The 57,671-nt window shown below is 25.1% G+C and carries 35 protein-coding genes and 1 tRNA gene (2 of these 36 running past the window's edge); 29 read left to right on the forward strand and 7 right to left on the reverse strand.

All coding sequences use genetic code 11. From position 1 onward, the window contains the following. The 24 genes from MBBAR_RS02225 to MBBAR_RS10185 all read left to right on the forward strand — a co-directional run. A protein-coding gene (locus MBBAR_RS02225) for a DUF7507 domain-containing protein (protein ID WP_080459654.1) crosses the window boundary here: on the forward strand, positions 1–413 show its 3' end. Its footprint begins 9,394 nt before the window's first position; the window shows 413 of its 9,807 coding nt (coding positions 9,395–9,807); its start codon lies beyond the left edge, outside the window; the stop codon is at positions 411–413. 462 nt (positions 414–875) lie between these two features. After that, positions 876–2,357, forward strand: a complete 1,482-nt coding sequence (locus tag MBBAR_RS02230) for an Ig-like domain-containing protein (RefSeq protein ID WP_080459655.1) — start codon at positions 876–878, stop codon at positions 2,355–2,357. A 198-nt stretch (positions 2,358–2,555) separates the two neighbouring features. Then, the gene (locus MBBAR_RS02235) at positions 2,556–7,409 is read left to right on the forward strand and encodes a cobaltochelatase subunit CobN (protein ID WP_080459656.1); all 4,854 of its coding nucleotides are present in this window, start codon (positions 2,556–2,558) and stop codon (positions 7,407–7,409) included. A 172-nt stretch (positions 7,410–7,581) separates the two neighbouring features. After that, positions 7,582–10,563, forward strand: coding sequence for a CARDB domain-containing protein (locus MBBAR_RS02240; RefSeq protein WP_080459657.1), 2,982 nt, complete (start codon positions 7,582–7,584; stop codon positions 10,561–10,563). A gap of 408 nt (positions 10,564–10,971) precedes the next feature. Further along, a complete protein-coding gene (locus tag MBBAR_RS02245; RefSeq protein ID WP_080459658.1) occupies positions 10,972–15,591 on the forward strand; it encodes a right-handed parallel beta-helix repeat-containing protein in 4,620 nt (1,539 codons plus the stop codon). 280 nt (positions 15,592–15,871) lie between these two features. After that, positions 15,872–15,947 (forward strand) — tRNA-Arg (locus MBBAR_RS02250). 512 nt (positions 15,948–16,459) lie between these two features. Next, positions 16,460–21,634 carry a beta strand repeat-containing protein gene (locus MBBAR_RS02255; RefSeq protein ID WP_080459659.1) on the forward strand — a complete coding sequence of 1,725 codons (5,175 nt, stop codon included), beginning with the start codon at positions 16,460–16,462 and terminating at the stop codon, positions 21,632–21,634. A gap of 409 nt (positions 21,635–22,043) precedes the next feature. Beyond that, on the forward strand, positions 22,044–25,319 hold the full coding sequence (locus MBBAR_RS02260) for a right-handed parallel beta-helix repeat-containing protein (protein ID WP_080459660.1): 3,276 nt from the start codon (positions 22,044–22,046) through the stop codon (positions 25,317–25,319). 975 nt (positions 25,320–26,294) lie between these two features. Continuing rightward, complete coding sequence (locus MBBAR_RS02265; RefSeq protein WP_080459661.1) at positions 26,295–26,981, forward strand: hypothetical protein; 687 nt, start codon at positions 26,295–26,297, stop codon at positions 26,979–26,981. Positions 26,982–27,006: 25 nt separating this feature from the next. Next, the gene (locus MBBAR_RS02270) at positions 27,007–27,879 is read left to right on the forward strand and encodes a tetratricopeptide repeat protein (RefSeq protein WP_158082504.1); all 873 of its coding nucleotides are present in this window, start codon (positions 27,007–27,009) and stop codon (positions 27,877–27,879) included. 1,018 nt (positions 27,880–28,897) lie between these two features. Further along, entirely contained in the window at positions 28,898–29,338 is a 441-nt protein-coding gene (locus MBBAR_RS02280; protein ID WP_143746101.1) for a hypothetical protein, read from the forward strand. 196 nt (positions 29,339–29,534) lie between these two features. Further along, positions 29,535–29,786 carry a hypothetical protein gene (locus MBBAR_RS02285; protein ID WP_143746102.1) on the forward strand — a complete coding sequence of 84 codons (252 nt, stop codon included), beginning with the start codon at positions 29,535–29,537 and terminating at the stop codon, positions 29,784–29,786. After that, positions 29,771–30,163, forward strand: a complete 393-nt coding sequence (locus tag MBBAR_RS02290; RefSeq protein WP_080459666.1) for a hypothetical protein — start codon at positions 29,771–29,773, stop codon at positions 30,161–30,163. The genes MBBAR_RS02285 and MBBAR_RS02290 overlap by 16 nt, the downstream gene beginning before the upstream one ends. 25 nt (positions 30,164–30,188) lie before the next feature. Continuing rightward, positions 30,189–30,344, forward strand: coding sequence for a hypothetical protein (locus MBBAR_RS10170; protein WP_158082505.1), 156 nt, complete (start codon positions 30,189–30,191; stop codon positions 30,342–30,344). Between the two features lie 88 nt (positions 30,345–30,432). Further along, the gene (locus tag MBBAR_RS02295) at positions 30,433–30,858 is read left to right on the forward strand and encodes a tetratricopeptide repeat protein (RefSeq protein ID WP_346218171.1); all 426 of its coding nucleotides are present in this window, start codon (positions 30,433–30,435) and stop codon (positions 30,856–30,858) included. Between the two features lie 325 nt (positions 30,859–31,183). Next, positions 31,184–32,233: a transposase gene (locus MBBAR_RS02300; RefSeq protein WP_158082506.1), complete on the forward strand. Its 1,050-nt coding sequence runs from the start codon at positions 31,184–31,186 to the stop codon at positions 32,231–32,233. A gap of 77 nt (positions 32,234–32,310) precedes the next feature. Next, positions 32,311–32,742: a hypothetical protein gene (locus tag MBBAR_RS02305; RefSeq protein WP_080459669.1), complete on the forward strand. Its 432-nt coding sequence runs from the start codon at positions 32,311–32,313 to the stop codon at positions 32,740–32,742. Between the two features lie 1,400 nt (positions 32,743–34,142). After that, the gene (locus MBBAR_RS02310; RefSeq protein WP_143746103.1) at positions 34,143–34,562 is read left to right on the forward strand and encodes a DUF4367 domain-containing protein; all 420 of its coding nucleotides are present in this window, start codon (positions 34,143–34,145) and stop codon (positions 34,560–34,562) included. 311 nt (positions 34,563–34,873) lie between these two features. Next, complete coding sequence (locus tag MBBAR_RS02315; protein ID WP_143746104.1) at positions 34,874–35,374, forward strand: hypothetical protein; 501 nt, start codon at positions 34,874–34,876, stop codon at positions 35,372–35,374. A 63-nt stretch (positions 35,375–35,437) separates the two neighbouring features. Further along, complete coding sequence (locus MBBAR_RS10175) at positions 35,438–35,611, forward strand: hypothetical protein (RefSeq protein ID WP_158082507.1); 174 nt, start codon at positions 35,438–35,440, stop codon at positions 35,609–35,611. A 130-nt stretch (positions 35,612–35,741) separates the two neighbouring features. After that, on the forward strand, positions 35,742–35,882 hold the full coding sequence (locus tag MBBAR_RS10180; protein WP_158082508.1) for a hypothetical protein: 141 nt from the start codon (positions 35,742–35,744) through the stop codon (positions 35,880–35,882). A gap of 62 nt (positions 35,883–35,944) precedes the next feature. Further along, positions 35,945–37,102 (forward strand): hypothetical protein, encoded by a 1,158-nt coding sequence (locus MBBAR_RS02320; protein WP_080459674.1) that lies wholly within the window; start codon positions 35,945–35,947, stop codon positions 37,100–37,102. Between the two features lie 55 nt (positions 37,103–37,157). Beyond that, entirely contained in the window at positions 37,158–38,048 is an 891-nt protein-coding gene (locus tag MBBAR_RS02325; protein WP_080459675.1) for a tetratricopeptide repeat protein, read from the forward strand. 344 nt (positions 38,049–38,392) lie between these two features. Beyond that, positions 38,393–38,566, forward strand: coding sequence for a hypothetical protein (locus tag MBBAR_RS10185; RefSeq protein WP_158082509.1), 174 nt, complete (start codon positions 38,393–38,395; stop codon positions 38,564–38,566). A 265-nt stretch (positions 38,567–38,831) separates the two neighbouring features. Here the strand turns inward: MBBAR_RS10185 and MBBAR_RS02330 are convergent, their stop codons facing one another. Further along, positions 38,832–39,242: a hypothetical protein gene (locus tag MBBAR_RS02330; RefSeq protein WP_080459676.1), complete on the reverse strand. Its 411-nt coding sequence runs from the start codon at positions 39,240–39,242 to the stop codon at positions 38,832–38,834. A 167-nt stretch (positions 39,243–39,409) separates the two neighbouring features. Between MBBAR_RS02330 and MBBAR_RS02335 the strand changes: the two genes are divergently transcribed. The 5 genes from MBBAR_RS02335 (at position 39,410) to MBBAR_RS02350 (ending at position 51,932) form a co-directional block, all read left to right on the forward strand. After that, positions 39,410–39,904, forward strand: coding sequence for a hypothetical protein (locus tag MBBAR_RS02335; protein WP_080459677.1), 495 nt, complete (start codon positions 39,410–39,412; stop codon positions 39,902–39,904). Between the two features lie 136 nt (positions 39,905–40,040). Next, the gene (locus MBBAR_RS02340; RefSeq protein ID WP_143746106.1) at positions 40,041–40,466 is read left to right on the forward strand and encodes a hypothetical protein; all 426 of its coding nucleotides are present in this window, start codon (positions 40,041–40,043) and stop codon (positions 40,464–40,466) included. 169 nt (positions 40,467–40,635) lie between these two features. Continuing rightward, positions 40,636–40,782, forward strand: a complete 147-nt coding sequence (locus tag MBBAR_RS10190; RefSeq protein WP_158082510.1) for a hypothetical protein — start codon at positions 40,636–40,638, stop codon at positions 40,780–40,782. Positions 40,783–41,122: 340 nt separating this feature from the next. Next, positions 41,123–46,930 carry a beta strand repeat-containing protein gene (locus tag MBBAR_RS02345; RefSeq protein WP_143746107.1) on the forward strand — a complete coding sequence of 1,936 codons (5,808 nt, stop codon included), beginning with the start codon at positions 41,123–41,125 and terminating at the stop codon, positions 46,928–46,930. 139 nt (positions 46,931–47,069) lie between these two features. Further along, positions 47,070–51,932 carry an Ig-like domain repeat protein gene (locus MBBAR_RS02350; protein ID WP_158082511.1) on the forward strand — a complete coding sequence of 1,621 codons (4,863 nt, stop codon included), beginning with the start codon at positions 47,070–47,072 and terminating at the stop codon, positions 51,930–51,932. Between the two features lie 278 nt (positions 51,933–52,210). Here the strand turns inward: MBBAR_RS02350 and MBBAR_RS02355 are convergent, their stop codons facing one another. The 6 genes from MBBAR_RS02355 to MBBAR_RS02380 form a co-directional block, all read right to left on the reverse strand. Beyond that, positions 52,211–52,942: a sugar phosphate isomerase/epimerase family protein gene (locus tag MBBAR_RS02355; RefSeq protein WP_080459681.1), complete on the reverse strand. Its 732-nt coding sequence runs from the start codon at positions 52,940–52,942 to the stop codon at positions 52,211–52,213. A gap of 181 nt (positions 52,943–53,123) precedes the next feature. Continuing rightward, positions 53,124–53,744, reverse strand: a complete 621-nt coding sequence (locus MBBAR_RS02360; protein WP_080459682.1) for an ECF transporter S component — start codon at positions 53,742–53,744, stop codon at positions 53,124–53,126. 187 nt (positions 53,745–53,931) lie between these two features. After that, complete coding sequence (locus MBBAR_RS02365) at positions 53,932–55,656, reverse strand: ABC transporter ATP-binding protein (RefSeq protein WP_249025010.1); 1,725 nt, start codon at positions 55,654–55,656, stop codon at positions 53,932–53,934. Then, the gene (locus MBBAR_RS02370) at positions 55,604–56,542 is read right to left on the reverse strand and encodes an energy-coupling factor transporter transmembrane component T (RefSeq protein WP_080459683.1); all 939 of its coding nucleotides are present in this window, start codon (positions 56,540–56,542) and stop codon (positions 55,604–55,606) included. Before MBBAR_RS02370 ends, MBBAR_RS02365 begins: the two co-directional genes overlap by 53 nt. Before the next feature lie 139 nt (positions 56,543–56,681). Beyond that, entirely contained in the window at positions 56,682–57,020 is a 339-nt protein-coding gene (locus tag MBBAR_RS02375) for a DUF2149 domain-containing protein (protein ID WP_080459684.1), read from the reverse strand. A 107-nt stretch (positions 57,021–57,127) separates the two neighbouring features. Continuing rightward, positions 57,128–57,671, reverse strand: the 3' portion of a protein-coding gene (locus tag MBBAR_RS02380; protein WP_080459685.1) for a MotA/TolQ/ExbB proton channel family protein. It continues 101 nt past the right edge of the window; 544 of the gene's 645 nt are visible here — the last part of the coding sequence; the start codon falls outside the window, past its right edge; its stop codon occupies positions 57,128–57,130.

Here is a 57,671-nt window from a genome sequence, read left to right on the forward strand (position 1 = left end):
GTCCAGATACAGCTATAGGTGTTTATGCAATTGATAAACTTCCTGATGGCCTTAAATTAATTTCATACAAAACCAATTACGGGACATATAATCTTAAAACTGGGTTATGGGATATTGGTGATATTCCTACTGGTGAAACAGCTCAATTAACACTTACTGTTGTAGTTGAAAAATTAGGTGCTATTGTAAATATTGCAGAAGTTTTCACTGACTCTTTCGATGGTTCACCTGAGAAACATAATGCTTCAGCTACTGTAGAAGTATTACCAGTTCCTGATCCTAATCCTAATCCAACTCCTGAGCATAATCATGCAAATGGTGTAAGTATGAAAAACACAGGTATGCCTATTCCAATAGCTGTTTTAGCAGTATTATTAGCTTTTATAGGAGTTTTAAGGGTTAAAAAGAGATAGTTTTTATATTTATTAATTATTTCTTTTTTAAATTTTTTTTAAATTTTAATTTTTAAAGTTTTATTTTTAATTTTTTATTTTTAATTTTTTAAAGTTATTTTTAATTTTTCATACTTCTGTTTTTTAACTTTTAGATTTTTTTGATGGTTATTTTTTTTAGCTATTTTTATTAATTATTTTATTATTTTCTATTAATTTCAATCATTTTTATCAATTTTTATTAAATTTAACTATTTTTATAAGTTTTTTATAAGTTGTATAGGTATATTCTTATTTTCTTCAGTAAATTTCTATTAATTTATTTTCTTATAATATCAATTGAACTTTATATTTAATCATTTTAAATGGAAACATTTATATAGATTATTTATTATAATTAATTTAGTACATTAATATAATTTTTCAGGTTTATAGTTTATTAAATATCATTAATTTTTAGCATTGAATTAAAAGGGTTTATGTATGTATAAAAATTCAGAGAGTCATTTTAAAATTTTAATATTTTCATTTATATTGTTTTTAGCTCTTATTTCTTTAGCTTGTGAAGAAACAAATGCTTCTGAAGTAGAAAATGCTCTAGATAATGATTTTTATACTAATAGTTATGGTGATTTTGAAGTTAATTCTACTAATTATAATACTGATACTTTTAATAATTCTACTACTTCTAATATTTCTACTAGTTCCAATACTTCTAATACTTCTTCTGATTATAATAGTTTTAATTCTGCTAATGTTGACTATAATGAAAATAACTATTCTGGAAAATTATCTGTTCCTAATGTCTATGGTAGTTATGATGAAGGTGTTGTTTTAAGTGCTACTTTAACTGATCAAAATAATAACCCTCTTAGTAATAGAAAAATAATTTTTTATGTTGATGATGTGAAGGTGGGTGAAGCAAATACAAATGAACAAGGAATAGCTAATTTTAATTATAAACCACCAGCTTATGATAATTTTGTTATAAGAGCTAGTTATTCTGGAACTGATTATCCTACTGAAGATGTTGAAGCAGGAATGGCTATTCAAGGAGCTAAATCTTATTTAAAAGTATATCCTGCTTCTGGAATGTTTGGGAAAAATATTACATTAACTGCTTTATTTACTGATAAGAATAATATTGGTATTTCTAAAAAAGTCATTTATTTTGAGATTAATGGTGTTAGAATTGGTCAAGCCACTACAAATAGCCAAGGTTTAGCTAAACTTACTTATAGGCTTGATCAAGTGGGTAATTTACTTGTAACTTCTAAATATAATGGTAATGATTATAAAGCTGATGATGCAACAGGAAAATTATCTGTATCAAAACTTAAAACTCAAATTTCTATCAATAAATTTAAAGGGTATTATAATCAAAAAAGTGCAATAATAGTTACTTTAAATAAGGGTATAACATCTTTAGTCGGTAAAAAAGTTAAGTTTTATGTAAATAATAAGTTAGTTGGCAATGGAACAATTAATTATCAAACTATGGCAGGCTTAATTTATAAAGTTAAATTTATAGGTAAATTTACTATCAAAGCTGTATTTAATGGTGATGAAAACCATACTAGTGTTACTAAATCAAAAACATTTAGCATACCTTCTTCTACTTTATTTGTAATTAATAATAGATTGGTTAAAAATAAAAGAGTATATATTCAAACCACTTTGATAAATGTTGGTCCTAAAAAATCTTCATTTAAAATATCTTATAAGATTCCTAAAAAGTTTAAATACTTCAAACCAAAGGTTTCTACTGGTAAAGTTATCTATAATGCAAAAAAAAGAACTCTTACATGGACTTTGAAAAAATTAAAAGTTCATAAATCAAAATCTGCAAGATTATATTGGATACTAACATCTAAAAAGGGTAAATTCAACTTAAAACCTAAAATAATCAAAACTTCTAGCACTCGACTTGAATATAATAATAAATTGTCATTTGTAGTAAGATAAATAGTAGATAATGGTTATAATAGATTTAATAGCTATTAATAGCTTTATATGATAACTATAAATAATTGTACATAATAATTTTGTGAATAAATAATAAATGAATAATTACACAGTATTTGGATGAATCAAGAATATATTATTTTAAATAATTGAATAAAACTTTAAAAAATTTATAAAAAATACTAGGAGGAAAAATTCATGGGAATTAATTTTAAAAAAATATTTGTTATATTAATTATATTATTTTTTGTTAGTATATGCTTCATGAATTTTTCTTTTGCAGAAAATACTGATTCATCTAATTCTAATGATATTAGTGATACTAATATTGTTAGTAATAAGAATGTTAACACTATTGAAACTGCTAATTCAAATGTAAAATCTAATTCTGTTCAAACTGTAGCTTCAAACTCTAAAATCACTGTTATTGTAAAAGAAGCATATAACAAAAGCTCAAAAAAACTTAGTGAAGATGGTTTTGCTGTAAAAGGAGCTTATGTGAGAATAACTGATTTATCAAACAATCTTGTTTCATATGGTTATACTGATCAATATGGTAAATATATTTCTAATCCATTAAATCCTGGAACCTATTTAATAAATATTTCTTATTCTAATTATTTGTCTTATTCAGGTACTAAGACATTAAACTATAGTTCTGATAATTTCACTCATTTATTTGTTCCAGATATTATTTTTGTAACTCCTTATAGTGGTAATAAAGTTAAAATTGATAAATTAATGAATATAAGTGATAGGGTTTATTTTTTAGATTCTCAAGCAAGTAAAACTGAGTTATTGAAAATGCAATGGATACTTGATTATGCCAATTTTATTTATATTGATATGTATATGACAGGAAAAGCTGAATATAGTTATGAATGGTTTATTGATACTCCTGCAAATAAAAAAGGTAATATCGCTTATTGTTTTGGTGACTATGATAATGATATTGATTTAAATTTTATTGGAGGTAATTTTCATAGTGTTGAAAATACATTTGTTGGAACATATTATCAAGCCGAGGAAGTTGCTCTTAGTGAAGTTTTAATTAAGAATATGGAAAATTTATTTGATTACATTTTATTTTTAATGAATGAATCTAACATTGACCCTACAGAAGATACAAACAGGACCCCATTAATAGATGCTATTTGGGGAATATACCATCCTAATTTGGAACAACAAGTAATAGATTTTAGACCTGACCCTATTGATGTGGCCAACTGGATTAGAACAAATCCTGGTTTTAATAGTGATAATCAAGGTAGTTTAAATTGGATGGTGGAAAATTATGTTGAATGGCTTAATGGTACAAGTATTTCAGATCTTTATGAAAGATTTGAAAGTATATATAATGAATATAAAAAAGCTAATAATATCACTGAATCTGGTTATGTGATTATAGCTAGCTATGGTTATGGGGGTTCATTAGTAGATGCTTTAATTAAGGAGTATGAATTAAAGAAAAGACCAGCATTCAATGTCTTTCAAAGAGTAACTTCTCCATCAATGGCTTCAATTCTCTTAGATATGAGTTCAAAATTCAATATAGTTGCTGTAAACTCCTTATATAGTTGGTCTATGGATTATAATAATATGGGTAATGGTGGAGCTATTGATGAATTTACAAAGATTAATGTTGAAATTTTAAAAGCATTGAATGATATAAGCGAATATAGTTATAATAGTCAGTATGGTCCACAATCAGAATGGACATATGGTGTTACTATCCCTAGTATGGAAGGTGTGTATGGGGCTATTGCAGTTTCTTATGTTGATAAGGATGGAAATTCTCGTATTATAAAAGATGGTGTTAAAAAATTAGTAGAAACCACATTAGGTTGGGCTAACTTAAAAGAAAAAGATAATTTTGATAAAAAAATAGCTGTTATTTTATATAATTATCCTCCTGGAAAAGCAGAAATTGGAGCTTCTTATTTAGATGTTTTCCAAAGTGTTCATGATCTATTAGTCCAATTATCTAGAGCAGGATATAATATTGGAATGTCTGAAGAAGAAATTCCTAATTCTACAACACTTTATACTCTCCTTTCAATGTTTGGTAATAAGGGGTCATGGGCACAAGGGCTTTTAGATAGTTATGTTGAAGGTAAGTGGGATAAACTTGTAAAAGATCCAAATGATCTTGCAATAATAGAATCATATCTTAAATATTTTGACCTTAATAAGAATAATCAATTAGTTGATTTACTTCAATATATAAAATTTTATAAAAGTTTAAACAAAACACTCCAGGATCAATTGATTAAAAAATGGGGTTCTGGTCTTGGAGATATAATGGTTTATAATGATTCTTATATTGTAATTCCTGGTATGATGTGTGGAAATATTTTTATAACTTTTCAACCAAGTAGGGGATGGGAAGAAGTGGAAAATTATCATGATTTGACTCTTCCTCCTCATCAACAATACATAACTTTTTATTGTTGGCTTAAAGAAGTTTTTAAAGCAGATGCTATGATTCATATGGGAACTCATGGTACTCTAGAATTCTTGCCTGGAAGATCTATAGGATTACAAGGAGATGATTGGACTTTTGAATTATCCGGTATTCCTAATATTTATCCATATATTGTTTCTAATCCTGGAGAAGCTTTAATAGCTAAAGAAAGATCAATGGCTCTTGTAATAAGCCACATGACTCCAGCAATGGTTGTTTCTGAGTTATATGGTGATTTAGTAAAATTAAATGGTTATATAAGTAGTTACAATGAACATAAAAGAATGGGGGATGCTTCTCTTGCTGAATCATACAAAAACCTTATATTAAATCTTTCAAAAGAACTTTATTTTGAGGGTCCAACTAAAAATCAAAATTTTGACAAATGGTTAGATGAACTTCATCACTATCTTGAAGATTTAGATAATGATATTATCACATTTGGTTTACATTCATTAGGTTATGTTTTGACTGGTGATGAGATGGTTCAAGAGGTTATTACAATTGTATCATCTAAAACTCATATATATAATTATATTAAGAATATGCTTTATCCAGAATATGAAAATATAGATTATAATTATATGAAATATGATCAAAAATATTCTAATGTAACTAATAAAACTCAAGAATGGTTAATAAATTTTATAGAGCAGCTTTTAATGGGAAATATTACTAATATGACTGAATTTTTCAATGAATCGGGAATTAATGATGAAACTTTTATGTCTAATCTTGATTATTGTAATCAGACTATAAGGAATATTCAAGATAATATGGAGTGGGAATCAATATTAAAGGCTTTATCTGGGGAATATGTTTTACCTGGATTAGCTGTTGATCCTGCATATGGTGAATCATTACCTACTGGTAGAAATATTCATACTACAGATACTACTAAAATGCCAAGTCAAGCAGCTTGGGAAGCCGGTAAGAAGATTGTAGATCAATTGTTAGTTCAGTATTATGAAAAGAATGGTAAGTTTCCTGAGTTAGTTGGACTTGTAATGTGGGGTACTGAAATATTACGTACTGAAGGTATTGGTATAGCTGAATTTTTGTACTTTTTAGGTGTTTCACCTGAATGGGATAAAACAGGAAAAGTAACTGGTGCTAACTTAATACCATTAGATGATTTAAAAATTAAACTATCCAATGGCAAAATAATTAATCGTCCTCGTATTGACGTTTATGCTAGTGCTGTTACAAGTAATGTTTATTGGATTTCTTTAATGGTTAATGCAGTAAAATTAGTAAATGATGCTGATGAATCTTTTAAATGGAATTATGTTAAAAAACATTATAATGAAACTCCTTCTTTAGATCGTATATTTGGTCTTCCAGGTGCTATTCTTGAAGGAACTGGTATGAGTGATTATATTCCAAATACTAATAAATGGTGGAATAGTACAAACCTTACTAAAGACTTAGCAGAAATCTATCTTTCAAGAGTATCAAACTCTTGGACTGTTGATGAAAATGGTAGATTAGTTGTAAGTGAAAAAAGAGAGACTTATGAATACCTTCTTGGAAAAACAGACTTAATAACTCAAAATATTGATAGTACATGGAGATTTTTAGATAGTGATGATTATTATGATTGGTTTGGAGGTTTACTTGGAGCTAGTCAATATTTAGGTGCAAATCCTGATACTGGAATTGTAGATATTAGAAACTCTAATAATTATATAAGTAGAACTTTAGAGGAAGAAATAACATTTGAAATAAGAACTATGCTTTTAAATCCAAAATCGAGGGATAAACTTTTGGAAACCGCTTCAGGATGGTTATCCTATGCAGAAAAATATGAAAATGTATATGGGTTTGCAGCAACAGCTACTGGAAAAAATGGAAAAGGTTTAATTTCAGATAGTGTATGGAATGGTTTAGCTAAAAATCTTTTAGATTCATCATTTGATATTAATGCTGATTATAAGTCTGCGTCTTTTCAAAGTATGGCAGGCTGGGTTCTTGTTGTTGCTCAAAAGGGAATGTTTAAAGCAGATCCTAAAGTATTACAGAAGTTAATAGACAAATATATAAAGGCAGTTATTCAATATGGGGTAGCTTGTTGTCACCATACTTGTGCAAATATAGAGTTTAATAAATGGCTTGTTCAAGCTTCATCTTTATCTTATGCTGAAAAAAAGAAGTTTTTGGAAGAATTACAATCTTCAACAAAGGTTAAATATGATGTTAGTGCAATTTTAGGCACTGAAAGATATGAAGGACAATTAAAAGATTGGGGAAATCAAGATTTATCTGGTTATCAAGGAAAAAGCCAATATTCTCCAAATACACAGGGAGCAATGAATCCAGATGGGAGTTCTGGAGACAGTAATTCAGTTGGAGAATCTGGTGCCAATGGTCCGAATGGTGAAGCTGGAACAAGTGGAGATTCATCATCTCAAGGTGATCAATCTAGTTCTGCAGCTGGTCAAGGAGATAGTAAATCATATGAAGTTGATAAAAATCAACAGAATACTAGTGGTGAAGAATCTGGTGTTTCTGCAGCATTTATAGTTGCAGTATTAGCTTTAATAGGTTTATTTGTTGTAGGATATGTTAGAAATAAATCAGAGGAATAAAAACAATAGAACAAAATAATAGAATGAAAACATTATCTTTTAGCTATTATTTTCATCATTATTTTTATAAATTTAACTTTAATATTCCTTCTTAATATTTAGAGGTATAATAATAGGATAAATTTATAAAAATTAATTAAATTCAAATATAAAAATATATGAGGTAAAATAAATGATATCAAAAAAATTCACATTTTTTTTAGCTATTTTTTTAATTTTTATAGCTATGGGAACTGTAAGTGCATCTGATGAAAATGGTACTTCAACAAGTTCGTCTACTTCAACAAATTCATCTAAAGAAATATCAATTAATGATGATAATTATGATATTTACTTTGATTCAGATGGAAAAATTAAAGATGACTCTGACTTTGAAGATGGAGATACTTTATTCATCAATGGAACTTTAACTAATAAAAAATTAAATTTTGATAAAAAAGTCATTATTGATGGTAAAAAATCTGGTAAAATTATTAATTCTACAATCAAAATAAGTGAAGATGCTTCTGGATCTATAATTAAAAATCTTATTTTTGATAATATTGATAAAATGGCTATTAATTTAGATGGTGATGTTTCTAATATTAATGTTATTAATAATATTATTAATATTAGGGGAACTAGCTTAATGTCAGCTTCTGGTAATCTTTATGGTATTTATTCTATAGGGGCTGGAAATTTTATAAATATATCTGATAATGTTATTAATATGGTGGGTGAAGCTCTTCGTACTTATGGAATGTATATTCAGCCAGATATATCTGGGGGATATTCTAATCCAGGTATGAATCCAATGAATTATATAATTAGTAATAATATAATAACTGGTGTTGTAAATGGATCTGGTTCTGGAGGAGGTATTTGGGGTATCCAAGCCGATTCTATAATTAATCTCACAATATTTAAAAATCAGTTAGATTTAAAATCTGAAAACTTTGTTTATGGAATTGTAGTATCTGATTTGGTTCCATCAACAGCAAGTGTTGAGCATACTGTCTCTAATGTAAATATTAGTGATAATATTATCAAAGGGTATGGAAAAGTTTTATATTTAATAGAACTGTTTCAATTAGGTGTTTACTTTGATAATCCTACAATGAATGAAATATATTCAATCGATCCAGACAATAATGGAATTTTTACCATAGCTAACAATAATATTTATGGTAAAGGAGTTTCAGTATATGGAATTGCTGCATATGGATCCAGATATATGAATATCCTAGGAAATAACATAACTGTTTATGGTGGAGATTATACTTCTGTTAGTAAAGGTTCAGATGTTATTCCAACAGGAAATAATCCTATTATTTTATTTTCAAGAAGCAGTGCTACTAGTTGTAACAATATAAATATTACAAATAATAGGCTTGAAACAAATAATGGAGTCATTGTTTGGGTTAATGAATCATATCCTCCTCAAAATTTTACATATGCAAACAATCTACAAACATTCTTTATTGATGATGAATCTTATTATAACTTTTTTGATAATAATGGAGACTTTTTAGCTAATATTAATGTTACTAATAATGATACACTTAGGTTAGGAAATTTAAATAAAAAGAAATTTAATATTGACAGAAAATTAACTATTATTCCTTTCAATCAGACATCTGTGATTTCATTTTGTCAAATTATCTTAAAAGATGGGTCTTCTGGATCACTTATTAAAGATTTATATATGATAAGTGATTCATGTGTTTTAGCAATTGAAGAGTCTAATGATAATATTCTTGAAAATAATCGAATACTTATAATGAATGTAGGAGATGCACTTTATTATTCTGTAACTGGAATATCTATTACAGGAGATAGTGTAAGAAATAAAATTTTGAATAATAATATTGAGATGATTGGTAATCCTAATCCTTTAAATCCAGTATATTTCTATGGCATTTCTCTTGGATCTTATGGCTATAATACTATAAATAATACTATCAGTGGAAATAAAATAAATATAAATTCTGGATATTATGCAGGAGGTATTTCTTTAACTGGAGCTATTGGAACTATCGTATCAAATAACATTCTTTCTTTATATGGTAAAAATTTTGTTTATGGTATTGCAATAAGTGACATGTCTGCTTGGGATTATACACAAAAATCAAATAAAAACCAAATAATTTCTAATAATATCAATGCAAAGGGCGGTATGATTTATTTAATTCAATCATATAATTCTTTATATAATACTATTAAGAATAATAATATTACAGGAGATGGTGATGCAGTTTATGGTTATGCAGCTGCAGGAGCTTTAAGTGATCTTGTTGAAGGAAATATTATAATAATTAAAGGTATTGATTCTAGTAAAATTGTTAATGGCTTTGATTCAATTGGATTTGGGCATGGAGGAATATTTTTTACTCAAGGGTCTTCTAATATAACTATTATTAATAATAAGATAACTTCTATTTATAAAAAAGGAGGAGATTATGGAATATTCATTAATGGAAGTGATATAGATTCTAAAAATACAATAAAAAACAATATAGTCACTTCTGATAATGCTAAAAAAGTTGGAAAAGCGGCTATCTTCACTGATAAATCTTCTGATCTAATATCTGGAAACACTCCCAAAAAAACTACCTTAGACATACTTACAAAAACAATCTATAAAGGGAAAATTGCTACTATTAAAGCGATTCTTAAAGATGAAGATGGAAATTTAGTAGCTAATACTAAAATCCAATTAAAAATCAATGGAAAACTTTATTATGCAACTACTAATTCTAAAGGTGTAGCTACATTTAAGATTTCCTCTCTTAAAGTGGGTAAATTCAGAGTCACTGCCGATTATGTAGGAAATACAGCCTTATTGAAATCTTCTAATACTAAATATCAGGTTGTTAAAGGAATACCAGACTTAATCATTAAAAAAGTCAAAAAACAGGGCAATAGCTATCAAATTACTATTAAAAATCAAGGTTCAGCTAAGTCTACTATATCTAAGTTAAAAATATTCTATAAAAAAAATAAATACAATCTAGCTACAGCCAAAGGAATAAACCCTGGCAAATCTATAACATTAAAAGTAAAATTCTTAAAAAAATTAGCTAATAACAAATATACTAAGATTGCACAGATAAATTATAATAAAAAAGCTTTAGAATCTAATTATAACAATAATAAGAAAAAATTTAAGGTTTAAATATAAATATATAGATTAAAGAAAAGTTTATCTTAATTTTTTCTTTTTATTCTTATTTTTTATTTTCTTTTTTATTTTTATTCTCATTTTTTATTATTATTTTCATTTTTGTCATAATTTTTTTTATCTTCTCTTTGTTTTTTTAAAAAATATAGGAATATTTATTAATAAGAATTTATTAAAAGAATTATAATATCAAATGATGTTGAATTTATATAAAGTAATCTTTATAAATTTTTTATTATTAATTAATTTAAATTCATAAAATATTATTTAATTTGATTTAATTTAGCTAAAAAATATTTTAAAGTTTTTTTATGACTTTAAATTAATTGTTATAATTAATAGAATTGTAATTTTTATATTCAATTGAATTTAATTCGATAAAAAAATAATTTGAGGGAAAAAATGGGAAAATTAAAAATAACTATGGTATTTATTGTTCTTTTAATTTTTTTAGCATTAGGAACAGCAAATGCTGCTGATACTAATAGTTTTGATAATAATGCTGTTAATGATAATAGTATTAATGGCAATTTTATTGATTCTAATTTGGTTGATGCTAATATTGTTAATGATAACAATGCTGATGATAGTTTTGATGTTAATGGTGTTAATGATAATAATTTAAATGGTAATGGTAATTCAAATAAAGAAAATACATCTAATAATGATTATAATAATTTTAAAGATTCTAATTCTGGATTAGGCTCTATTATAGATCAGCCTTTTTCAACTGAATCTTCTTTAAATGTTCAAAATATGATTATTGCTAGTACTCCTGTTACTTATATTATAAATAATTCCAATTATAATGACTTTTTTTATAATAATGGATCAATTAGATCAGGAATTAATGCTGGAGATACTTTATATATTCAAGGAACATTAACAAATAAAAACTTTATAATATCCATACCATTAAATATTATTACAACAAAGGGTGATGGTAAATTGGTTAAATGTACTATTACTATTATTAATACTGGTTCTGGTTCAAATATAACAAATTTAACTTTTAATAATAGTAATAATAATGGGCATGGAGTTCATTTAACTGGAACTCAGTACAATAAAATCGAAAATTGTAGCTTCACTCTAAACGGTCTTAATGCTTATTCTATTCCTGTTGTTAGATCAAATTATAATAGAATTATAGGAAACACAATAAAACAAACTCCTAACAATGCAGGTCAAGGCCAAACACACTCATTAATTGTTTTAGGAGATTCTCATTATAATGTAATAGAAAATAACACACTTGAATCCGATGGTTCAAACTGTATTTATCTATGTACAGCAGCTTTTGCTGATTTTTCAGGTAGTAAATCTTCTACCAATAATAATATATCTGGAAATATAATATATGGGGTTTCTGGAGATTGGTGCTGGGCAATAGCTATAAGTAATGGTGATTATAACAATATAAAAAATAATAAAGTTAGAGGTGCTCAAAGAGGTATTTCAGTTTCAGGAAACTATATTAATATAACTGACAATGATTTACAGTCTAAAGGTACTTCTGATAAACCAGGTATAGGAATTTCCGCAAGTGGAAATTATATTAATATAATTAATAATTATATTAACCAGTCTACAACTAATGAAGTAGGGATTGAGTTTTCAGGTACTAATTCTTCAATAAGAAATAATACAATTTTCACTATTAATGGATATGCTATGCAAGTTAGTGTTAGTGAAAATATAACACTTCAAAATAATTCTATTGCAACTAAAGCTGGAAAAGGAATTTCTATTTTTGGAACTAACAATTTGATCTTAATTGAAAATAATTATATAAATTCTACTAATGGTGTTTGTATAATGTTAGATAAAGCATCTAATAGTAAATTCCCTAAAAATGTTATTATAAAAAATAATAAACTAAATACTACTGGAGAATTTGCAGTTGATGCGAAAAATGCTGATGATAGTCCTGGATCTATACTTTTTGACGGTCAGGGTAATATTATTTATGGAGGTGGAAAATATAGGGATCCTAATGGTGTAGTGTCAATTCCAAATTCAACTCCAATATTTGATGGTGAATCTCATTATGTAAATGAAAGTAATTATGATGATTATTTTACAAGTGATGGAACTTTAACAAGTAATGTAAGTGATAGAGACATTTTAATTATCTCAGGAAACTTTTATAATAAGAACATAATTATAAATCGTGTAGTTAAAATTGAAGGAAATGGAGCTTACTTTTACAATACTACATTTAAAATTATTATTGATGGGGCTAGAATTGATTCTATAAATATAATCAATTCTAATAATATGGGGATAATTATAGTAGAAGCAAATAATGTTGAAATTAATTATTGTAATATAACTTTGAATCATACAAAAACAGCTTATGGAATTTGGATTTCTAAATCAGATAATGCTAAAATTAAATATAATAGGATCACTGTGAAAGGTGACTTCTTAACATTTGGAATTTTCCTTGATGGAGCTAATAATTGCACAATCCAAGATAATATTATAAATGTTACTGGAACTAAAGACTTATACAATCATCACGTTGGAAATTGTACTGAATGTGATAATGGCACTTGTGTTGGAGGTACTTGTACTGGTGGTACTTGTGTTGGAGGCACCTGTGTTGATGGTACTTGTACTGGTGGTACTTGTGTTGGAGGTACTGATGATGATGGTACTCATATAATTCCAGAAATTTATAGAACTTATGGTATTATATTAATCGGTTCTGATAATAATAAAATAATTAATAATCGTATATATGCGACTTCTGCTTTAGAAAATGCTATTGATCCTATTAATGATGGTCAAAATTCAATTGTAGGTATAGATATCTATTATGATAGTCATAATAATGAAGTAATAGGTAATATAATAGAGATAATAGCTAAAGATCCGTTTTTATATGGAATGGGTGTATTAGGATCTCCAACAGGAACAAATTCAACTACAGCTAAAAACAATATTTTTAAAAATAATAGGGTCACTCTTGTTGGACCTTATTTTGTGTCTGGTTTTATCTCTGGTCAAAATAGTTATGATACTATCGTATCTGATAATACTTTTGAATGTTGGGGAGGCAACTATAGCTATGGTATAACACTTGAAAAATCTCAATTAAATACAATTGCTAATAACACAATTAGAACTTCAGCAATAGTAAACTATGCAATAGAAGCTTTTGAATCCAACTATAATATAATTTCAAATAATAATATCGAGTCTCAGGGTAGTTATAGTTATGGAATTGCTCTTTATTCCTCCTCTGGAAACTCTATTTCTTATAATACAATCAATGTTAATGGTAATAGATTAACTACACCACTTGAAGGAACACACCATGATGTTATTCCTTATGGTAATGCTGGTATTTTACTTATTGCTAATTCAAATGGTAACAATATCACTAATAATTCAATAATCTCTTCAGGAGAATATGCTATTAATTGTACTAATACATCAGGTAATAAAATTGTATATAATTTTTTAAATACTACTGATATGGATGGGAAAAAAGGAAAAGATTCTGTAAGTTCAATTGCAGGGATGAATGTTATTGAAAGAAATTATTATCACTCTTTTGAAGCAACATTACCACCAGTTTCAACTGAAGTTAATGGTACTGCTAATTCAACATTCCATGTTAATAGCCAAACAGGAGATGTCAATGGTGCTAAAGTCAAATTTTATGTCTTTTATGAGGGAACATGGACATTATTTAATGAAAGCTATATTACTGATGGGGTTGCAGGATTTAATTGGAATAAAATATTTAATGGATTAAATTATGGAGTATATCAGATTAAAGCAGTAATTATTAAAGATGGTTTTGAAGATTACACTATATATTCTAATTTAACTGTTAATAAAGCTCCTATTGAAGTTATAATACTCAATTCTACTGGAATAAAAGGTGGCTCTGTTAAACTGTCTGCTAAAGTAACAGATAAAAGAAATAATTCTGTTTCTAATGTTAAAGTTGATTTTTATGTGAATGGGTTTTATGTTGGCTCAAACAGAACAAATTCTGAGGGTATAGCTGTTTATAATTATATTGAAAGAAAAGGCTTAAATGTTGGATCTTATAACTTGAAAGCAGATGCTTTGGTCTCTTATAATCATTTAAATGGGTCTAATGAAGGAATAGTTAAAATTAAAGATAAATCTATCCTTACATTTTATTCAATTCCTTCAGAAATAGGAAAAATTAGTATTATTCAAGCTGTATTAAAAAATAGTGCAGGTAAAGCCTTGTCTGGTAAAACTTTATATTTAATAATTGGAAATAAGGTTTATTTGGCTAATACTACTTCTAATGGAATAGCTACTTTTGGATTCTCAGGACTAAATATAGGTAAGACTAAGTTTGTAATTTTATTTGTTGATGATGATACACAAGGATCTTGCAATGTTACAGGATATTATACTGTAAAAAATCATGCTGATTTGATTATAACTCATGTTAAAAAATCAGGAAATTATAAATACAAAATTACTGTAAAAAATCAAGGTGAATCAACTTCTAAAGCTTCTAAACTTAAGATTTGGTTTGGTAAAAAGTATAAAATAGTTAAAATAGGTTCAATTGATCCAAATAAATCTAAAACAATTAATGTAAATTTCTTTAAATATTCTACTCATAAAAAATATACAAAATATGTTGAAATAAATTACAATAAAGCTATAAATGAAACAAACTATAAAAATAATAAAATTTCCTTTAAAACTTCTAATTATCAAAGATTCAAAGCAGACCTAACTATTAAATCTATCAAAAGATCTGGAAATAAATATATTATAACTATTAAAAATCAAGGGACAGCTGAATCTGGGAAATTTAGAATTAAAATAGGTTATGGTAAAAAAGGAAAGATTTTTACAGTAAAGTCAATACCTAAAGGTAAACAACTGACTCAAAAATTTACCTTCTTTAAGTATTCAACTCATAAAAAGTATACTAAATATGTTAATGTAAATTATAATAAGGCAGTTGTTGAATCTAACTATAAAAATAATTTAAAAAAATTTAAAGTTTAGTAATATTCTTTTATTTTTTTATTTTAACTCTAATAATATTTTTAATTTTTAAACTTACTTTTTATTAATTTTTATTAGTTTTACCATTCATTACTTTCACTTTTTATTAGTTTTATGATATTTTTTGTTATTTTTAGATATATATTATTTTTACACAATATTTAAAAACTATTTATACTATAATGACTAAAGTTATTTTAGAACTACTTATTTAGATAAGTTAAGTTAATTTGATATTATTTGTTGTTGATATTTGTTTTTAATATTTCAAATCACTTAGGGGCCTGTGGTCTAGCCTGGAATATGACGATGGACTTCGGATCCATAGGTCAGGGGTTCAAATCCCCTCAGGTCCGTTTTTAAACATACTAAACTAATCAGCTAATTTTTTAATTAAATTTAAATTAATAATTATTCTGTACACTTAATGGTCTTTTTATTTCAATATATTTATATAATGGATTGATGTGATTATATTAAAAGCTATATGTTAATTTATGATTTTAATTACTCATTATTTTAATTAACAATATTGTCATGGTTTTATTGGATTAATACAATATGTTGATATATATCATATACACTGGTATCTAATCATTAATACTTATTTTTTGAATATCTATTTATTTTTCAATTTATTTTTAGTTTTTTCAATGTTTTAGTTAATTTTATATACTCCTTTTTTTATAATTATATTCAATAGTTAATCAAATATACTTTAAACTTTATCAACTTAACTTTAATATCTAATTTTCTTATTTGGTTTATCTACTGATTACTTCTAAAAATATGAGAAATTCCTATTTTTATTATTTGCTTAGCTATTATTTTATAATTTAAATAAAAAATACATAGGAGGTAATTTTTTTTGAAAAAGAATAATTTTTTCATCATTAGTGCTTTACTTATAATATGTTTATTTTTAGGGTTAGCTAGTGTCTCTGCTGCTTCAAGTGACATTTATGTTTCACCTAGTGGTAATGATTCATCTAATAATGGTACTGTTGATAGCCCTTATCAATCTATTGGTAAAGCTGTTAATCAGTCACATGATTCTAGTAATGTTAATATTTATTTAGATGAAGGTACTTATCGTGGTAAAGGTAATAATACTGAAATTGTGATTAATAAAGCTCATGTTAGTCAAGGTGGAAGTATAAGTATCATTGGTAAGGGTAAAGATAAAACTTTTATTGATGGTGATTCTATTAGCTTTATATTTGATATAAAAGCTGATTCTATTGTTTATTTGCATAATCTAACTATTCGTAATTGTAAAAGTACTAATGGTGGAGCAATAATTAATAGTGGGAATTTATCAATTAATAATTGTAATTTTGAAAATAACTATGCAACATCTTATGGTGGTGCAATTTACAGTGAGTATGGTGCTAATTTAAATATTGTTAATTCTGTATTTAATAATAATTATGCAGCATCTTATGGTGGAGCGATCTTTGGTTACATAATAAAACTTAATAATTGTAATTTTACAAATAACATTGTAGATTCTAATATTATTTATTCATCAGATGCAAATTCATTTGTATACAATTGTTATTTTATTAATAACACTATAAATAGTACTAGTTCTTGGATTTATAGTACTCTGTATATGAATGGAGGTTCTATAGTAAATAATACATTTATAAACTGTTCAGCTCCAAATAGCGATTCAACTCCTATTTTATACATTGGGGGAAATATCTACCTTAAAAACAATACTGTAATTAACTGTTTTAATAAAAATAATCTGAGCTTTATTAAGTCTGACTGGGCTAATTTCAATTCTAATCTGACTTTTTTAGGCAATTCAACTGTCAATGTTAATAAACCAAGTAATATTCGCTTAAATGCTCTTTTAACTGATGATATGGGCAATGCTATTAGTGGTGGAACTGTCTATTTTATTATAAATGGTATTTTAAATAAAAGTAATTCTACTAATGCAAGTGGTATAGCCACTTATACATTCACACAGTTATTCAATGATGGTTTGTATGTTGTTTCAGGTTATGTAGGTTCTGAAAATGTAACTTCTGTTAGAACTGGTGTTATAAATGTAACTATTAATAGGGATTCTGTCACTTACTATGTTTCTAATAGTGGAAATGATGATTCTGGAGATGGAACTGAGGATAACCCATTTAAAACAATTCAAAATGCTATTAATAGAGGTTTTGCAGTTTCAATATATCCAACTATTATTATTAAAGATGGTGTCTATAAGGGTATTGGTAATGTTAATATGTCTTTCAATGATTTAGGAATATTAACTATTATTGGTAGTGCTAATACTATTTTAGATGGTGAAGTTCAAAACTGGTTGTTTAAATTTGGTTCTTATACTCAAGTGAATTTAGCGAATTTAACTATTGCAAATTTTAGTGGTAAAGATACATATCCTCAAGAATATATTATGCAATTTAGTACAGGTTTTAATATTACTAATTGTAATTTTGTAAATAATACAAATTATACTCTTATATATGACGGATCTAGTGCAACTAAAAATTTAGTTAATTGTAATTTTATTAATAATTTCAATATGACTAACTTAGTTTCTTTAGGATATAATAGCTTCCTTAATAATTGCTCATTTATAAATAATTCTGGAGTTAAATCTGACGCAAGAACTACTATACTTTATATACATAATGGTACAGTTAGTAATTCTAAATTTATTAATAATACTATAACTGCAAATGATTATTATACTGCCATTCTATATATTCATTCTTCTGCACAAAGTTATAATAATAAATTTATTAATAACACTATTTTAGAATCTGTACAATCTTATACTGGAGGTACAACACTACAAGGAAATGTGAATAGTATTAATGACTATTTTGAAAATAATATTGCTATTCGTGGTGGTGCAGTATCTGGCTCTGGAAACTTCACAAATACAACTTTTAAAAATAATAAAGCTTTACAATATGGTGGAGCTATTTACTTAAATGGCTTATTAAACTTGATAAACTGTACTTTTTCAAATAATAATGCTACATTAAATGGTAAAGATATTTATGTATATGGATATACTTCTGGATTAACATATACTGGTGGGAAAATTGATGGATTTGGTTTGGTTTTTAAATCTATTAATACTACTTTAATTAGAAATTATTTAATAGCTAATTTTGTAAATGATGATGGTATTGTTATTGGTGGAACAAATGTTTCATTCTATGCTAATGGTACTTATCTTGGTGTTGCAGAGTTAATAAATGGAGAAGCTAAATTAAATGTTGTAGGCTTAAATAATGGAATTTATCAAATAACTGGTGAATATCAAGGTGCTGGAAATGATACTTCAATTACATCAGGTGTTTTAAATATCTCTTCTAGTATTTTAGACTCTTTAGATGTTTATGTTGCAACTAATGGTAGTGATACTAATGGTACTGGTTCTATAGATAATCCTTTTGCTACAATTATTAAAGCTATAAATGTTGGTTTGGAGAGAACTCAAAACCTTAGAGTGCATCTTGCAGAAGGAACATATTCTGGTAGTGGAAATGTTAATATTACTTTACCTGGGTCTGTTAATCTTACTATTGTAGGGGCTGGAATGAATAAAACTATTCTTTATGGCGATTCTGTAAATTGGGCTTTCTTTAATAATTTTGGTGAATGTGTATCAACTATTGCTAATTTAACTATTGATAAGTTTAATACTCAAGGGTCATCAAAAGGAGGTGCAACATCTGGGTTTGGTATTGTTCATAATTTAGGTAATCTAATTGTTGAAGGTTGTAATTTTAAAAATAGCAATGGAACTGCTTTAGTTAATGAACGTGATTCTGCTGGAAATAGAGATGTTACTTTAGCTAGCTATTGGGGTAATTTAACTGTAAAAAATTGTTACTTTACAAATAATACTGGAGGTTATAATGGTGGTGCTTTAGCTAATTTTGCTAATGCATATATTTACAATTCTGTATTTGATGCAAATAATTGTACTAATTATGGCTCAGAAATTTTCACAGGATATTATACTCAAAATACTACTTATACTTATTTAGTGAATACAACTATAAAAAATACTTTACAGAATAAGTCTAATAGTGGTGCTGTTTATCTTGGTGGAGAAAATGTATTTATAAATTGTAGCTTTATTAACAATATTAAAAGTATGGGTATTAGTGGTTCTAGTGGTATTGTAAAAATTTCCTTAATTGGTTCTGTTTTCAATAATACTGGCAACTTCTATATTTATGCTGGTAATTTATGGAATATTGTTAATTCTACATTTGAGAATATCGATTCTGGTATCGGTATTGGTTACACTGGTATAACTAGCTATATTTCAGGCAGTACTTTTAAAAATATCACTGGGGGCTTAACTTTAAATGGAAATACTTCTATAAAGGATTCTTGTATATATGTTCCTTTAACACTTTCAAGAGGAGGTCTTTATGTATATGATTTAGATTATAATTGGTGGGGAAACAATTCCAAACCTGAACCTATAATGGGTGCTGGTAGTTCTAATATTACTATTAACCTTAATTATTGGATTGTTATGGCTTTAGTTAATACTGGTACTCCTGGTTTAACTCAGAATATTAGCGTTGTTTCAAGAGCTATTGATAATAATGAAACTTTACATTATTATGATACTAGCAATATTCCTATTCCTCCTGAAGATAAGGAGTTTATTTTAGAAGTTGTTAATGATACTGGTTCTATAACACCAAACGAAGGTAATGTTAGTGATTCTGGATTTAACTCTACTTTCACAGGTAATGATTATGGTAATCATACTGTAAAAGCTACTTTTAAAAATTTCAATGCTTCAAAAACATTTGAAATATATAAATTAGAAACTACTGCTAATGTTACAGTTTCTAATCCTAAAGGTAAAAATGGCAGTACTATTATTATCACAGCAAATGTGAAAGATAATCAAGGTAATCCTGTTAATGGAGGTATTGTCGAATTTTTCTTCAATGGAAAATCATTAGGAAATGTCACTGTTGAAAATGGCGTAGCTGTTTTTAATTGGGTTATTAATGAGCCTAATGTTTCTCATGAAGTATATGCAGAATATCATAAAAATGATGTTTATAATGGGTCTGTTCAAACAACACCATTTGAAGTTTTAACTATCCCTACTAACATAACTACAGATTTATCTAAAACAAATGGTAATCGTGGTGATAAGGTTTTAATCACTGTTAATGTTCGAGATAATAATGGTATTCTTGTTAATAGTGGTTTTGTTGAGGTATATGTTAATGGTGTATATTTAGGTACTTTTGATGTTGTAGGTGGTAAAGCTTATGTTAATTGGACTGTAAGTGGTAATCCTGGTAAAGTAAGTGTAATAGCTAATTATACTGATGATTATACTTATGTTGATAATCAGAAAAATACTAGCTTTGAAATCAATAAAATAAAAACAAGCACAAGTATGAGCAACTCTAAAGGAACTTATGGTAAAAATACTGTTTTAAAGGCTACTTTAAAAGATGCAAATGGTAAAGCTATCGTTGGTAGATATGTTAAATTCTATGTAAACAATAAATATGTTGGTCAAGCAAAAACTAACTCTCAAGGTTTAGCTGCATTAAACTATAAAGTTAAAAACACTGGTTCTTTAACTATTAAAGCAATTTCAGTTAGTGACAGTACTTATCAAAGCTCTACTCATTCAAGTAAATTATCTGTTCCAAAACTAAGCAAAGTTAAAATCAAGAATTCATATGCGGTTAAAGGCAAGAAAATTACCTTTAAAACTCTGTTAGCTAATTTGGGGCCTGATAAAAGTAGTTTTGTGATTTCTTATAAGCTACCTAAAGGTGTTAAACTTCTTAAAAGGTCTCTTTCTAGTGGTCTTGTTAAGTATAATAAGAGAACTGGTATTTTGTCTTGGACTGTTAAGAATTTAAAGCTTAGTAAATCTAAATCAGCACTTTTAACTGTTTCTTTATCTGCTAAAAAAGGCAAGTACTATATTAAGAATTCTGTTAAAAAATCAGCTGGTTCAGTTGTTTATGGAAACAATGCCTTAAAAAACATAAAGGTAAAATAAAAACAAAACTTTGTTTTTTTTTAGATGATAGGAAGTTTTTATAAAAATTTCTTATCATTTATTAATTATTTTTTAATTTTTTTGTAATTAATTTAAATTTTAAAACTTAATGAATATTTTAAATATTTTTAGATTATTTTCTATTAATAAATCTAATTTTTTTGCTTATTTTGGAGATTTTTCATGATTTTATAAATTTTTTAGTTTTTCATAAAATATTTTTTATTATTCTTTTTTGTTTTTTTATCATGAAATTATTACTTTTGTTTTTTGTGATATTTATTTTTTTCTTATTGTGTTTTTTATAAACATTTATAAAGTTTGATTGATAATTTATCAATTAAACTTTATTTGTTCATTTTTTATTGGAACTTTTAAGATATATAATGTAAGAGGTTTGTGTATTTGTATGTTTAGAAAGTATTTTTGTATAGTTATTTTGCTTTTATGTGTTTGTTTTTGTATGAATGGTGTTGCAGCTACTGATAATATTACTCATTATGATGATATTAATTGTTTAAGTGATAATAATCAGGTTACTAACACGTCTGTTGTGAATAAATCTAATAATCAGGATAATGTAGTTGAATCAGTTAATAATGGTTCTGTTTCAAATAATGATTTTAATAGAGTTTCAACTCTCGAGGATAATAAAGCTAATATTCAAAGTACTACTTATCAGGGTAATGTTTTTAATGTAAATAATGGTATGTATTATGATGATTTGCAGGAAGCTATTGATTTTTCAAGCCCAGGTGATACTTTAGAAGTTTATGGAGGTTCTTATAGAGATATAAATGTTTATACTAAGTATGAATTAAGTATTTTTTGTATTGATTTTTATAGTGTTATTATTGATGGTTTAAAACTTGAATTTAGTAATATGTGTAACATTTCTGGTTTTAATATAACTTATATTGAACTTTATAATTCTAATGAAAATACTTTTAATAATAATCATTTTAATAATTTGGAAACTTTTAATTTTTGGTCAAATAAGCCACTTATTAGCTTATTTGGGTCTTATGATAATTTATTTATTAGTAATAGTTTTTTTCAATTTAGAGATAATATATTTGTTTATTCTATTGACAGTTCTTCTATTTTTAATTTTAATAGTTTTGAGAGAATCTATGGTTATTATTATTCTACAGGCATCTATACTGATGTTGAATTGATAAACAGTCAAATGGATCTTGATAATAATCTATGGTATTGGTTGGGCTATCAATTTAGTAATAGAGACTATAATATTTTTTTAAGAGATACTTTAATTAATAATCAGGGTTCTGTATTATCTTTTGATAAAGTGATTATTCCACAATTTAATATAATAAATGAAAACCTAATAATTGATTTTAATTTTAATTCATGGGGTGAAAATTTATCTACAATAGGCAACATGACTAATGTTAGAATTTTAATAGGATTTTGTGCATGGGCTGATTTGTATGATATTTTAAATAGTAAAATAGAAATTGAACTTCCATCTAATTATCTAGAAAATATAGTTATTTCATTTGAAACTTTTTCATATGAAATAAATAATTATGTTTTTAATCATAACAATAGTAAATATTATGATAGTTTGCAAGAAGCTTTTTCTTATGCAAACAATGGGGACATATTAACAGTTAAAGGATCAATTTTAGATTTTTTGCTTTATAAAAATTTAACAATAATTGGGAATGGATTAACAATAAATAATTTGTTAATTAATGGTAGTGGTAGTGGTTCGAAAATTTTAAACTTAAATATAAGAAATTTAAAAATAACAAACTCCAACTATTTAAATCTTTTAAATAATCAAATTGAAAATTTATTAATAAACAATTCCAATTTTAACACATTTTTTTCAAACAATAATATAAATAATGTGGAAATATTTAATTCTAGTAATTTGAATTTTTCTAGTAATCAAATCGGTACTTTTTTTATGGATAATTCTTATTATAATAATATTTTTAACAATAAAATGAAAAATATAAAACTTAATAATTCAAGTAATATTATTATTTCTCATAATAATTTTAGTAATAATTTAGATGGTGCAGGTATTAGTATAAACGCAGGAAATAATAATAGTATTATTTGTAACTTTATTGTGAATTGTATTCATGGGATTGAAGCTTTTGATTCTGAATATCTGTTCTTTAGTGAAAATACTATAAAAAATATTTTTTCTTGTGGAATATTAAGTTATAATACAAATTATGTTGATATTAATAATAATGAGATCATTAATTGTGGTGTGGGAATATTAATAGATGGTTTTAGTAACGAACTTTCAAATAATTTTATTATAAATTCCTCAGATAGTGGAATTTTATATACTGGAGGTTCAGGTAGTATAATAAACAACATAATTCAATATTGTGGTAATTATGGTATTTTTACAAGTGGTTTTAACAATTATATAGAAAACAATCGTGTATCTTATGCAAACATGACAGGAATAATAATTGCTGATTTAAATGATATATGGAATTTTGTAAGAAATAATACAATAACAAATAGTAAAAATGGAATAGCTGTGAATGGTTATAGGAACTTTATATTAAACAATAATATTTCTGATGTTTTATTGTATGGAATTGCAATTTTCGGAAACGATAATAATGAAATCAGTTATAATATAATTAAAAATTGTCATAATGGAATAAATTTAAACGATAGTTCTAATAACATAGTAAATTCAAATAATATAAGTAATGTAACTAGCAACGGAATTGAAATATTAGGATATTCTTTAAAAAACCTAATTGAATCTAATTATATCAATAAAACTCAAAATGGTATTGTGGACAAGGGCTTTTTTAATTATATACTTAAAAATCTGATATTTAATTGTTCTGGCTCTGGAATTTCAATTTCAGGAATAAATTTAACAACAATAAATTCAACCATTATTAATAATACTATTCAAAATTGTGCTAAAGGAATTTCAGTTAATTCAAATTCATATTTATCTATAACTAATCATATAATTTCTTTTAATATTATTAAAGATTGTAGTCAGTGGGGAATTGATTTCATAGGATCTAATGCTCAGATAAATAATAATAATATTTCTAATGCAAATGGAGGAATACAGCTTAATGGATATTATAATATGATAACATATAATGATATTCGAAATATTCAAAATAATGGAATTGAAGTCACAGGAGATTCTTATAATTTAATAATTTTTAATAATACTATTAAAGATTGTGGTCAAATAGGTATAGACTTTGAAGGAATTTATAGTACTATAAGCTATAATAATATCTTTAATGTAAATGAGGGAATTTGTATTAATGGACATGAACTTAATGTTACAGATAATAATATTCAGAATTGTACTAATAATGGTATCACTGTTGAATCAGGTACTTATTATTCAAGTAATCATGTAATTTCTAACAATACTATTAAGGATTGTGGTCAGAGAGGTATAGATTTTGAAGGAATTTATAGTACTATAAGCTATAATAATATGTCTAATGTAAATGGTGGAATATATGTTTATGGTTTTGGGAATGATATATTAAATAATGATATAGTAGGTAAAAACCGTTCTGAATGGGGAATTGCTATAGGTGGTTATAATAATAACATTAAAAATAATAATGTGAGGAATACAAAAGGAATTGGTTCTAGTGACTGGGTTAACAATTCTTTTCTTAATAATACTGTAACATGATTAGGAGATAAAATATGGACTTTTAGAGTATTTAATAATAAAATCACTTCTCTAAAATTAATATAAATAGTTTAAATTTTATTTAGCTATTTTTACTTAACTTAAACTTATTATTTATATTAGTTTCTTTTTTCTTTTTCTTTTTTTAACTATTTTTAAATAATCTTTCTAATTCTTATTCAATTAATTTTGTTTTATAAGTTAGATAATGAGTTTTAGGAGATTATAATATGGAACTTATTTTTAAATTTTTAGTAATAATCATTGGTTTTTTATTATAATTAATTTTTATTATTTATTATCTTAAAATATACTCTTGTATTTTGAGGGATTTTGAACTATCAACCTTAAAATTAATAATATTTTTTCAAGTAGCTACTTTTTAATACTTTTTCTTTTAATAACTTATTTTAGTTTTTCCATCATTTTAAATTAATAGTTACTTTAAAGTTAGTAGTTTAATTAATATTTTCTACAAGAATAATCTTATTATTCTAAAAATTAGTATTTTATTAAGTGTTTAATAATCAATCTTTTTATTATTTTCTAATATTAAAATTTATTTGACGGACTTAGAGGGATTTTAACCCTAAATAACAAGATTATAGGTCATTTAATCTTCAAAACTAGGCTAAAATCTCTTATATTATATGTAAAAATAGTATCTTAAACTAAGATTTTTTAGTGATAATTTATACAGTTTATTATTTTTATAATAAGTTTTTTTTTAAAATAAAATGTGGTTAACGGGCAGGGGGATTTGAATCCTCGATCGTAAGATTTTCATGTTTTTTTATATTTTCTTGTTATTGATTTTTACTATTTTTTAAAGTTAATTTTATTTTTTCTAAAGCTGAATGGAAATATTTATTAAGATTATTAATAATATTAAAATATAATACTTGAGTATTGAATATGCTTTTTTTGAAAGTAGTAATGTGTTTTGGATTAAAACATATTTAATGATGAGATATTATGAATTTTGTTATTTTAAGGCTTTTATTATTTGGTGTTATTTATTTGTTTTTAGGCATAGTATTTTGGTTTTTTAGAGAACCATTTGGAAAATATATAGATAAAATTTTTTCTTTTCCTTATTTAAGAGAAGGAGGTAAATATAAATATACAAATGTTTATGAAGATTTGAGTTCTGAAGGTTTTATTATTAATAGCTTTATTTTGATAGTCATATTAAATTTGTCTGTTTTGATAGCTTTTGAGTTTAGTTTAGTTTCTGTAGCTGTTTTTCTCCCAATATTGATTCCTGCTTGTCTAATTCTTTTAAGAATTAATATTTTTAGTGAGGATAATATCTTGCCTGAAACAGAAATTGGTTATTTCCCTATATTTAGTTATATTTTGTCTTTTATAGCTTCTATTGGATTTTTCATGATATTTCCTGCATTTACTTCTAATGAAGGCTCTTTTTGGTTTTATATTATTGTTTTTGTTCTTGCTTCTATTGGTGCAATAGTCCCTGTGATTCCTGATCAAATTAATAAATTATTACCATATGATATTAGAAATACGAAAGGGCAAAAGCTTTTGGTTGCTATTACTTTGGTTCTTGTGATTAGTTTATGGTTATTTGTTATTATTTATTATATTAGTATTGGTGCTTCTCCTTTAGAGCTTACACCTGCTAGATTTGGAGGTGGATAATATTAATATTTTTCAAGAGTATAATTTGAAAAGGAAATTTAATAAAGCTAGGGAGTACAGAGAGGCTAATGAGTATGATAAAGCTTTGAAAATTTATAATGAGTTACTTGAAAAAGATTATAATTTATTAGACACTTATTTTAATCTTGGGTTAATATTTCTTTTTAAAAAAGATTATGATATGGCTATTCGTTATTTTGATGATGCATTGTCTTTGGATGAAAATAATTCAAGAATTTTATCTGAAAAGTCAGCTGCTTTATATAGTTTAAATCATAAAAAAGAATCTTTAGAGTTAATTAATCATGCTTTAGAAATAAATCCTGAAAATCCATATGCTTTATTGGGAAAAGCAACTCATCTCATTGATAATAAAGAATTTGAAGAAGCATTAAAATTATTTGATAAAATGATAGCTTATGAGCCGGAAAATGCAATATTTTGGCATGACAAAAGTTATGTTTTAAATCAGTTAGAATGTTTTGAAGAATCTTTGGATTGTGTAAATAGGACTTTATGTTTAAATCCTAATATGGAAAAAGCATTATTAAATAAAATTTTTGTTTTAAATAATTTGAATAGATTTAATGAGGCTTTAAAAGTTAGTGACGATGCTTTAAATTTGAATTCTGAGGATTATGTTCTTTGGTTTAATAGAGGAATTAGTTTGAAATATTTAAATAATCTTGATGAGGCTTTGGATTGTTTTGAAAAAAGTATAGATTTGAAACCTGATGATTTTGATTTATTACTCAATAAAGCTGATGTTTTATATAAATTAAATCGTTTTGATGATGCTTTAAACTTTTATAATAAATCTTTAAAATTAGATCCAAATAATGAATATGCTTTAAAAGGTCATGAAAGAGTTTTAAAAAAGATTAAAAATGAAGATTAATTTTTTAAGTAGTTACTTAATATTTTTTTTAATAACTTATTTTTATATTTCTATTAGTTTAAATTAATATTTAATTGAAAATTAGTAGTTTAATTAATAGTTTCTACAAGAATAATTGAGGTATTCTAAAAATTAGTAATTTTATTGAGTATTCTTTAACAATTTTTAAATAGAAAGATTTTTAGATTATTTATTATGAAGAGAGTTTTAGATAGATTTAATTGATTATTTTTATCGATTAAGTTAAAATGATTTAATTTTTTGATGTTGTGGTTGTTAATATAAAAATATTTTATGGGTTAATTAGTGTGTTAACTATATTAACTCTTTTTTGTTTTTTAATATTGGTAATTTATATTTCTATTTTAATTTAATATGTTTGTTTTTGAGTTTATATATTACATTAAATATTTTTAAAATCATTATAATAAGTTAGATATATATGGAAATAGGATGTTAATTGTATTTAATTTTTTCATGGTTGTATTTTTAATATTTAGCTTAATATTTGAGATTAGATTAGTGAGTTTTTTTTATTTTGGAGTTTTGATAGGGTTTATTAATCTTATTTTTTATTTGCATGATGATGTTTTTGAATTATTTAAGAATGTAACTGACTATTTTCTTTTTATTATTGCGATTATTTTTGTTGTGAATTATTTATATATTGATGGTTATTTATCGGGATATATTTTTATTTTAATAAATATTATTTTATTGGTAATTGAATTTTTATTATTGTTTTTTGTTTGTAAAAAAATTATTGGAATTAATAAATATGATATTTTCCTAGATGATTCTCACAATAATTCTTTTTTTGAGTTTTGTTATCTTATTTGTTAGTATCATCATTGTATTTTTTTGTAGTTTAATATTAAATTTGAAAATATTGATAATAGGAATAATTGTTTTAGTGTTTTTACTTTTTTTATATGTTAGGTTATTAGAAAATAAGAATGTTTAATGAAAATTATATAATAATTTTATTTTATTAATAAATGGCGGTTTGTAAAATAAAATGAAACAAGAAAAATGTTTTTGCAATAAATGGGGTTATGGTTTTATGAATAGAGAATCTTTAAAAATTTTTGTAGTTATGGTTGTTGTTTTAGTTATTGTATTAATTGTTAAAAGTATGTTTTTTCCAAAAGGAGTTGTTTCAGGAGATTTATCAATAGGAACTGCTCTTATTCCTGGTGTTGGTTTGGGTGGTAAAATAGCAGGAAAATTGGGGTGGAATTGTCTTTCTAATTTGGCTGCGAAAGGAGCTAAATATACTACTGCAGAAGTCATAGTAGGAACTGTAATTGGGGCTGGTAAAAGACCTTCTATTTCAGGAAAATTAGCTCAAAATACATTTGAATCTGTTGTGAGTGATTTTGGGGTGGAAATGAGTTTTAATATTATGGGTCAATCAATAAATAACGGAATAAATAGAATTACCTCTGGTAAAATATAATTTGATTTTATGTATGTAGATTGTTAAAAATGATTTTTAGATAAAAGATTAGATGGATTTTTTTGAAAAAATTTGATAATCTTTTATTAATTTTTAAATAAATTTATTAGAGATGTTATTAAAAATTAATAGTGATAATATGAATTTAATTATTTTAAGACTTTTTATTTTTGCTCTTATTTCTGGGGTGTTCACTATGCTTTATTGGGTGTATAGGGAGTCTTTTGGAAGATTTGTGGATAAAATTTTTCCTTTTCCTTATTTAAGGGAAGGAGGTAATTATAAATATAATGATGGTGATGAAGAATTAACTCCTGAGGGGTTTATAGTAACTATTTTTATAATGTTTGTTATGTTAGCTTTAATTATGTTAATAGTTTTTGAATTTAATTTAATTGGAGGAGCTGTTAGCTTTTTCCTTTTTTTCCCAGTTTGTTTACTTTTTTAAGGGTTCGTACTTTTAGTGATGATAATATTTTACCTGAAACTGGAATTGGGTATAACTTCAAGTTCAGTTATTTTCTTTCTTTATTTGCTTCTGTTGGATTTTTCATGGTATTTCCTTTGTTTTTTGGTGCTAAGGATCATCTATATTTTTTTGTTATTGTTTTTATTCTTGCTTTAGCTGGTGCAGTAGTCCCAGTGATTCCTGATCAGATTAATAAGTTATTGCCTTATGATATTAGGAGTGAGAAAGGGCAGAAACTTTTGGTTGCTATTACTTTGGTTCTTGTGATTAGTTTGTGGTTATTTGTTATTATTTATTATATCAGTATGGGTGCTTCTCCTTCTGAGCTTTCACCTGCTAGGTTTGGTGGTGGTTAATATTAGTTTTTTTCAGGATTATAAATTGAAAAGGAAATTTAATAAAGCTAGGGAGTACAGAGAGGTTAGTGAGTATGATATGGCTTTGAAAATTTATAATGAATTAATTGAAAAAGATTATGACTTATTGAATTCTTATTTTAATATAGGAGTAGTTTTTTCTGATAAAAAAAGATTTTGATAAAGCTATTTATTATTTTGATAAAGCTCTTTTATTAGATAAAGATGATATTCATGTTCTAATTCAAAAAGGGCTAGTTTTATATGGTATAAGAAATTATAATAATGTCTTGGACATTTTTAATAAAGTTTTAAGTATTGATTGTGAAAATCATTATGCATTAATGGATAAAGGATTGGTTTTTCTTGAAATAGGTAGATATGCTGAAGCTTTGGATTTGTTTAATAAATGCTTGATTAATGGTCTAGATAATTATTCATTATGGTTTTTTAAAGCTCATGCTTTAACTAGTTTAAAAAAATATGATGAAGCTTTAGATTCATTAAATAAGTCTTTAGAACTAGAACCTAATAATGCAGATATATTATATAACAAAGGATATATTTTGGAAAAATTAAAAAGATATCAAAAATCCTTAGAATATTATGATAAGTCTTTGAAAATAAATCATAACGATATTGATACTTTAGAAGGCCGTAAAAGAGTTTTAAAAGAGATTAAAAATAATTATTAATTTTTCAAGTAGTTACTTAATACTTTTTCTTTCAATAACTTATTCTTATATTTCCATTAGTTTAAACTAATACCTATCTTTAAATCTAGTATTTTGATTAATAGCCTTTATAATAATTATTGAGGTATTCTAAAAATTAGTATTTTAGGGTGCTAGATTTTTTTCTAGAATTGAGGGCTTCATTAGCCTTATTTTCATTATTTTTATGTTGGATTATTTTTTGTTTTTAAAAGTACATTTTTTATGAGTTTTATTTTATTTTTTAGGGTCTTTTAAATCGATAAATATAAATATTGGTATTAACAAAGTTTTATTGATGATAAAAATGAAAATACCAATTATTTATGATGAAAAAGACCCTAAATGGATATTGCTGTTGAATATATTTAAAATTATCGATTCTAGAAAAATTCATCAGGAATTCACTCGAAATGGAATTAAACCTGTTAAAAAAGGTGTTGTTAATTTTAAAATAGTTTTAATGAGTATGTTTTTCGCATCAGATATTTCATACGTTGTTAGTGAGCTTAAAAGAAGCCATGAGTTGAGAAAGTCTTTAGGATTTAATCAAGTTCCAGAATCAAATCAAATATATGAATTTTTGGCAAGATTTAATCAAAAGAAAATACTTGAATTCGTGATTAAAACATTAAATAAGGAATTTAAACCAATTAAAAGAGGAAAACGCACAGTTTTAATTGATGGAACCGATATACAGGTTGATATGAACTGGAACAAGCAAAATTACACTAAAAAATTTCTCGAGAAAAAAGGGCTTTATTGGGCCAAATCAGCTTCAAAAGGGTTTTATATAGGGTTTAAATTAACTTTAGCACTTGATTATCACACTGGACAACCATTGACCATGTTAATACATAAAGGATCTAAGCATGACTCTGAATTATTCCCTGAAATAATGGAAAAACTAAGAAAAAGAAGAATAATAAGAAACAAAGACATTATAATAGCAGATAAAGGATATATAAGTTTTAATAATTATCGTGAGGGAATTTTAAAGTATAAAATAGTTCCATTAATATTTCCAAAAGAAAACATGAAAATAAACAAAATTTTAAGCCAATTCAATTATCCTTTAGAATATTTCAAAGTTAAAAACAAAAAAGAAGACATTTACAAAGAATTAGTTTCTAAATTCAAAAAACTAATCACCAAATGGAAGAAATTTAAAAAAATAAGAGGAAAAATCGAAGATTTCTTCAAATTAACCAAAAAAAGACTGAAAAATAACAAATTCCACAAATATACAAAAGAATCCATAGCAAAAACAAGTTATCTGCTTGTACTTTTAACAGGACTCATCATAAAACAAGGATACAACGAATCAGAGAGCATGCAAAAGCTCTCAGAAACCTAAAAATCTAGCACCCTATAGTATTTTATTAATTATTTAAATCACAATTTTTAAATAGAACGATTAGTAGATTATTTATTATGAAGAGACTTTTAGATAAATTTAATTTCATATTTTTAAGCTTTGTTTATTTTATTGCTGTTAGTCTTATTCTTTATTTTATTGATTTGAATTTGAAAATTATTTTCTTTGTAGGTTCTATTATTATTTGGTTTTTGATATTTTTATATAGGGATGTTTTTATTCCGAGGATTCCTAAATTAGTTCTTTTATTTTTTAGTATATTAGTAATGGGGTGTATTTTTCTTTTTAATTTGGATATTTTTTATTCTTTTTTTTGTTTAGCTATTGTATATTCATTAATGGAAAGTTATTATAATCCTGATATTAGTAATGTGGATAGGTTTAAAAATTGGAAAAATAATGCATCAATACTTATTATAGTTATAGGGGGAGTTTTTTTATCTGCTGTATTAGCTTACCTGATTTTTTCAGCTCTTTCTTTCATATAATAATAGGTTTATATTTTATTTTTCAAGTAGTTACTTTCTAATATTCTTCTTTTAATAATTTATTCTTATATTTTCATTACCTTAAACCAATAGCTACTTTAAAACTAGTATTTTAACTAATAGTTTCTATAAGAATAATAAGAGTATTCTGAAAATTAGTAATTTATTAAGTGTTTAATCTATATTTTTTAAATTTTATTTTATTTTTTTTAAAGTTTGAATGGAAATATTTATTAACGTATTTTTTTATAAATATTTATTATATGGGTTATTGGGTGTGATGGTATTAATTTAAAGGATAAAAATTTTTATTTGTGTTTTCAGTTATAATTGTGATTTTAATTGCTGTATTAGTATTATTTACTTTTAATTCAATTTTTAATAATAATGTTGATTATATGCTGATGATGTTGGAGGGTATAGTTTTAATATTCCTGATTTTTTAAAACTTGAATCAGAAGATAGTACTAATATTAGTTATGGGAAGATTTATTCAAATGATCAAATAAATTTAGCTATAATCGTTAGAAAAGATATTAATTTATCTAAAGATGAATTATTAGATGAATATAATGTGACTAATTATAAAATGTAAAATTTGGGAATTTACAAGGTTATAAAACATCAAAACTCAGTAGTGTAGCTTATTATTTCAAAATTCACAATGATTTAATATTGATTAGTTTTGTTGGAGCTAAAAATACTGATATTTTAGTTGAAGAAATGCTAAAAAATATTTCCTAATATTTTTCACATGATTTTATAATAATTTTTTAAATTTTTATTTGCATAATTTTATTAAAACATTTATTATATATTTTTATGGTATTTGATATTGTTAATTCAAAGGATAAAAATTTTTAGCTATTTTTTCAGTTTTACTAATAGTTTTAATTATTATATATAATGATAATTCAACAAGAGAACTTTTGGATTTTTATAAGATCAATAATTATTCTAAAATAAAAATCAATAATTTAAATATCTATAAATTTACAATCATACTTCTAAAGATTATCTTTTCAATATTAACAACGATACTATTCAAATTAGTTTTTTTTGGGGGCGAAAAATGGGGATATTTTACTTGAAAGAATATTGGTAGATATTAATTAAGTGAATATATAATTTTAAAAATCAATTTTTATAATTATGAATATTTGTTACAAGTTTATTATATAATATTTAACTTTAATTTTTTTAAAATTTAATAAATAATGTTTATTTATTATTCAACTTAAATAGTAATTATTATAAAATTATTAATAATTATATTTCATTAATGTTATTTTAAATCAATATTTTTTCTCTTAAAAGATATTCTTTATATAATTTATACTGGGTGTGATAATATTAATTCAAAGGGTAAAAAATTTTTAGCTGTTTTTTCAGCTATAATTGTGATTTTAATTGCTATTTTGTGTGTATTTGCTTTTAACTCTCTTTCCAATAATGATGGTGTTGGTTATTATATTGATGATGTTGGAGGGTATAGTTTTAATATTCCTACTGATTTGCATTTGAATAATTCTTATAATGATAGTGAGTCTTTTAATAAGATTTATTGGGCTGATGATTCATCTTATTCTGTTATGATATCAGTTGGGAAAAATTTTTCATCTGAAAAAATTGAGTCATTAATAAGAAATAATTCTAATAGCTATGAAAAGATAAAAATTAATGGTAAAGATGCATATTTAACAGAAAATCCTAGTGCAATAGAATATTATGTCCCAATTAATAATGATTGTATTTATTTAGGAATATGGAATGTGAATGACCATGAAAAACTAGCTAAAAAAATTTTAAATAATATTTAATTAAAATAATTAGAAAAGTATTTTTGTATTATACTAACCTAATATTTATTTTAATTTAACACTCTATTATAATTACTTTTTTACTTGAGGGGCTTATGAATAATAAATTGATAAATTTAGTTTATGGTTTAATTAGTATATTGATCATATTAATTATATCTTATTTTTTTAGGATAACTGAGATATACATATATTTTAACTTAATATGTTTAATATTGGTTTTTTATATTTCTTTTTATATTATTAAAAATTATCATTCTAAATTAAATCAATACGATCTTAGATTATGTATTGTTTTTGTTGGTTTAAGTTTGTCGTTTTTGATAATTCAAAATCCTGTTGTTATTTTATCATCTTTTGGAGTTTTATTAGGAATGATAAACATAGCTTTGTTTTTAAATTTCAAAATTTATAAACTGCTTAAAGTGGATGATATTTATTTTTTATTTTTATTGCCTTGTGGTTTTATGGCTGTTTATCTGTATGTTAAGTCCTATTTAACAATTAATAACTTTATTTTAGTGAATATTGTGTTATTAGTAATTGAATTTTTATTAGTAATTTATATTTATAAAAAAATGAGAGAAATAGAAAAATATGGTTTAGAAAGTGATAAAGCCTCTATTAGTTATCATTTTTCTTATTTCATGGAATATTTATTGCTTTCAGTAGTTATTTTGTTTATTTCACTTTCTGAGATAGTTAATAATAGAAAGGTTTTATTTGGTAGTTTTGTGTTTTTTGGACTTTTAGTCATTGCTTTTTATCATATTAAAAAAATAGGAGAAAATAATGAATTAGATGAAAAATGAATAGTTTTTTATAGGTTATAATTTTTATCAATTTTTTGAGTTCTTATTGTGGAGATTTTGTACATGAAAAAGGATTTTTTTAAAATTTTACTTATCGTTGCTATATTTTTGTTTGTTGCTATCATTGTTAAAAATTTATTTTTCCCAAAAGGGATTATTTCTGGTGTTTTAACAATAATTATAGCTATAATACTTGGTTGGTATTTTGGTAACAGATATAAATCTAGTTTAAAATAGTTCATGAAAAGTATTTCAGGCAAATGAAGAACAATGTTATCTATCAGTTCAACTTATAAAATGACTCTAATATTTCATGTTAATCAGATATCTAGAGAATATAATAATGAATTTAGATATTTAAAATCATATGCTAGCATACAGTAATGTTAGTAGTGATATTTTAAGATATTGGCTTTCTAAGAGTAATCAGTTTGGTTCTGGTAGTATGAATGCTGCTTATGGAACATTCTTAACCTCTTTATTAGTGATTTATGAACATGACCGGTAGCTGATCAAGCAGCAGAAAAATTTAATGTTACATGGTCTCGTACTACTCCTGTTATGGTTTCTATGAATAATGAGGTTGAAAAAGCTTGTATTACTGGTGAGATGGATCATTGTATGGGAATGGATATTGTTGGGGACCAATTGAATGTTTATAATTTCCGTATGACTTGTTCTTTTGCGTTTTCATTAGTTGAAGAGTTAGTAGGGCATAATATTTGGAATGATAGTGAAATTGGGTCTGTTACTCTTGGTATTTTTGAAAAAATTGCTTATGGTGATAATTTAATAAGTTATTATAGTAATGGTTATTTAGTAGTTTATACAGAAAATAATCCAGAAAGTGTTTTGTATATTGATTTAGTCTCTGGTATTGTTCGTGATACATTTGATGAAAGTATTCTTGGTTATCCTTGTTATTGTGGTCCTATAACTGATCGTGCTGTGGATTATGCAGATCAAATACTTAGTGGCGGTCAAGCACTTATTGATTTGGAAAAAATGGGCAATGCATCTATTAGTTTTGGTAGTGCTTTTGGTTTTGTTGTTAATGAAATAGTTGGGGGATCTTTAACTTTGTCTGGCTTAGGAAGTCTTGCTGCATTTGGTTTTGTTGGTGCTGTTTCATTTGGTTCTCTTGCATTTATGGCTGGTGTTATTGAAGTTTGTAGACCTTATTTTGCATGGGCTTATGATTCAATAGGACAACATGATTTAGCGGAATTTTATAGGACAAATGACATTTTTGACATACTTACAGACTCATTCACAATAGATTTAAGCAACATAGACACACTCCAGGGTGTTCCAAAAGGAACAACAATTAAAGAAATAGAAAATATTGGATCTAAATTAAATTATTATGATGTTATTAGATCAGGAATTTTAATAAATTTAGTTAAAGATCCTTTTAAAGGTAAAAATATAGAAATCTCTTTGAAAGCAGCAAAAGAAGTAACTAAAATTGGTAAAATTGATGGTCCTGAGGGTAATAAAACTTTGTTCTTTTTAAATTTTTTTAAAGCTGCTGCTTCTAATTTGAAGCTTGGATTTAAAGATGCTGGGGAAGGTATTAAAACTAACAATCCTCCTCTCATAGCAAAGGGCATTGCTAAAATTATCTCAGGTGCTGCATTAGGAGAGTTTATTTCTTTTTTCACACTTTCTGAAATTGTCCCTAAACATACGTGGAATTATATTATAAAAATTATAAAAAATATATAAAAAATATAATTTTTTATTAATTATTATAAATATTGATAATATAGGATAAGAAAATATGATTTCAAATTTTATCTTAAAAAGAAAATATAATAAAGCTTTGGATTATATAAAAGTTAGTGAATTTGATAAGGCTGTTGAAATATTTAATGAGCTTGTTGAAAAAGATTATGATTTATTAAACACCTATTTTTATTTAGGGCAAATTTTTTTTGAGGAGTGTGATTTTGAGAAGGCTCTTTGTTATTTTGATAAGTCTTTATTATTTGATGAGAATAATGTAGATGTTTTAATGTATAAAGGTTTAATTTTTTATGAATTGAAACAATTTAATAATGCATTAAATGTTTATGAAAAAGTATTAAAAATTCAGCCTGATAATTTAGATGCACAATTTGGTAAAGGAATTGTTTTAACAGTAATTAAAAGCTATGAAGATGCTTTAAATATATTTAACAAAGTATTGGACATTGATGATGAAAATGCATCACGATTGTATATTAAATCTTATGCTTTGATTGAATTAGATCGTTTTGATGAAGCATTGGATTGTTTAAATAAATCTTTAAGTTTAAATCCTAAAAATCTTGAAGCTTTGATTAATAAAATTTTTGTTTTAAATAATTTAGATAAATTTAATGAAGCTTTAAAGACTAGTGATGAAGCTCTAAATTTATCTTCTAGTGATTATCATATTTGGCTGAATAGAGGTATTACTTTAAGGAATCTAAATAAATTAGAAGATGCTTTGGATTGTTTTGAAGAAAGTTTAATTTTGGAAACTGATGATATTGATTCATTACTCAATAAAGCTTTAGTTTTATGTAAATTAAATTGTTTGGAAGATTCTTTAGAATGTTATAATAAAACTTTAAAATTAGATCATAATAATAAATATGCTTTAGAAGGTCGTGAAGAAGTTTTAAAAAAGATTAAAAATAATGATTAATTTTTTATTATTTTTAAGTAATTTTAGGTATTATGAGATTTTGCCTATTTTGTATTAGATTTAGTTATTATTTTCTATTTAAATATAATGAATGGACTTGGAGGGGTTTTGAACCCTTTATATTGAGATTAAACTTCTCAATGACTTTTTAATTTATTTTTAAGCTTTTTAATTTAATTGTTCATTAAAATTATTGTTGTTTTTATTAACTGTTTTATTTATGATTTATTTTTTGGTTTGTTTTTATATAATATTTTAAATTTTATTTTATTTTTTTTTAAAGTTGAATGGAAATATTTATTAGTGTATTTTTTAATAAATCTTAGTATAAGGGGTTATGTTTTATGAAAAGTGAATCTAAAAAAATTTTAATCATTGGTATTATATGTGTGGTTGTTCTTATTTCTATTAAACAATTAATAGTGCCTAAAGGGTCTTTATCTTTTTTTATAAGTATTATTATTGCTGGTGGAATAGGAATATTTTTAGCTAGAAAAATAAAAGAAATTGAAAAATGAGGTAATTGTTATAATATTTATAAAAATCTATTTATTTTAGCTTAGAATTATTATCTGAATTTATATTTTTTAGTGTTATATTAAAATATTATTTATTTTAATTTAACAATTTATTATAATTGTTTTTTTGTTGTAGTTTTGTTTTTAAGAGTTATATTCTTTATTTTGGGCAGGTTTAGTTTTTTTTGTTTCTGGCTTGGCGTATGATTATGTATAATTATTGAAAGTATTAAGCATATTTTCATTGGAATTTAATGATTTTGAGTTAGAAAATGATTACATATGTTATTATTAGTATTGCGATTATTGTTCCTATAAATGATTTAAATGTGTAATTATTTTTTAAGTGTGTTTTTTCATAATAATGGGATGTGTATAGTATAATTGGGATTAGGAGTACTAGTATAGATGTTAGTATATTTGGTGTTTGCATAAACATTATTGTTAAAATAAAGAATATTATATTTATTATTTTTTCAATAACTTTAAATGAATTGTTAAATAAAACTCCAATTAGTAAATAAGCATCAATTAAGAGTAAGTATATTAATATTGCTGAAGTAATTGTGCTTAAATCTCTTGGGCCAAATAAAAAAGATAATATTAAAACAACTCCAAATAATATTGCTGCATTTTTAAGATGACGTTTAATATTATTGTTAAAATTATTATTCATAAATAATATCTCCTATTATTACTTACATATTTAAATAGTAATATATAAAATTTACTTTACTTTTTTTAAATTTAAATGGAAATCTTTATTAATATTTAATTTATAACTATTATTAATTGAAATTATATTTGTTAAAATTGATTTAAAAATTAAAGGTTGTCTTATAGATGAATAAAAGAGATTTAATGTTAATAGGTGTTTTTATTATAATAATCGTTGGATTAGGTAGTATTTTGGCTTATGAACATCTGATACCAAAGTATAAAGAATTTAAGGATGAAAGAATACAGGTAGAAGTACCAAATAGTTTTAATTTTAATTTTAATGAAAAAGATACATCTTATTTTAATAGTAGTGCATATAGCACTGATGATAATGAAGAAGGCATTATAGCTATTTCAATGGATCCTAATTTTCAATATGCAAAGGAGGTATATGAAAATAGATCAGTTGAGGAAAAGAATAATATATTGAAATATAAAATGGACAATTCACAACATAATTACAGTGGGACTATATATAAAGTGAATCCTTCAGATAATTTTTATGTTGATGGATATATAATAATAGTCGATTTTCCTGAAAAATATGGCTTTGCAGTGATAACAGCTAAAGATATAAATGATGCAGTCCATATGGCCGAAACTTTTAAATTTAAATAAATTTTAAATTTAACTAAAAGCTAAATTTTTAATTTAAGTTAATAATTTTATAAGAATTAATGAAATATTGTACTATATTTAATCAATTGAGGGGTTTATTATTAATTCTAAAGATAAAAAATTTTTAGCTATATTTATGGGAGTAATTGCAGTATTGATTATTATTCTTGGATTTTTCATTTTTAATTCCATTTCTGATAGTAATGTTGATTATTATGCTGATGATATTGGAGGGTATACTTTTAATATTCCTGATTTTTTAGTTTTGGATAGTACTCATGATCTGGATAATGTTTTTGTTAAGAGTTATTCTAGTGGAAATCTTTTTTTATCAATCATGGTTTATAAAGATCCTGATTTTTCTGAAGAGTATTTATTGGATATGTATAATGCTAAAAATTCTACTAAAGTTAATTTTGGTAATTTAGAAGTTTATAGGTATGAAATTTATGATACTGTAAATTATTTTTTTAAAATAGATAATGATCTTGTATATATCCATTTTTGGGGTGCAAAAAATACTGATATTTTAGTAAAAGGGATTTTAAAGGATATTCAGTAACTAATAAAAATTAAAACTGTCATATTTTTCAATGTAAAAAAGTACTAATATTTTTAGAGTTTTTTGGACTCTTGTTTTTAAGGTTTTTTTTATTTGATTTAGGTAATTCCAGATGCTTTTGATTATGGTTTATTAGGTAGTGGAATTTTACCTATATAGGAGTTATTTTTTGATACTTTTTATTTTTATTAATGGGTTAATTCTTTTAGGGTATGTTTTAATTGTTAGGGGATTAATGTTTCGGATAGTTCCATCTTTGAGTTTAGTTAAAAATATTATTGATAATTTAAAAGTAATTATAATGAGTATTGTTTAATATGATTCCTATAGGTATTATCTTCTTGTTCTGCTTTTGCTTTAAATCATTTTAGATTAATTGACAGTTTATTTTTTAGATTTAAATTATTTTTTCGATTTTAATTATTATTAAAAATTTTATTTATCTAATTCAACTTATTTTTAAAATCCTTTGGTAATCTTTATATATTATGTTTATTAATATATTATCAATTAAACTTTAAATTTAATCAAGTAAAATTTATAAAATAATTTGTTTTATTTTCTTAGTTGTATTAGTAGAGTCATCAATAAAGGAGGTTTTTAGTATAATAATCAGTAAAAAATTCATTTTGGTCTTAATTTTCTCTGTTTTATTTTTGATTAGTCCGATTTATGGAGAATCTTTAGATAGTACTGATAGCCATTCTGAAATTGATAATGGATTTAATAATTATGCTGTTAACGATGTTCAAATTACTGATACTGATTCTATTAATTCTGATTCTCCTTCTGATTCTTCTATTGGTAATTCTAATTCTAATAATATTAATTCTAATAATAGTTATAATAATTATAATAATAATTCTACAGCTACTAAATCATCAGCTAAGGTTGAAAAATCTGGTGTAAGTACTTTTGCTTCAAAAGTGTTTATAATTACTGATGATAATTATTCTCAATATTTTAGTTTGTTTACTGGTAAATTACTTTCTAATTCTGGTATTAGTCCTGGAGATACTATTAAAATCGGAAATGTTTCTAATAAAGCTTTTATTATTGATATTCCTTTGACTTTAACTAGTACTGGCGCTGATGTTCAAATAACTAATGGTGTTATTCATTTGGTTGCAGGTAGTGATGGTTCTACTATTAGTAATCTTAAGATATTTAATGATAAGACTGATATTGTGTATCAAGGTGTTTATGTTGTTCGTTTACATGGTATTTGGTTGACTAATACTAATAATAACCTCATTGTTAATAATTCTGTTCAAGTTGCCGATGCTTTAAAAGTTTTTGCTATGCCTATGGGTTGGTCTTCTAATAATACTATTATTTATAATAGGCTGATTAGTACTTGGAGTACTTGTATGCCTATGGGCCAGTCCCATAATAATAATATTTCTTATAATTATTTGCAGACTACTGCTGCAAATATAATTTATTATAATCCTTATGGTCATGCCGATTATGGTGGTCCTGCTGATTGTTATAATAACTCTATTACTAACAATTACTTGTATGCAATTTATGCAAGTGATACTACTATTGGAATGCAATTGGTATATGCTCAGCATCAAAACACTCAGATAATTAACAATACTTTGGTTAATCAATTTTATGGAATAAGTTTGTATGGTATAAATTCAACTGTTGTTGGTAATACTTTAATTAATATGAGTGTTTATGCAATAATCGTTACTTCTTCTAATTTACTTTTAGAAAATAATACTGTTATAGCTACTGATTCTTATGGTGGTGGAATATATGTTGGTGGTGATGGTTATAATGAGAATATTACTGTAGTTAATAATAAAGTAACTATTACTAATGGTTGTTATAATGGAATTATTGTTTCTGGAGATAATGTTTTTGTTAAAAATAATATTATTAATCTTTATAACTTTGGTGTTGGAATTAATATTAGGGGAAATTATGCTCAGATTTTGAATAATATTATCAATACTAAAGTTGATCCAGGAATTAGTTTAGGTACTTCTAATGCATTAATTTTAGGTAATTCTATAAGGTCTGGGTCTTATGGTATTTATTTTAAAACAAATAACATCAAGTTTTATTTTACTAGTATTATTAATAATACTATTATTAGTAATGATTATGGTATTTTTTTACAGGGAACAATTTATAATACTACTATAGTTGGTAATAAAATCAGTACTAATGCATCTGTTGGTATTTTTAAAGATACTACTGATTCTTATGGGGACAATATGTCTGATAATGAGGTTAATGATATTATTGAGGATTCAACAGGTATTGTTATTAGAGATAGTAATTTTTATAATTATTTTGATAAAGATGGTTACTTTAAGTTAGGTATTCTTGATGAATCTTTAGTTTTGATTTTAACTCATTTAACAAATAAGAAGATTTATGTTGATTATAAGATGACTCTTTTAAGTAATGGTTTAGCTAACCTTTTAACAAATGTTACTATTATTGTGACTTCTGAAGGTGCTGGTTCTGTTATTCGTGATTTAAATTTTTATAATACTAATGTTGCAGCTATTATTTTAGAAAATTATGTTGAGTCTATTATTTTAAAAAATAATAATATTACTATAATTTCTGATAATAATTATACTGGATCTGTTATTGGAATTAAGATTGGTCAATCTGAGAATATTCTTGTTGAAGCTAATAATATTTATATTTCAAGTAAAAAAGGCTTTGTTTATGGTATTTCAGTTACTGATTCTACTTATGTATTTTCAAAATACATTAATATAACTCAAAACAGTATTATTCTTGTTGGAGATAATTTAGTTGAGGGTGTTTATACTGATTCAATGAGTAATAGTGAAATTTCTAATAATTTGATAAATTTATGGGGTAATGGTTTTGGTTATGGTGTAGCTACTGCTTATATGAAGGGAAATGTGAATAACATAACCATTAAAAATAATATTATTGTTGTTAATGTTAAGAAGATGGCTTATTTAATTGAATTACATATTAGTTCAAATATTACTATTATTAATAATCTTCTTGAAGGTTTTGGTAGTGGAGTTTATGGTGTAGCTTTGTATAATTCTGATAATGTTTCTATTATCGATAATGAGATTAGAACTACTGGTGGAGATTTAAGTGGAATTGGTGTTAATTATGATGTGTTAGGTAGTGGTAATAGTGCTATTTTCCTTACTTCTAATTCTAACAATACTTTTGTTAAGAATAATATAATTTATACTAATGCAAGATATCAAATAATTATTAATAATACTAATACTGGCGATAGTAATATTAATAATACTAATTGTACTAATAATACTAAAATTGATCTAAATAATATTTTTTCTCAAAATTATTTTGTCATTGATGATGTTAATGTTATTAATTATTTTACTAGTAATGGCGAATTTATAAAAGCTAATTCAGTCCAAGCTAATGATACTTTATTATTCAATAATTTAAGTTCCAAGCATTATAATTTGATTTTCAATATTCCACTAAATATTAGTTTTTATAAGGTTAATACTATTGATGCTACATTTATTTTTAAATCCGGTTCTGCAGGTTCTAATGTAACTGGATTATTATTTAATCTTACTGATAATTCTGCGATTATTTTATCTGATGTTTATAATATCACTATTCATTCTAATAGTATATTTATTAACAATGTTCTTGAAAAAAATCTCACAGGTATTATCATTGCTCATAATAGTTATGATAATCGGATAATTAATAATGCTATTACATTGAAAGGTAAAAATTCATTGACTGGTATTAGTGTTTCTAATTTTTATGAGAACCGTTTTGGTAGAAGCCCTTACTCTAATCTTATTGATAGTAATCTATTGTTTATTAATTCTGAGAATGTTGCTATGGGTATTTATGTTTCTATGGCAACTGATACAAAGATTTTTAACAATGATATTTATTTATATGCTAAAAATTGTGTTTATGCTGTTGAAATAGTTTCTAATGGTTCTTTTGCACCTTATCCTACTACTGTTTGGTCTAATAATACAAAAATTATTAATAATACATTTTATGGTTTAGGATACAATATTTTCTTAATTAAGTCATATCAATCTTATAATACATATATTGCAAACAATAGTCTTTTGGCAGATGGAAACAGGTCTTTTGCTTATATAGGTTATAATACTTCTGGAGATAAGATTGAATATAATGATATTGTTGTGAATGGTTCTGGAGCTAATAATAATATTAATGATCCTAATAGTAATACTAATAATGGGTCTAATGGTAGTTTTGAAAGTTGGGTTAATGTAGCTCAAGCTGGTGTTTATTATTCTAATTCTCATAATAATCTGATTCGTGAAAATAATATTACTTCAAATTATTTAAAGGGTGGAGATTATGCAGTTTATGTTGATGATAATAATGTAGTTTCTGGTGATTCTGATAGTTCTGGTTCTGATAGCTCTAATGGTTCTGGTTCTACTGGTATTATTTATCTCATAGTTTCTGGTAATTATCTTGTAAGTAACAATGGTCTTTTTATAGCTAATGATGCTATTTATGGATCAAATGTTTTAAGTGAAAATAATACTCCTCATTATGTTTATGTTTCAACTAATGGTAGTGATGTTACTGGTGATGGCAGTATAGATAATCCATTTAAGACAATTTCTCATGCTATTTCTCAATCATATAATCGAGCAATCATATATCTTCTAAGTGGAACTTATTATGAGAATGATATTTTTGTAAACAAGACAATAACTATTAAAAACAATGGAAATGTCACTTTAAATGGTAAAAAAGGAAAAATATTTATTATAAGTAATATGGGGTATTTGACTATTGTTGGAATTAATTTTTTAAATGCTTCTAGTAATAATGGATCTATTATTTCTAACAATGGTTATGCACATTTAATGAATTGTAATTTTTATAATAATACTGCCATAGACCAGGGTGGAGTAATTTTTAATAAAGGTCGCCTTTTAATTGATAATTGTAATTTTTATAATAATTCTGCTTATCTTGGTGGGGTAATTAGTAATTTTGGAAATATGAGTATAGCTAACTCTAAATTTATTAATAATTCTGCTTGTAGTGGTGGTGTTATTTATAGCTATCATAATTGTACATCAATAATCAGTAACTCTTATTTTGCTTCAAATACTGCTAGAACAGATGGTAATTCTTATCTTTATAATGATAATGAGACCCGATTAGCCCCTGGTCATGGAGGAGTTATTTATAATTTTGGAACTTTATATTCTATAAATTCTACTTATGAATATAATTTAGCTAACAATGGTGGTGTTATAGCTAATTCTGTTTATATTTGGAGAGAATTTAATGATAGTTATTTATACATTCTAAATTCTAGCTTTAAATTTAATAATGTAACTACTAGTGTATATTCTGGTGGTTATGGTGGAGCTCTTTATGGAAATGCTCGTTATTTATTGGTTTATAATTCAGTATTCCATAAAAATGAAGCTAAAACTACAGGTGGAGCTATTAATTTTTCTGTAAATAATGGTTCAATTGAAAGATCTAACTTTACAAATAATACCGCAGAATCTTATGGTGGTGCATTAGCTATTAATGGTAATATTACAATAACTTATTCTATTATTTCTAATAATAGTGCTGGCTATGGTGGTGCTGTTTATTATAATGGCGATTCTAGTTATGGGCATGTTTTAAATCAGTTAAATATTTTTAATTCAACTATTGAGTCTAATTTCGCTATGCATTATGGTGGTGCCTTTTACTTTAATTATGCTAATGTTAATATTAAAGATTCTAATATTTTAGATAATTTTGCTCCAGTTAATTCCGTTATTTATGGGGGTAATAACGGTTTCCTTGATTTTGATAATAATTGGTGGGGTTCTAATTTTGGTCCAAGTGATGATGTTTGGAATCGTGCTAATAAATTTAAAGATTGGTTATTTGAAGATTCTGGATGGGAACTTATAGTTGGTGGAGGTTCTAGTGACTCTAATTCTTCTGGAGGTTCTGGTTCTGGTTCAGGTAATCATATTGGACCTGGTACTGGTTCTGGACTTAGACCTGGTGGTAGTGGTTCAGGTAATGGATGGGGAACAGGCACAGGTTCTGGAATAGGGTCTGGTTCTGGTTCTGGATTAGGTAGTGGTTCAGGTAATGGAATCGGTGATGGGGATGGAACTGGTTCTGGGACAGGTGTTGATTCTAATAATGGAAATGGTAAAGGGTCTAATTCAACAAATAATAATATTTTACCTGGTGTTGGAAGCATTATGAATCCTTCTAGCTCTTCTAGCTCTAATCCTGGTGGTAAATCTGGTGGAGGTTCAGCTGGAGGTCAAGGTGGATCTGGTGAACAATCTATTAAAAATTCTCATGAAATTTTAGAAGATACTATTAATAATATGAAACCAGTTGACTTTGTTTATATAATATTAGCTGTTATTGGGTTCATTGTTTTAGTTATTGTTGGACATAAGTATAATAAAAGAAGTAGGCTTTAAACTTTTGTTTGTTGGATAAATTTTGGTTATATAAGAGATTATAAAGATTACATTTTAAAAGATTATATTTAAGAGATTAGATATTATGAGAAAAAGTTTTTTATTACTGTTAATGTTCATTATTGTTGTATTTTTTTCTATGAATATAGTTAGTGCTTCTGATGATTATATTAATGGGGATAATTTAGATTATAATAATTTAGAGCATAGTGTTAATAGTACTAATACTCTTGATAATATTCTTAATTCTAATGATATTTATGTTAATTTATCAGGAAATGATGTTAGTGGAGATGGTAGTGAGGATAATCCTTATAAAAGTTTGAAGAAAGCTATTAATAGTGCTTCTAATAATTCTAATATTTATATAATGCCTGGTGAATATTTTGGAGAAAATAACACAAAGATGATCATTGATAAAACTATCACTATTTCTGGTATTACTGGTGGTAATGGAAAGATTATATTTAATGGTGAGAGAAAGTATGACTTTTTTGATATTACTCCTAATGGTAAACTAACATTGATTAATATCACTTTTTATCAGGGTAATAATTCTGGCGAAGATTTTATTGCAGGAGCTATTTTCAATAATGGAGAATTAACCATAAAGAATTGTATTTTTGATTTTAATACTGGATTAAGAGGTGGAGCAATCTTAAACAATGGGAAATTAGAGGTTATTGGTTCTACTTTTAAAAATAATAATGGTACAAATTATGGTGGGGGAATAACCAACTTTAATATAGCTAAGGTTATTGATTCTGTGTTTATTGGGAATATTGCTCAATCAGGATCTGCTATTTTCAATGATGGAAATTTAACTATTTTATCATCTAATTTTACTTCTAATAGTATTGCAGGAGTTAATTGGGAGAATAGGGATAATAATATTTTTATGAATTCTTCTAATATTAATTCTGATATTTCTGCTTCAAATCACACAATAAAAATTTTAAATTCTTCATGTGCTAATGTGGGTATTACAGATTCTAATTTGTTTGTTAATGGTTCTACTTTATCTGTTAGTCCTACAAATTCTACTGTTAATATAACTTATTCTGTTATTAGTAGTGGTTCTATTTATCATTATATGAATAATAGTAATATTAGTGCTGAGTATAATTGGTGGTTATCTAATAAAGGTCCTATTGTATATTCTGGAAATAATAATTATTATAATAGTCAAAAATATTGGATTATAGCAGTTTTTGTTTCTGATTATGGAGGGTCTATTCCTAGTAAGAATACTAATGTTACTCTTAAACTGATTTTTAAGTATACTGATGGTGTTAATGTTTGGGATTTACCTGAAGGGATTAATATTCCTTCCCGTTCTCTTTATTTACAAACTGATAATGGTTATTTTACTAATGATTCTGGTTTGATTTCTAAAAATATTTTCACTACTTATTATTTGAATAATAGTGAGGATACTCTTGTTTATGTGGTTGTTGATAATCAACGTTTGAAGTTAGCTGTTGGTAAAGGTTATACTAACCATACTTGGTATGTTTCAAATGATGGGGATGATTCTAATAATGGGTCTCGTGAAAGTCCTTTTAAAACTCTTGCCAAGGCGGTTAGTGTTGCTTTAAATGGTAATACTATTTATATTGCTTCTGGTGATTATTATAATGCTTTTAATTCAAATTTGTTTATTTGGAAGAATTTAACTTTTTCTTCTTATAATGGTCCTGTTACTATCTATCGTCATACTAGTAATAGTATTTTTATTGTTGCTGATTATGGAACTTTAAATCTTAATAATATTACTTTTTCAACCTATAATCTCACATATTCTGTTCTTTTCATTAATTGTTCTGGTAATTTGACTATTAATAATTGTACTTTTAGGAATGCTTCTGGTAATTCTTATTGGGGTAATATTTTATTTTCTGGTTCTTATTTGTTTATTAATAATTCTAATTTTTATGATTTGAGACATTATGTAATAAAGTCTTCTTCTTATGATAGGTATTCTTATGGTTATGTACCATGTACCATTACTATTCTTAATTCTTATTTTAGTGGAATGTCTGGTGCTGTTACCAACAATGAAAATTCTGCTAGAATTCTTTATTTAGTTGCAGATAAGGTTTTAATTGATAATTGTACTTTTGTAAATAATAATGCTACTGGGGCAGTTATTAATTCTAATTATTCTATTGTGAATAATTCTAGATTTGTAAGTAATAGTTTTGGTGCTGTTTCTGGTGCAAGTATTTTTGATAATGGTTATGTTGCAGATAATTCTGTTAATTATTGGAGTGGTTCAATTGTAGGTGCATCTAACATTCTTAATTCTATTTTTGTAAATAATAATATTTCTTGTGCAAATGCTAGATTTATCTATAATTGTTCTTTTATTAATAATAGAAATGCTTTTAATTCTCTTACAGATGATCATGATAGGAATGGTATTATATCAAGTAGTGGTAATTTATCGATTGTTTATTGTGTATTTATTGGTAATAGTGCTGGTTATGGTGGTGCTATATTTAATAGGGGAATTTTAAATGTTTCAAATAGTGTTTTTTTAAATAATACTGCTACTATTTTTGGTTCTGATATTTTTAATTTTAATGGTGTTGCTTACTTAAATAACAATTGGTGGGGTTGGAATGGTGGTCCTACTGATGGCAAAGTCTATAGATTTTTGGGAGATGTTCATTTAGATACATGGGTTATATTGACTCTTAATGTTAATGGTTCTACTTTAATAGCTAGTCTAGATAAAGTTACTGATGCCGTTGGTAATATTCATGATTTAAATGGTACTATTCCAGATCGTGTTGCGGTTTTCAACTCTAGTATGGTACCTATTTCTCCAAAAACTACTAATTTGACTAATAATCATGCTTATGCAAGTGTTCTTTCTGGTTCTGATAGTGATTATATTGTTAATGTTACAGTTGATGGTCAGACTGTTGATTTAACAGTTCATAATAAGAATACTATTATTGAAATGAATGATACTACTTTTTATGGTAAAAATAATCGTTATACTGTGATTTTGAGAAATATTAATGGTTATGATATTTCTAATCAGACTGTTATTTTGAAAATAAAATATAAGAATGGTACTGTTGAGGATTATTACTTAATAACTGATGGGAATGGTAGAGCTAGTATTATTCTTAATAATAGTATTGGTATTTATAATGTTTCTGCTTTCTATGAAGGTGATGGGTATTTCTTTGCTTGTAATTCTAGTGCACTGTTGACAATTTTACCTTCTTCTACTAAGATATTTATTTTAAAAGATCAGTTGTTTTATGGTAAAAATAATGTTTTGCAAATTTCTTTGGAAGATATTTATGGTCGTGCTGTTGTTGGTCAAAAAATCTATTTTAATATAAAATCTGGTAGTAAAACTTACAATTATTATTCTACTACTGATAGTCAAGGTGTTGCAAAAATTATAGCTAATTTACCTAAAGGATCTTATGATGTTAAGGTTTCATTTAATGGTGATGAATGGTTTAATAGTAGTGAAAATCAAGGATCATTTACTATTTTATCTATTGGAACTAAATTAACTTTAAATGTCACTATATTATATGGGAGAGGTGATGTTTATTTTGTGAAATTATTGGATAATAATGGTAATGTAGCTAAAAATGAAACTGTATATATAACTTTAACTCAAGGAAATAAAAATCAAACATTTGCAGTTAAAACTGATAGTAATGGTACTGCAGGACTTATTGTAAACTTACTTCCAGGTACTTATAAAGTTAATGTTGTCTATAAAGGAGATGATTTATATATTGGAACCAACATCAGTGGAACTTTAGTTGTTGAAAAAATAGCTGTTAGGCTGATTGTTGATCCATTAGTCAAATTTAATGTTACTAATAATAGTACTAATAATAAATATTATGCTTTATTGACTGATATGTATGGAAGGGCATTATCTGGTGAATCACTAATTATTAAAATTCAGAAAGATGGATTTTTGGAAGTCTATAATTTAACCACTGATAATGAAGGTTTTATCACTCTTCCACTTGATTTAGCTGAAGGTAATTATATGGTTTTGGTAAATTTTATTGAGAATGAATGGTATTATAATACTAGTACTGCTAGTACTTTAATTGTCTCAAAACCTACTATTAAAATAACAACTAAAATTAGCATCACATTAAAAAACAACACTGTAATCATTTATTTAACTGATATTGATGGAACTCCTTTGATTAATAAAATTATTAGTATTAGATTAATTGGAAATGGATATAATAAAAATTTTAATATTAAAACTAATAACCAGGGAAAAGCTGAAATAAAATTATCTGAATTAAAGTTAAATAGTAATTCAAAGTATACTTTACATTATAATTTTGCTGGAAGTGATTATTATAATTCTAGAGTAGGAGTATTGAATTTTACATATTCAAATTCTTTAAATAATAAAATAAAAACTATTTTAACTGTTAAATCTCCTACAATAATCAAAGGCAAGAAAACTCTTATATCTGCTACCCTTAAAAATTCAAATGGTAAAGCTATAGCTAATAAAAAAATCAAATTAGTAATAAATAAGAAAACATATACTAAGCTTACTAATTCTAAAGGAATGGTTGTTTTTAAGATTTCTGGTCTTAAATCTGGAAAATATAATCTTAAATTGTTTTATGAGGGAGATAAAACTTATCTATCTTCAAAAATATATAAAACTCAAACTGTAAAAAATATTGCTGATTTAGCTATTTCAAAAATTAAAAGATATGGAAATTCTTATAAAATACTTATTAAAAATCAAGGATCTGTTTCTTCTAAAAAAACTAAGATTAAAGTTTTCTATAAAGTTGGAAAAAAAATTAAACAGCGTGTTGCAATAGTTAAAGCTTTAAAACCTGGAAAATATACTATTGTGAATATTAAGTTTTTTAAGTATTCCTATCATAAAAAATACTTAAAAAATGCAATAGTTAATTATAATAAGAATTTTAAAGAATTTAGTTATAATAATAATTTAAAAAAATTTAAAACATAAATATAATTAATAGATTTAAAATATACTATATAAAAAATATACTATATAATATATACTATGTAAGTATTAAATTATACTATATAATTTTTAAATTATATTTAATACTTATTATATACTATATAATTAAAATCATATTTAATAATTATTTTAACATTTGATAAATTACTTTAATTTTATAATATTATAATTTTATAAAATATCATAATTTTGTAGATTATCATTAGTTTATAAAATATTTAATTTTAGAAGATTATAATTTATAAAAGATTATAATCTTTTTAGTAATTTATACTATCAATTATTGGAGATTTATCATTAATTTCCAGTATGTATTTTCCTTTATAATTATTTTTTTTAAATATTTTAATTATACTTTTAAAATCTATCTTTCCTTTTCCTAATCCTAAATGCAGATCTTTATCAAGAAAATTGTCAGATAAGTGTAAGTGTTTAACTGAATCGAAATATAAATCTTTTTCTTTATATCCCATTGTAGAAGCATGGCCTATATCTAAGGTCATATACATATTGATCTCTAATAGCAATTCATTTAATTTTAAAATGTCTTGATGGATTAGCCAATCACTATGGGGCATATTTTCTACAGTGGCCATAACTCCATTATCTTCTCCATATTTTCCACATATCTCTAATGATTCTTTGCATGTAGACAATATTTTATCTTCACAGGGGTAACCTAAAATTGTCATTCCAGAGGGGTGTATTACAACAATGTCACTATCTAACTTGTTAGCTAAATCTATAGATTTTTTTATCTCGTTTATTGAAGCTTTTTGAATAGATTTATTTAAGGAAGCTATATTTAAATCTGTAATTGGTGAATGTATACTATATTTAATATCATAAGAGTTCATCATATCAGCATCGACTGAATCATTCGGATATTCGTTCATTATTTCAACATACTTGATACCTAATTTTTCAGCATATTCTAAACTTTTTTGAAGGCTTTTTTCATAAATTGATGATGATGAAACTCCTATTTTCATTTGGACTACCTTTATTTAATTAAATAATAATTTATTATTTAGACATAATATACATCTTAGTTATTTAACTATTTTAACTATTAACTATTTAATTATTTTAACTATTATCTATTTAGCTATTTTAACTATTTTTTATCTATTTAACTATTTTATCTATTTCAGATTATTAAGTTTTCATTTTTTAAGCTATTGTATTGTCTAAAAAGTATTTTTCTTTTGCTCTTAGGAATATTCTTTCGAATGTTCCAAATAATAATATCAATAAAATAGCATTTACTATACCATGAATTAGATCAAATGTAAAACTTGCTGCATATACTCCTAGTACAGACCCTAATGAAATAGTTCCTAAGAAAGGCAGCATTCCTATGTTAGTTATCCATCCATAAAGGATTCCCCAGCCTAAACCAAAGACTGCTCTTGAAGGTGTATTATTTTTTAATTTTTTGCTTAAGATTCCTGCATTAAAACCCATAAGCCCCCAGCCAACCATTTGTAAAACAGTCCAAAATCCTAATCCTAAAAATAGTCCTGTTACTATAGGTGTTAAAGCACCAGTCACGAATCCTGTTTTTTTCCCAAAAACAATACCTGTCATTATAATAATAAATGATGCAGCCTGAACACCAGGAATTGCTGCTGTTGGAAGAGTTCCCAATGCAGCTATAGCTATTAAAATAGCTATAATAACAATATTTTCTACAGTCGGCTTGGATTTTTCAAACATCTTGAAAAACACAATGAATATTCCAACAATTAATATGAAAAATATTATCCAGTAAGTTAAAGACATGATTTCCATTATTTCACACTCGTTTTTGCATAATTCTTATTTTTTATTAAATCTTATTTCTTGTATTACCTTTATTTTCGTATTAAGTCTCATTTTTCTATTAATTCTTATTTTTGTATTAAGATTTGTTCTTTCTATTAACTCTTATTTTTTCTATTAGTTCTTATTTTTTGTATTAATTTTTATTTTAAATATTTTAAACCTTCCATATATTCTTTAAATCTTTTAAAGTTACACATTTAGGTATATAATTTTTCACCATTCTGTTTACAAATGTTGTATAAAAATTATTATTACAAAACATATCTTTAGGGGTTGTATCAACTTGAATTTTCCCATCAAAAATTAAAAAACTTCTACTAGAATAATCAGCTGCAAAATCAATATCATGTGTAACCATCACTATGGATAATCCATTTTTTTGAAGTTTTTGGAACTTATCACCAAGATTTTTTTTGAATATGGGATCAAGACCTTTAGTAGGTTCATCTAAGAATAATACATCTGGTTTTCTTAATAATGATTTCACAATAGCTATTTTCTGCTGTTCACCACCACTACAGTCATAAGGATGTTTTTTCAGTAAGTTTTCTATTTCAAAAAACTTTATTAGATCTTTTTTTTCTTTTTTATCCATAATATTTTCTTTATTCTCTGAAATAATCTCTGAATTTTCTGTATTTAATTCTTCTTCAACAGTTTCAAATCTAAAATGTATCATTGGATTTTGATGAACATATCCTAACTTGATTTTTTTATCATGTTTCACTTTTCCTTTGATTGGTTTGAGGATTTTAACTAATAATTGTAATAAAGTACTCTTTCCAGTACCATTTCCCCCTAAAATACTAATAAATTCTCCTTCTTTAATTTCAAATGATACTTCTTTTATTATAACATGATTTTTATTATATCCAAACCAAAGATTTTCACACTTAAAAATAGTTTTATTTTTATCTATTTTTGCCCCTGATTTTGTTTCATTTAATATTTTTTCATTTAATAGTTTATATTCATCATAAAAGGTGTTTTTTGAATTATTCAGTAATTCCTGATTCATTTCATACATATCATTTAACCCTTCTCTTATACTAAGTGGAACTATTCTATCTTGAGAAAATGAATAATATTCTTTAAATAAAAAATGAATTAATGCAGTTGAAGGCAGATAATTAGAAAATATTGGATTGGTGCATGTTTCTAAACATATTTCTCTTGGATGGTTATTATATGCAATTAATCCTTCATCTATAAAAACAGCTTTGTCAATAAATGGGAATACATTATTTATTCTATGTTCTGTCATTAGTATTGTTATTGAAAATTCTTCATTTAATCTTCGAAGTATTGATAGAAAATCATATGATGCAATAGGATCTAGTTGAGAAGTGGGTTCATCTAAAAGTAATACTTTGGGTTTTAAAACTAAAAGTGAGCATAAATTAACTAGCTGTTTTTGCCCACCAGATAGTTCATCTACTTTTTTATAAAGTAGCTTATCTAGAGAAAAAAATGTTGATATTTCAGCTATTCTTGTTCTGATTTCTTCTGTAGGAGTCCCCATATTTTCTAAAGAAAAGCTAATTTCTTGAATTACTGTATCACAAACAAATTGATTTTCAGGATTTTGAAATAAAAAACCTATCTCTCTTGCAGATTTTTCTTTACTAAGTTGTCTTATATTTTCTCCATCATAGTAAATTATTCCTTCTTCATTTCCAATAGGTTTAATTTCATTTTTTAAGTTCATTAGCAATGTTGTTTTTCCACAACCAGATGGTCCACAGAATAGTACAAAATCTCCTCTATTCACTGTAAGATTTAGCTTAGAAAAAATTTTTTCATTATCAGAATATTCAAAACTGAAATCATTGAATCTTATTAGTTCCATATTTTCCTCCATTGCCATAATTTTTTCCATGATATTTCCATAATATCCTTTCCATCAATTCTAAAAATATTAAAGGTGAAAGTAAAAATAAAAATATTATATAATACATGTTCAATGGAAATTTAAAAAACGATGTATCTAAAGTAGGGTAAATCTCAATATTTCCAAAGCCATAGTATAATCCTATTAATGATAATATTGAAGTTATAGCTATTATTAAAATTATAATAATATCAATTTTATGAATATTATATTTTAAATAGCTTGTTCTTTCAGTAATTCCATATCCTCTAGCTTTCATAGACTTTGCAGTTAACATAGATTCTTCTAAAGACCATGATATTACAATGGCTAACATAGATCCCATTTTTCTAACTTTATCTATTCTTTTTTCATTTGAATTATCATGATTGAATTTAAATATTTTATTAACTTCTCCTAATCTATAGTTTAATAATGGTATAAATCTCATAGCCATCACTCCAATCATTGATACAGTAGGAAAATGATTGGATATTAAATAAAGGATTTTTTGATAATCAACATATTTATTAAAAGATAAAAAAAGCAATAATATTATTAACAATGAAAATGCCATTAAAAATCCATAAACTAAAGATTCAAGAGTAATAAAATAGCCATTAAATGCATTATTGAATAAATTATTGAATAAGTAAATTTTTGTGGTTCCTACATGTGAAAATAATGGGTTTAAAATAATAATTATTAAAGACATTGGGATAAAATATTTTAATGTGGTAACTATTTCTTTTTCTCCTCTCTGTAGATAAATTAATAGAATTATAAATATCAATAAACTCATTAAATAATAAATATTATTAAATAAAAGTGAAAATAATATGAGTATAATATAATAAACTGATATTACTCCAGGATGTATTGTATTTAGATTCATAGTTACCTTAAATATCTTTTATTCCAAATGATATATGTTATATTATTCAAAATAGTCTTTGTTGGTTGTTATATTGGTTTTTTGTTAGTTGTTTTTTTTTGTTATTGGTTGTTTTTTTATTGTTTGGGAAGGGAGGAGTTTATCCTTCTACCATTATGAGTTTTCCCGTTGATGGGTCTTTGTATACTTTTCCCATTTCTACGTATCCTTGTCCTGAGCTTTCGGTTGTGTTGGGTGTGTCGTTTAGTTCTTCTCCTTGGTTAACTTGCGATACTTTTTGCATTTCTTTCATTGTTTCTTGCTTTTCTTCTGCTGTCATGTCACTGAATACTACACTTTGCATATTCCATGACATTACTAAAAATACCAGTAAACCTACTGATATTACAAGCATTGCATCTACTAAGTTGGTTGTTCCAGCCATAGGGTCTTCTTCTACTCTTGAGGATCTTCTGTTTTTCCTATCTCTTCTTGCCATGATGATTTATCTCCTTTTCATCCTCTCTTGCTTATTTTTTTATTTTCTCATATTTTTCCCTATTCTTTCTTCTTTTCCTATTTTTTCTTCCTTTTTTCCTTATTTTTTTAAGTTTCCATGTATTCAAGGATAGCGTCTGATAGTGCGTCTAGGTTGGATAGGTAGTCATCGTACCATCTTCTGCGGATTTTGGATACTAGGTATGCTACTGCTCCGGCCCCGATCCCAACTACGGTTGTGTCGAATGCTACTATTATTGCTTGTGATAGTGCTGTTACATCTCCGCTTCCTAGTGCTGCTAGTCCTGGTCCCATTGGTATTAATGTTCCCATTAATCCTAATGTAGGGCCAATTCTTGTTACTATGTCTGTTTTTTCAACTATTTTGTCGATATGGTTTTCTTCACTTTCAATATATTTATTTGCAAGTGCAAGTCTTGATTTATTTTTTAAATTTTCAGATGATGCTAGTTCTGTTAGAATCTTTTTTTGACTTTTGGGGATTATTGAATCGTTTATAACTTTTTTAACTTCTTCAGGGTTTTCAGAATCCGATATTTCATATATCAAATTTTTTATTGTGTTTGCAGGTATTTTTTTTCTGCTTGTGTATTCTGAAATTAAACCACCAAGGGTTATTACTGCATATACT

The organism is Methanobrevibacter arboriphilus JCM 13429 = DSM 1125, assembly GCF_002072215.1.
Lineage (GTDB): Archaea > Methanobacteriota > Methanobacteria > Methanobacteriales > Methanobacteriaceae > Methanobinarius > Methanobinarius arboriphilicus.

What these genes read in the sequence shown, in the direction of transcription:
- MBBAR_RS02230 (WP_080459655.1), top strand. Translation starts at nt 876, where the DNA reads ATGTATAAAAATTCAGAGAGTCATTTTAAAATTTTAATATTTTCATTT.
- MBBAR_RS02235 (WP_080459656.1), top strand. Translation starts at nt 2,556, where the DNA reads ATGGGAATTAATTTTAAAAAAATATTTGTTATATTAATTATATTATTT.
- MBBAR_RS02240 (WP_080459657.1), top strand. Translation starts at nt 7,582, where the DNA reads ATGATATCAAAAAAATTCACATTTTTTTTAGCTATTTTTTTAATTTTT.
- MBBAR_RS02245 (WP_080459658.1), top strand. Translation starts at nt 10,972, where the DNA reads ATGGGAAAATTAAAAATAACTATGGTATTTATTGTTCTTTTAATTTTT.
- MBBAR_RS02260 (WP_080459660.1), top strand. Translation starts at nt 22,044, where the DNA reads ATGTTTAGAAAGTATTTTTGTATAGTTATTTTGCTTTTATGTGTTTGT.
- MBBAR_RS02265 (WP_080459661.1), top strand. Translation starts at nt 26,295, where the DNA reads ATGAATTTTGTTATTTTAAGGCTTTTATTATTTGGTGTTATTTATTTG.
- MBBAR_RS02280 (WP_143746101.1), top strand. Translation starts at nt 28,898, where the DNA reads ATGAAACAAGAAAAATGTTTTTGCAATAAATGGGGTTATGGTTTTATG.
- MBBAR_RS02285 (WP_143746102.1), top strand. Translation starts at nt 29,535, where the DNA reads ATGCTTTATTGGGTGTATAGGGAGTCTTTTGGAAGATTTGTGGATAAA.
- MBBAR_RS02300 (WP_158082506.1), top strand. Translation starts at nt 31,184, where the DNA reads ATGAAAATACCAATTATTTATGATGAAAAAGACCCTAAATGGATATTG.
- MBBAR_RS02305 (WP_080459669.1), top strand. Translation starts at nt 32,311, where the DNA reads ATGAAGAGACTTTTAGATAAATTTAATTTCATATTTTTAAGCTTTGTT.
- MBBAR_RS10175 (WP_158082507.1), top strand. Translation starts at nt 35,438, where the DNA reads ATGAAAAAGGATTTTTTTAAAATTTTACTTATCGTTGCTATATTTTTG.
- MBBAR_RS10180 (WP_158082508.1), top strand. Translation starts at nt 35,742, where the DNA reads ATGCTAGCATACAGTAATGTTAGTAGTGATATTTTAAGATATTGGCTT.
- MBBAR_RS02320 (WP_080459674.1), top strand. Translation starts at nt 35,945, where the DNA reads ATGAATAATGAGGTTGAAAAAGCTTGTATTACTGGTGAGATGGATCAT.
- MBBAR_RS02325 (WP_080459675.1), top strand. Translation starts at nt 37,158, where the DNA reads ATGATTTCAAATTTTATCTTAAAAAGAAAATATAATAAAGCTTTGGAT.
- MBBAR_RS10185 (WP_158082509.1), top strand. Translation starts at nt 38,393, where the DNA reads ATGAAAAGTGAATCTAAAAAAATTTTAATCATTGGTATTATATGTGTG.
- MBBAR_RS02330 (WP_080459676.1), bottom strand. Translation starts at nt 39,242, where the DNA reads ATGAATAATAATTTTAACAATAATATTAAACGTCATCTTAAAAATGCA.
- MBBAR_RS02335 (WP_080459677.1), top strand. Translation starts at nt 39,410, where the DNA reads ATGAATAAAAGAGATTTAATGTTAATAGGTGTTTTTATTATAATAATC.
- MBBAR_RS02340 (WP_143746106.1), top strand. Translation starts at nt 40,041, where the DNA reads ATGGGAGTAATTGCAGTATTGATTATTATTCTTGGATTTTTCATTTTT.
- MBBAR_RS02350 (WP_158082511.1), top strand. Translation starts at nt 47,070, where the DNA reads ATGAATATAGTTAGTGCTTCTGATGATTATATTAATGGGGATAATTTA.
- MBBAR_RS02355 (WP_080459681.1), bottom strand. Translation starts at nt 52,942, where the DNA reads ATGAAAATAGGAGTTTCATCATCATCAATTTATGAAAAAAGCCTTCAA.
- MBBAR_RS02360 (WP_080459682.1), bottom strand. Translation starts at nt 53,744, where the DNA reads ATGGAAATCATGTCTTTAACTTACTGGATAATATTTTTCATATTAATT.
- MBBAR_RS02365 (WP_249025010.1), bottom strand. Translation starts at nt 55,656, where the DNA reads ATGGAAAAAATTATGGCAATGGAGGAAAATATGGAACTAATAAGATTC.
- MBBAR_RS02370 (WP_080459683.1), bottom strand. Translation starts at nt 56,542, where the DNA reads ATGAATCTAAATACAATACATCCTGGAGTAATATCAGTTTATTATATT.
- MBBAR_RS02375 (WP_080459684.1), bottom strand. Translation starts at nt 57,020, where the DNA reads ATGGCAAGAAGAGATAGGAAAAACAGAAGATCCTCAAGAGTAGAAGAA.